At 72.1% G+C, this 54,936-nt stretch carries 46 protein-coding genes and 1 pseudogene; 27 read left to right on the top strand and 20 right to left on the bottom strand.

Annotated elements, in window-relative coordinates:
• Positions 1 to 153: 153 nt before the first annotated feature.
• Together katG and CLV71_RS46005 are read right to left on the bottom strand one after the other, a co-directional pair.
• On the bottom strand, positions 154 to 2,370 hold the full coding sequence (gene katG, locus CLV71_RS46000) for a catalase/peroxidase HPI (RefSeq protein ID WP_166664535.1): 2,217 nt from the start codon (positions 2,368 to 2,370) through the stop codon (positions 154 to 156).
• 19 nt (positions 2,371 to 2,389) lie between these two features.
• Positions 2,390 to 3,769 carry a DNA-binding protein gene (locus CLV71_RS46005; protein ID WP_133909301.1) on the bottom strand — a complete coding sequence of 460 codons (1,380 nt, stop codon included), beginning with the start codon at positions 3,767 to 3,769 and terminating at the stop codon, positions 2,390 to 2,392.
• A gap of 267 nt (positions 3,770 to 4,036) precedes the next feature.
• On the opposite strand from CLV71_RS46005, the gene CLV71_RS46010 reads away from it, so the two are divergent.
• From CLV71_RS46010 to CLV71_RS46035, 5 genes and pseudogenes are all read left to right on the top strand, one after another.
• Positions 4,037 to 5,344, top strand: coding sequence for a 4-hydroxy-3-methylbut-2-enyl diphosphate reductase (locus CLV71_RS46010; RefSeq protein WP_133909302.1), 1,308 nt, complete (start codon positions 4,037 to 4,039; stop codon positions 5,342 to 5,344).
• A 493-nt stretch (positions 5,345 to 5,837) separates the two neighbouring features.
• Positions 5,838 to 7,202, top strand: coding sequence for a PQQ-dependent sugar dehydrogenase (locus CLV71_RS46015; protein WP_166664536.1), 1,365 nt, complete (start codon positions 5,838 to 5,840; stop codon positions 7,200 to 7,202).
• Between the two features lie 183 nt (positions 7,203 to 7,385).
• Complete coding sequence (locus tag CLV71_RS46020) at positions 7,386 to 8,339, top strand: trypsin-like serine peptidase (protein WP_133909303.1); 954 nt, start codon at positions 7,386 to 7,388, stop codon at positions 8,337 to 8,339.
• A gap of 212 nt (positions 8,340 to 8,551) precedes the next feature.
• Positions 8,552 to 8,707, top strand: a pseudogene (locus CLV71_RS46030) (TetR family transcriptional regulator); the annotation flags it as partial.
• Between the two features lie 107 nt (positions 8,708 to 8,814).
• On the top strand, positions 8,815 to 9,630 hold the full coding sequence (locus tag CLV71_RS46035) for a tyrosine-protein phosphatase (protein ID WP_133909304.1): 816 nt from the start codon (positions 8,815 to 8,817) through the stop codon (positions 9,628 to 9,630).
• A gap of 5 nt (positions 9,631 to 9,635) precedes the next feature.
• On the opposite strand, the gene ilvD is transcribed toward CLV71_RS46035, so the two are convergent.
• Positions 9,636 to 11,333: a dihydroxy-acid dehydratase gene (ilvD, locus tag CLV71_RS46040; RefSeq protein ID WP_133909305.1), complete on the bottom strand. Its 1,698-nt coding sequence runs from the start codon at positions 11,331 to 11,333 to the stop codon at positions 9,636 to 9,638.
• Between the two features lie 115 nt (positions 11,334 to 11,448).
• Here ilvD and CLV71_RS46045 point away from each other — a divergent pair, with 115 nt between their 5' ends.
• Positions 11,449 to 11,886, top strand: a complete 438-nt coding sequence (locus CLV71_RS46045) for a hypothetical protein (protein WP_133909306.1) — start codon at positions 11,449 to 11,451, stop codon at positions 11,884 to 11,886.
• Positions 11,883 to 12,206 carry a transcriptional regulator gene (locus CLV71_RS46050; RefSeq protein ID WP_133909307.1) on the top strand — a complete coding sequence of 108 codons (324 nt, stop codon included), beginning with the start codon at positions 11,883 to 11,885 and terminating at the stop codon, positions 12,204 to 12,206. Before CLV71_RS46045 ends, CLV71_RS46050 begins: the two co-directional genes overlap by 4 nt.
• A gap of 15 nt (positions 12,207 to 12,221) precedes the next feature.
• Here CLV71_RS46050 and CLV71_RS46055 read toward each other — a convergent pair whose 3' ends face one another.
• On the bottom strand, positions 12,222 to 13,250 hold the full coding sequence (locus tag CLV71_RS46055; protein ID WP_243867506.1) for an alpha/beta hydrolase: 1,029 nt from the start codon (positions 13,248 to 13,250) through the stop codon (positions 12,222 to 12,224).
• Positions 13,251 to 13,446: 196 nt separating this feature from the next.
• On the opposite strand from CLV71_RS46055, the gene CLV71_RS46060 reads away from it, so the two are divergent.
• The 3 genes from CLV71_RS46060 to CLV71_RS46070 are packed head-to-tail and all read left to right on the top strand — an operon-like array spanning position 13,447 to position 16,821.
• Positions 13,447 to 14,262 (top strand): SAM-dependent methyltransferase, encoded by an 816-nt coding sequence (locus CLV71_RS46060; RefSeq protein WP_133909308.1) that lies wholly within the window; start codon positions 13,447 to 13,449, stop codon positions 14,260 to 14,262.
• A gap of 28 nt (positions 14,263 to 14,290) precedes the next feature.
• A complete protein-coding gene (locus CLV71_RS46065; RefSeq protein ID WP_166664537.1) occupies positions 14,291 to 15,091 on the top strand; it encodes an SAM-dependent methyltransferase in 801 nt (266 codons plus the stop codon).
• Entirely contained in the window at positions 15,088 to 16,821 is a 1,734-nt protein-coding gene (locus CLV71_RS46070; protein ID WP_133909310.1) for an EAL domain-containing protein, read from the top strand. The genes CLV71_RS46065 and CLV71_RS46070 overlap by 4 nt, the downstream gene beginning before the upstream one ends.
• Position 16,822: 1 nt before the next feature.
• Here the strand turns inward: CLV71_RS46070 and CLV71_RS46075 are convergent, their stop codons facing one another.
• Both CLV71_RS46075 and CLV71_RS46080 read right to left on the bottom strand, forming a co-directional pair.
• Positions 16,823 to 17,482: a TMEM175 family protein gene (locus tag CLV71_RS46075; RefSeq protein ID WP_133909311.1), complete on the bottom strand. Its 660-nt coding sequence runs from the start codon at positions 17,480 to 17,482 to the stop codon at positions 16,823 to 16,825.
• A gap of 35 nt (positions 17,483 to 17,517) precedes the next feature.
• Positions 17,518 to 17,901 carry an aldo/keto reductase gene (locus CLV71_RS46080; RefSeq protein WP_243867508.1) on the bottom strand — a complete coding sequence of 128 codons (384 nt, stop codon included), beginning with the start codon at positions 17,899 to 17,901 and terminating at the stop codon, positions 17,518 to 17,520.
• A 180-nt stretch (positions 17,902 to 18,081) separates the two neighbouring features.
• On the opposite strand from CLV71_RS46080, the gene CLV71_RS46085 reads away from it, so the two are divergent.
• Positions 18,082 to 18,900: a lipase family protein gene (locus CLV71_RS46085; RefSeq protein ID WP_133909312.1), complete on the top strand. Its 819-nt coding sequence runs from the start codon at positions 18,082 to 18,084 to the stop codon at positions 18,898 to 18,900.
• Positions 18,901 to 18,924: 24 nt separating this feature from the next.
• Here CLV71_RS46085 and CLV71_RS46090 read toward each other — a convergent pair whose 3' ends face one another.
• A complete protein-coding gene (locus tag CLV71_RS46090) occupies positions 18,925 to 20,826 on the bottom strand; it encodes a Xaa-Pro dipeptidyl-peptidase (protein WP_243867511.1) in 1,902 nt (633 codons plus the stop codon).
• Positions 20,827 to 21,050: 224 nt separating this feature from the next.
• Between CLV71_RS46090 and CLV71_RS46095 the strand changes: the two genes are divergently transcribed.
• Together CLV71_RS46095 and CLV71_RS46100 are read left to right on the top strand one after the other, a co-directional pair.
• Complete coding sequence (locus CLV71_RS46095; protein ID WP_133909313.1) at positions 21,051 to 24,728, top strand: S8 family serine peptidase; 3,678 nt, start codon at positions 21,051 to 21,053, stop codon at positions 24,726 to 24,728.
• A gap of 117 nt (positions 24,729 to 24,845) precedes the next feature.
• Positions 24,846 to 25,754 carry an NADP-dependent oxidoreductase gene (locus CLV71_RS46100; RefSeq protein WP_133909314.1) on the top strand — a complete coding sequence of 303 codons (909 nt, stop codon included), beginning with the start codon at positions 24,846 to 24,848 and terminating at the stop codon, positions 25,752 to 25,754.
• Here CLV71_RS46100 and CLV71_RS46105 read toward each other — a convergent pair.
• Positions 25,741 to 26,550 (bottom strand): class I SAM-dependent methyltransferase, encoded by an 810-nt coding sequence (locus tag CLV71_RS46105; protein ID WP_133909315.1) that lies wholly within the window; start codon positions 26,548 to 26,550, stop codon positions 25,741 to 25,743. The genes CLV71_RS46100 and CLV71_RS46105 overlap by 14 nt on opposite strands.
• Positions 26,551 to 26,603: 53 nt before the next feature.
• A complete protein-coding gene (locus tag CLV71_RS46110; RefSeq protein ID WP_133909316.1) occupies positions 26,604 to 26,819 on the bottom strand; it encodes a hypothetical protein in 216 nt (71 codons plus the stop codon).
• A 93-nt stretch (positions 26,820 to 26,912) separates the two neighbouring features.
• Between CLV71_RS46110 and CLV71_RS46115 the strand changes: the two genes are divergently transcribed.
• The 3 genes from CLV71_RS46115 to CLV71_RS46125 are packed head-to-tail and all read left to right on the top strand — an operon-like array spanning position 26,913 to position 28,956.
• The gene (locus CLV71_RS46115; protein ID WP_133909317.1) at positions 26,913 to 27,263 is read left to right on the top strand and encodes a hypothetical protein; all 351 of its coding nucleotides are present in this window, start codon (positions 26,913 to 26,915) and stop codon (positions 27,261 to 27,263) included.
• 47 nt (positions 27,264 to 27,310) lie between these two features.
• A complete protein-coding gene (locus CLV71_RS46120; RefSeq protein ID WP_133909318.1) occupies positions 27,311 to 28,234 on the top strand; it encodes an NAD(P)H-binding protein in 924 nt (307 codons plus the stop codon).
• Positions 28,231 to 28,956: a CPBP family intramembrane glutamic endopeptidase gene (locus tag CLV71_RS46125; RefSeq protein ID WP_133909319.1), complete on the top strand. Its 726-nt coding sequence runs from the start codon at positions 28,231 to 28,233 to the stop codon at positions 28,954 to 28,956. The genes CLV71_RS46120 and CLV71_RS46125 overlap by 4 nt, the downstream gene beginning before the upstream one ends.
• Here the strand turns inward: CLV71_RS46125 and CLV71_RS46130 are convergent.
• Positions 28,941 to 29,351: a hypothetical protein gene (locus tag CLV71_RS46130; RefSeq protein ID WP_133909320.1), complete on the bottom strand. Its 411-nt coding sequence runs from the start codon at positions 29,349 to 29,351 to the stop codon at positions 28,941 to 28,943. The genes CLV71_RS46125 and CLV71_RS46130 overlap by 16 nt on opposite strands.
• A gap of 113 nt (positions 29,352 to 29,464) precedes the next feature.
• On the opposite strand from CLV71_RS46130, the gene CLV71_RS46135 reads away from it, so the two are divergent.
• Complete coding sequence (locus CLV71_RS46135; RefSeq protein ID WP_133909321.1) at positions 29,465 to 30,781, top strand: helix-turn-helix domain-containing protein; 1,317 nt, start codon at positions 29,465 to 29,467, stop codon at positions 30,779 to 30,781.
• Here the strand turns inward: CLV71_RS46135 and CLV71_RS46140 are convergent.
• Together CLV71_RS46140 and CLV71_RS46145 are read right to left on the bottom strand one after the other, a co-directional pair.
• Positions 30,774 to 31,472 (bottom strand): hypothetical protein, encoded by a 699-nt coding sequence (locus CLV71_RS46140; protein WP_133909322.1) that lies wholly within the window; start codon positions 31,470 to 31,472, stop codon positions 30,774 to 30,776. The two genes, CLV71_RS46135 and CLV71_RS46140, sit on opposite strands and share 8 nt — an antisense overlap.
• A 139-nt stretch (positions 31,473 to 31,611) precedes the next feature.
• Positions 31,612 to 34,407 carry an ATP-binding protein gene (locus CLV71_RS46145; RefSeq protein ID WP_133909323.1) on the bottom strand — a complete coding sequence of 932 codons (2,796 nt, stop codon included), beginning with the start codon at positions 34,405 to 34,407 and terminating at the stop codon, positions 31,612 to 31,614.
• Positions 34,408 to 34,564: 157 nt separating this feature from the next.
• Here CLV71_RS46145 and CLV71_RS46150 point away from each other — a divergent pair, with 157 nt between their 5' ends.
• Positions 34,565 to 35,437: an AfsR/SARP family transcriptional regulator gene (locus tag CLV71_RS46150; RefSeq protein WP_166664539.1), complete on the top strand. Its 873-nt coding sequence runs from the start codon at positions 34,565 to 34,567 to the stop codon at positions 35,435 to 35,437.
• A gap of 123 nt (positions 35,438 to 35,560) precedes the next feature.
• Entirely contained in the window at positions 35,561 to 35,755 is a 195-nt protein-coding gene (locus CLV71_RS46155) for a hypothetical protein (RefSeq protein WP_133909325.1), read from the top strand.
• A 172-nt stretch (positions 35,756 to 35,927) separates the two neighbouring features.
• Here the strand turns inward: CLV71_RS46155 and CLV71_RS46160 are convergent, their stop codons facing one another.
• The 4 genes from CLV71_RS46160 to CLV71_RS46175 are packed head-to-tail and all read right to left on the bottom strand — an operon-like array spanning position 35,928 to position 39,889.
• Positions 35,928 to 36,281, bottom strand: a complete 354-nt coding sequence (locus CLV71_RS46160) for a VOC family protein (protein ID WP_133909326.1) — start codon at positions 36,279 to 36,281, stop codon at positions 35,928 to 35,930.
• Between the two features lie 53 nt (positions 36,282 to 36,334).
• The gene (locus CLV71_RS46165; protein WP_133909327.1) at positions 36,335 to 38,503 is read right to left on the bottom strand and encodes a xanthine dehydrogenase family protein molybdopterin-binding subunit; all 2,169 of its coding nucleotides are present in this window, start codon (positions 38,501 to 38,503) and stop codon (positions 36,335 to 36,337) included.
• The gene (locus tag CLV71_RS46170) at positions 38,500 to 39,450 is read right to left on the bottom strand and encodes an FAD binding domain-containing protein (RefSeq protein WP_133909328.1); all 951 of its coding nucleotides are present in this window, start codon (positions 39,448 to 39,450) and stop codon (positions 38,500 to 38,502) included. The genes CLV71_RS46165 and CLV71_RS46170 overlap by 4 nt, the downstream gene beginning before the upstream one ends.
• The gene (locus tag CLV71_RS46175; RefSeq protein ID WP_133909329.1) at positions 39,437 to 39,889 is read right to left on the bottom strand and encodes a (2Fe-2S)-binding protein; all 453 of its coding nucleotides are present in this window, start codon (positions 39,887 to 39,889) and stop codon (positions 39,437 to 39,439) included. Before CLV71_RS46175 ends, CLV71_RS46170 begins: the two co-directional genes overlap by 14 nt.
• A gap of 162 nt (positions 39,890 to 40,051) precedes the next feature.
• Here CLV71_RS46175 and CLV71_RS46180 point away from each other — a divergent pair, with 162 nt between their 5' ends.
• The 4 genes from CLV71_RS46180 (at position 40,052) to CLV71_RS46195 (ending at position 44,506) form a co-directional block, all read left to right on the top strand.
• Positions 40,052 to 40,618 (top strand): TetR/AcrR family transcriptional regulator, encoded by a 567-nt coding sequence (locus tag CLV71_RS46180; protein ID WP_133909330.1) that lies wholly within the window; start codon positions 40,052 to 40,054, stop codon positions 40,616 to 40,618.
• Between the two features lie 86 nt (positions 40,619 to 40,704).
• Entirely contained in the window at positions 40,705 to 42,333 is a 1,629-nt protein-coding gene (locus tag CLV71_RS46185; RefSeq protein ID WP_133909331.1) for a GMC family oxidoreductase, read from the top strand.
• A 13-nt stretch (positions 42,334 to 42,346) separates the two neighbouring features.
• The gene (locus CLV71_RS46190; protein ID WP_133909332.1) at positions 42,347 to 43,918 is read left to right on the top strand and encodes a succinic semialdehyde dehydrogenase; all 1,572 of its coding nucleotides are present in this window, start codon (positions 42,347 to 42,349) and stop codon (positions 43,916 to 43,918) included.
• A gap of 48 nt (positions 43,919 to 43,966) precedes the next feature.
• Positions 43,967 to 44,506, top strand: a complete 540-nt coding sequence (locus CLV71_RS46195) for an SMI1/KNR4 family protein (protein WP_133909333.1) — start codon at positions 43,967 to 43,969, stop codon at positions 44,504 to 44,506.
• 5 nt (positions 44,507 to 44,511) lie between these two features.
• Here the strand turns inward: CLV71_RS46195 and CLV71_RS46200 are convergent, their stop codons facing one another.
• Genes CLV71_RS46200 through CLV71_RS46210 form a run of 3 tightly spaced genes read right to left on the bottom strand, consistent with a single transcriptional unit; the run spans position 44,512 to position 48,140 of the window.
• Positions 44,512 to 45,303, bottom strand: a complete 792-nt coding sequence (locus CLV71_RS46200) for a sensor histidine kinase (RefSeq protein ID WP_133909334.1) — start codon at positions 45,301 to 45,303, stop codon at positions 44,512 to 44,514.
• Positions 45,300 to 45,995: a response regulator transcription factor gene (locus CLV71_RS46205; protein ID WP_133909335.1), complete on the bottom strand. Its 696-nt coding sequence runs from the start codon at positions 45,993 to 45,995 to the stop codon at positions 45,300 to 45,302. Before CLV71_RS46205 ends, CLV71_RS46200 begins: the two co-directional genes overlap by 4 nt.
• 48 nt (positions 45,996 to 46,043) lie before the next feature.
• On the bottom strand, positions 46,044 to 48,140 hold the full coding sequence (locus CLV71_RS46210) for an MMPL family transporter (RefSeq protein WP_133909336.1): 2,097 nt from the start codon (positions 48,138 to 48,140) through the stop codon (positions 46,044 to 46,046).
• A gap of 116 nt (positions 48,141 to 48,256) precedes the next feature.
• Between CLV71_RS46210 and CLV71_RS46215 the strand changes: the two genes are divergently transcribed.
• Positions 48,257 to 48,922 carry an alpha/beta hydrolase gene (locus CLV71_RS46215; RefSeq protein ID WP_133909337.1) on the top strand — a complete coding sequence of 222 codons (666 nt, stop codon included), beginning with the start codon at positions 48,257 to 48,259 and terminating at the stop codon, positions 48,920 to 48,922.
• Positions 48,923 to 48,925: 3 nt separating this feature from the next.
• On the opposite strand, the gene CLV71_RS46220 is transcribed toward CLV71_RS46215, so the two are convergent.
• Positions 48,926 to 49,909 carry a glycoside hydrolase family protein gene (locus CLV71_RS46220; protein WP_133909338.1) on the bottom strand — a complete coding sequence of 328 codons (984 nt, stop codon included), beginning with the start codon at positions 49,907 to 49,909 and terminating at the stop codon, positions 48,926 to 48,928.
• 146 nt (positions 49,910 to 50,055) lie between these two features.
• Here CLV71_RS46220 and CLV71_RS46225 point away from each other — a divergent pair, with 146 nt between their 5' ends.
• Genes CLV71_RS46225 through CLV71_RS46235 form a run of 3 tightly spaced genes read left to right on the top strand, consistent with a single transcriptional unit; the run spans position 50,056 to position 54,845 of the window.
• On the top strand, positions 50,056 to 51,072 hold the full coding sequence (locus CLV71_RS46225; RefSeq protein ID WP_133909339.1) for a LacI family DNA-binding transcriptional regulator: 1,017 nt from the start codon (positions 50,056 to 50,058) through the stop codon (positions 51,070 to 51,072).
• A 6-nt stretch (positions 51,073 to 51,078) separates the two neighbouring features.
• The gene (locus tag CLV71_RS46230; protein WP_133909340.1) at positions 51,079 to 52,695 is read left to right on the top strand and encodes an FAD-dependent oxidoreductase; all 1,617 of its coding nucleotides are present in this window, start codon (positions 51,079 to 51,081) and stop codon (positions 52,693 to 52,695) included.
• Positions 52,696 to 52,718: 23 nt separating this feature from the next.
• Positions 52,719 to 54,845, top strand: a complete 2,127-nt coding sequence (locus CLV71_RS46235; RefSeq protein ID WP_133909341.1) for a hydantoinase/oxoprolinase family protein — start codon at positions 52,719 to 52,721, stop codon at positions 54,843 to 54,845.
• Positions 54,846 to 54,936 lie beyond the last annotated feature (91 nt).

Consider the following 54,936-nt stretch of genomic DNA (forward strand, 5'->3'; position numbering starts at 1 on the left):
CAACTTGATGATCATGAGGCGGCTGCTTCCATGATCACTCGGGCCTAGTCAAGCCTCTGACCAGCAAAGATCACCAAACTGCGGCTGCCGTACTACGCCGGGGAAATCACACCGACAAGAAAGTGCGGGACCGTGCCGTTCACACGCCGTCGGCTACCGTTCGTACCCGGTTCGGGCGAGGTCGTACCGGTCGAGGTTCATGACCTTTTCCCACGCGGCGACGAAGTCGCGCACGAACCTCGGCCGCGCGTCGTCGCTCGCGTAGACCTCGGCGAGCGCCCGCAGCTCGGAGTTGGCGCCGAAGGCGAGGTCCACGCGGCTGGCCGTCCACCTCACCTCGCCGCTCACGCGGTCGCGGCCCTCGAACGTGTCCGCGTCGGACGTCCCCGTCCACGTCGTGCCCATGTCGACCAGGTTCACGAAGAAGTCGTTGGTCAGCACGCCCGGCGTGGCCGTGAGCACGCCCCGCCGGGACCGCCCGGTGTTCGCGCCCAGCACACGCAGACCCCCCACCAGCACGGTCATCTCCGGTGCGCTCAGGCCCAGCAGGTTCGCGCGGTCGACCAGCAGGTACTCCGACGGCAGCCCGCCGCCCCACCGCCGGTAGTTGCGGAACCCGTCCGCGACCGGCTCGAGCGACGCGAAGGAGGTCACGTCGGTCCACTCCTGCGACGCGTCCGTGCGTCCCGGCGTGAACGGGACCTCGACGTCGTGGCCCGCTGCCCGCTCGACCGCCGCGCACCCGCCGAGCACGACGAGGTCGGCCAGCGAGACCTTTCCGCCGCCGTCGAAGGACGCCCGGACACCTTCCAGGACGCGCAGCACCCGCGCCAGTGTCTCCGGGTCGTTGACCCGCCAGCCGCGCTGCGGCTCGAGGCGGATCCGCGCGCCGTTCGCCCCGCCGCGGCGGTCGCTGCGCCGGAACGTCGAGGCCGACGCCCACGCCGTGGACACCAGCTCGGCGACCGTCAACCCCGAGCCGAGGATCATGGCCTTCAGCGTGGGGAGGTCGTCCGGTCCCACCGGCTCGTGCTCCGCGGCGGGCACGGGGTCCTGCCACAGCAACGGTTCCCGGGGGACCAGCGGTCCGAGGTAGCGTCGGACCGGGCCCATGTCGAGGTGCGTCAGCTTGAACCAGACCCGCGCGAACGCGTCCGCCAGCCGGTCCGGGTTCGCCAGGAAGCGCCGCGAGATCGGCTCGTAGACCGGGTCGAACCGCAGCGCGAGGTCGGTCGTCAGGATCGTCGGCGCGTGGGTCCGCGACGGGTCGTGTGCGTCCGGCACCGTGCCCGCACCGGCGCCGTCGCGCGGGATCCACTGCCACAGATCGGCAGGGCTCAGTGCCAGGTCCCACTCGTAGCCGAACAGCGTCTCGAGGAAGCTGTTGTCCCACCTCGTCGGCGTGGGTGTCCACGTGCCCTCGAGCCCGCTGGAGATGGTGTCGGGACCCTTTCCGCTGCCGTAGTCGCTCATCCAGCCCAGACCCTGCGCCTCCAGCGGGGCGCCCTCCGGTTCCGGGCCGAGGTGTCGTTCCGGACTGGCCGCGCCGTGGGTCTTGCCGAACGTGTGGCCGCCCGCGATCAGCGCGACGGTCTCCTCGTCGTTCATCCCCATGCGCCGGAACGTCTCGCGGATGTCGCGTGCCGAGGTGAGCGGGTCGGGCACCGTGTTGGGGCCCTCCGGGTTGACGTAGATGAGGCCCAGCTGGTCGGCGGCCAGCGGGCTCATCAGGTCACGGACGCCGCTGTGGCGTTCGTCGCCGAGCCAGGCACGCTCGGGACCCCAGTACATGTCCTGCTCGGACTCCCACACGTCGGCCCGGCCGCCGCCGAAACCGAAGGTGCGCAGGCCCATCGACTCCAGTGCGCGGTTGCCCGCGAAGACCATCAGGTCCGCCCAGGAGATCGCGCGGCCGTACTTGCGTTTCACCGGCCACAGCAGCCTGCGTGCCTTGTCGAGGTTCCGGTTGTCCGGCCAGCTGTTCAGCGGCGCGAACCGCTGCATGCCCGCGGCGGCGCCGCCGCGACCGTCGCCGACGCGGTAGGTCCCGGCGCAGTGCCACACCATGCGGACCACGAGCGGTCCGTAGTGGCCGAAGTCCGCGGGCCACCACTCGCGTGACGTCGTGAGCGCCGCGTCGACGTCGGCCGCGACGGCGTCCAGGTCGAGGGCCAGGAACGCCTTCGCGTAGTCGAAGCCCTCGCCCATCGGGTCGGCCAGCCTGTCGTGCCTGCGCAGCACCGAGAGGTCGAGCCTGCCCGGCCACCAGTCGCGGTTGCCGGTGCCCGCAGGTGGCCGACCGTGTGCCTCGGCCGACACGGGGACACCGAGACCACCCGCTCCCGCCGGCTCGCCTGCGTTGTCGGACACGGGAACACCTCCCGGAGACTCAGATGTCGAGCGCGCGGCGCACGGCGGGCACGTTCCGCCGGGAGACCGGCACCATCGTGTTCGTCCGGTCGTCCATGACCAGGGACAGACCGCCCTTGACGCCGCGCTCGACCTCACGGACACGGCTGAGGTTCACCACGTACCGGCGGTGCACCCGCAGGAAGCCCGCGTCGGCCAGCTCGCCCTCGAACTTGTCCAGCCCCGGCGACGCGGCCCGCAGCCGCCCCTGGTCGGTGGCCAGCCACACGTCGTTGCCCTCCGACTCGGCGAAGGAGACCTCCGGCAGCCGCAGCAGCACCATCCGGTTGTCACGCGTCGCGACCACCCGGCTCGGCCGCGGCCGAGCGTGCGCGGTCCCGTCGGCCTTCGGCAGTGGCGCCCCGTCCGCGGCGCCGAACAGGACCAGCGTCCCGATCAGGTGACCGGCCGAGAAGACGGGTCGGAGGCTGATCGAGGTCGGCTCCTCGGCGAGGTGGGTGAACACACGCGTCGTGCCGACCCACTCGGGGCGCCGGGCCGCCTGCCCGCAGGTGTACCGGACCGCCTCGATCAGCTCCGGCAGGCCGGGCTTCCAGCGCACCGTGGGGTCGAGGGCCGGGGTGGCGGCGGGGACACCCATGAGCACGCCCGCCGTCTCGTCGGCGATCACCACCTTGCCCGCGGTGTCCATCGCGGCGAGCGCGGCACCCGAGCGCGCCCTGGCCTCGGTGAACGCCGCGACCAGTTCGGCGCCGCTGTTGCGGGCACGCCTGCGCAGCGTGCACTGGGTCCTGGTGACCGCGTTCGCCAGCCAGCCGCCGACCGACGAGGGGAGCTGGCTGCGCCAGCAGGAGATGTTCAGCGCCGCGAGCGGTTCCTTCGTGACCACGTCGCGCACCGCGACCCCCGCGCAGACCCAGCTGTGGAACGCCTGGCACCAGTGCTCGGCGGCCCTGACCACCACCGGACCGTGCGCCTCCAGCGCGGTGCCCATGCCGTTGGTGCCCGCGGCGGACTCGGACCAGCAGTACCAGGGCGCGAGGTTGGCGTCGGTGGCCCTGGCGAGCGTCGCCTGGTCGCCCCACTCGGCCAGGATCCGGCCGGTGGCGTCGGTGACGGTGACGACCCCGCCGAGGTTGCCCACCTCGTGCGCGACGGACGCGGCCCGGAAACCCAGCTCCGCGAACACGACGTCGTGCTCCGGCGTGTGGTCGACCTCCGCGACGGCCACGGGGGCGTGCGTGAGGTGCGGGTCGACCCGGTACTGCTCCCGGCAGCGGTGCCAGGAGATCGCGACCTCCGGCCGGACGCCGGGGACCTGGTCCTCGCCCCGCACGAACCGTTCCCACGCCGCGAGTACGGTGCCGCCGCCCGACTCGAGCCGATGTCCATCTCTCATGGTGAGGAACCGCCCTTGGTCCGTCCCCAGAACGCCCGCGGCACGCACGCGTTCCACGCCGGTCGCCGCGGCCGGGCCTACCCCCCCACCCTAGGTACCGCCGTCGGGCCGGGGACACCTCTGTCCGGGGCCGGACCTGACTGCGGAGCGTGTTCTAACCGTTCGGGAGTCCCCCGACAGCGTGGATTTGCTGGTCAGGCACTGGACAGCGTTGCGACATTGATGCTGGTACCTGTCGGCGGCGGAGCTTCCCGCCCGGAGGTGAGCGTGGAACACGAACGACTGACGACGACAACGCCGGTGAACCCCGGCGAGGTCGTGGTGGCGCAGGGCCTGTCGCATCCCGTGCTGGGCTCCGTGCGGTGTGCCTCGGCGGCCGTGGTGGGCGGCGCGCTGGCACGGCGCGGGATTCGCGTGCGCTACCACCGAGCCCTGAACTCCTCGGCGAGAGTCGACCAGCGGCTGCCGGTCGTGCGGGTCACGAGCTGGCTGGACGCGACGGGCCGGGCACGGGGCTTCGGCGTCGCGTCGGCCGCGGGGGACACGGCGACGGCGACGGCCGTGGCCGAGGTGATGCGGGAATGGTCCTCGGCACTGCGCACGCGGCGGCTGCTGGTCGCCGGTGCGCCGCCGACCTGCCACGGCGCACGGCGCGCGGTGCGGCTCGTGGGACGGGCACTGGCAGGCGGCGGGGCCGTGTACGTGTGGGGCCGGATGGTGGCCGAGTCGGCCGCGGTCGAGGACCTGCGCCGCCGGGGCGCGATGGTGGTCACGGATCTCGATCTCGTGCCGTGCGGTGCCACCGTGGTGTTCCCGGCCCACGGCGTGGAACCGGCGGTGCGGGCCGAGGCCGTGCTGCGGGGGCTGACGGTCGTCGACGCCACCTGCCCGCTGGCGGCCGACATCCTCGCGGAGGCGCGGCGGTTCGCCGCCAGGGGCGACACGATCGTGGTGATCGGCCGCGCGGACCACGCGGTCGTGAGCACGCTGACCGGCCTCGCGCCGCACGACACCCGCGTGGTGCAGACCGTGGACGACGTTCTCCGCCTGGACATCGACGTCGCGGACCCGGTGTCCTACCTCGTCGCGCCGGGCTTTCCACTCGACGAGGCCGCCGACGTGATCGCCATGCTGCGGGCGACCTGGCCGACCGTGCGTGCCCAGCACGGCCTCTGCCACGCCGCCACCGAGCGGGCCGAGGTCGTGGACGGCCTCGCCGCGGCGTGCGACCTGCTGCTGGTCGCCGGCTCCGACGACTGCCGCGACGCGGTGACCATCGCCGAACGCGCACGCGCGGTGGGACAGGCGGACGTGCACGTCGTGGCGCGCGTCGAGGACCTGCGCCTCGCCTGGCTGCCGAGGGCGTCGACCGTCGGGGTGACACCCGCGTTGTCGGCCGCGCCGGGGACCGTCGACGGGATCGCCGAGGCACTGTCGGCACTGGGACCGCTGTCGGTGGCACACCGCGACCCCGACATCCCGTCACAGGCGACCGCCGACGACTACCACGGGAGGGACGCCCGGTCCGTCCCGAGTGAGGTCCACCCGACGACCGAACCCGTCATGACCTCCTGAACGCCCGCGGCACGGCGGCCGGCTGGCAGCCACCTCTCGACAACCGCCCACTCGACTCTCGATTCCCGCGCTCCACGGGCGGTCGACGACGTAACCCGGCGACGGGGGAGTCGACGACGGTGCCGTGGACGATGGCCGAAGGACGACGTTCGCCCGAGAAGGCTCCCGCGTCCCGGGCCGGGACATGCGACCGGCCGCCGGGAACGCGCTGGAGGACGTGCCTCGTAACGCCGGTTCAACCAGTCCAGGTGAGCCCGAACGCCGCGGTGTCGTCCAGTGCCGCGCCCGCCGCGTACTTGCACCTCGATCCGGTAGCCGCCGTTCGCGCCCTGACCCCGCCTGTCGACGACGAGGACGACGCGCCCCGACGCCGGCCAGACCAGGTGGTCGTGGGGGACACGTCACCGGGTGACCCTCCTCGGGTCCGACGCGTCCGGTCACGAGCGGGTAACCTGCCGGCTCAGACCTCCGCGCGTCGATCTCAGGGAGTCCTGTGCGCCTCCGACGTCCCGTCCTGCTGGTGACGGCCATCGCCCTGCTCGTGTCCGCCTGCGACTCGGCGTCGACGACTCCCGGCGCCACGTCCGGTGACGGGGGCCCGGCGCCGACCGCCGCCGCACCGGACGGTCTGGTCGCGGTGACCGTCCGGGTTCCGGACGGGATGGACGCCGCTCCGCTGGACGTGGACCGGCAGGCACTCGTGCCCCGCGGCTGGACTCTGTCGGTGTTCGCGCGGGTCCCCTCGGCCCGCCTCGCCGCGTGGGCGCCGGACGGCACGCTGCTCGTCTCGGTGCCCGGCAACGGCACGGTGGTCCGGCTCACGCCGGACGGGCACGACGGCGCGACGATGTCGGTCCTGCTGGACAAGCTCAACCAGCCGCACGGCCTCACCTTCTCCGGTTCGACGCTGTACGTCGCGCAGACCGACCGCGTGGACTCCTACACCTACGCGGCAGGCAGGGCGACCGACCGCCGTCCGATCGTGACCGACCTGCCCAGCGGCAGCACTCCCGAACTGGGCGGCAAGTACGCCCACGCCCTGAAGAGCGTGGCCGTTGGCGGCGACGGGGCGGTCTACGTCTCCGTCGGGTCCACAGGCAACATCTCCTCGGAGGACCTGACGGCGAAGCCGCCGAGGGCGTCGATCCTGCGGGTACCGCCGGGCGGCGGGTCGCCGGAGCCGTTCGCCGTCGGCGTGCGCAACGGCACCGGGCTGGCGATCGCACCGGACGGTTCGGTGTGGACGGCGGTGAACAACCGGGACAACGTCCAGTACCCGTTCGACAAGCCCTACGGCGACGATCCGGGTTCCTCGCGCGGCAAGGTGATCAGCGAGTACGTGCGTGACCACCCCGCCGAGCCCCTCGCCAAGCTCACGTCCGGCCGGAACCTGGGCTGGCCGTACTGCAACCCGGACCCCGACACCGAGCCGGGTGTCCAGGGCAGCCCCCAGGACTTCTCGGACGTCCCGTTCACCACCGACGTCGAGACCAACCCGGGCGGCGGCAAGCTCGACTGCGCCACGCTGCCCAAGGTCGAACAGGCTCTCGGCGGGCACTCCGCCCCGCTCGGACTGTCCTTCGTGGACGGTGGGCTCCCCGGCGACTACGCGCACGGCGCACTGGTCGGTGTGCACGGCTCGTGGAACGCCTCGCCGCCCAGGGCGCCGGAGGTGTCGTTCTTCCCGTGGCACGACGGAGAGCTGGGGCCCCAGCAGACGCTCGTCGGGGGATTCCAGTCCGAGGACGGGAACAGGTGGGGCCGCCCGGTCGCCGCGGTCATCGGGCCCGACAACGCCGTCTACGTGACCGACGACAGCGCGGGTGCCGTCTACCGCCTCGCGCCGCCGGAGAAATGACCGGCTGACCGACAGGCCCTTCGGGGCAACCCATCCTGCCCCGAAGGGCGGTTGTTACACCAAAATCATCTCCGTACAGTGAGTGGCCGGCGGGAAATTACTTCCCGCCGGCAATTTTCGTTCTTGGGGGATGAAATGATATTCACCCGAAGATCAGTGCTGGGCGTGATTTCCGGTCTGGCGTTGGTTTCGACGGTCCTGGTCGCCGCTCCCGCGACTGCCGCTCCCGCGGCGACGTCCGGCGCGGAGTCGGCCGCAGGGGCCGCCGCACTCGTCTGGGACGAGGCGGCACAGGCAAAACGGCGGGTCTCCGCCGGCCAGGCCGAGAAGATCGTCAACGACTACTGGACGAAGGAGCGGCTCGCGTCGGCCACGCCTGCCGACGCACCCACCCACACGACGAGCGGGCGGCCGCCCGTCGAGGTGAAGGAAACCGTGACCGCCAGCGCTCCCGCGGCGCCGAAGGACGCCTCGACCCGGGACGCCTGGTTCTCCTACACCACCGGAAAGATCTTCTTCCTCAACCCGAAGGACAACCTGACCTACTCGTGCTCGGGCGGCGCGGTGAACACGGGCTCGAAACGGCTCGTGTCGACCGCCGGGCACTGCGTGCACACGGGCGGCAGTGGTGGCGCGTGGATGCTGAACTGGATCTTCATCCCGGGTTACGACCACGGTTCCGAGCCGCGCGGCCGGTTCCCGGCCTACTGGTACCACAGCTCGACCGGCTGGACCGTCGACGGCAACTGGCAGCGCGACTTCGGGTTGGTCGTGACGTACGACAACGGGTCCGGCCAGCGGCTGGTCGACACCGTCGGCGGCCACGGCTTCCGGGTCAACGGCGGCTTCAGCCGCTTCGTCCACATCGCGGGGTATCCCGGGAACCGTGACGGCGGCGAGGTCCAGTGGTACTGCTGGGGTACGACCGACCAGTGGCCGAGTGCCAGCGCGTACCGGCTGGGCTGTGACTTCGGCGGCGGTTCCAGCGGCGGGCCGTGGCTGGAGGACTACCAGCCCAACGGGCTCGGTTACGTGATCAGCGCGATGCAGGGCCTGCTCAACGGCGCGAACTCCGGTCCGTACTACGACAACCACGTGTTGGACGTGTTCAACGCGGCCAAGGACCAAACGCCGTAAGGGAAGGAGCGTGCCCACCGGCCGGGAGAGGGTCGGTGGGCACGCGGTCCTGTGTGGACTCGAGCCGCCCGAGCGGGTTGGCGCCCTCCGCGAGGTCCTGCCGCGCCGCCGCCCAGGCGGAGTCCTCGACGTCCAGGGCGTGGCGGAGGTAGGCCACCGTGACGTGCTGGAGCAGCGCGACTCGTGCCGGGCTCTCGTCGGTCGTCTCCCCGGCCCGGCTGCTGTCCGCGGCGGCCGACGCGGGCGAGATCCCCTACGAGCTCATGCGCGGTGTCGGCGGCCTCTGTGCCGGTGCGGACGGCAACACCCGCTACGGCGCGCGCCGCCTCGTCGGACTCCTTGTCGCGGGACTGCGCATGCCACGCTGACGAGCCCAGGTTGAACTCCCCGCGAACACTTCGTCGCTCAGTGTTGACGGCTCCCGCGGATGCGGGAATTGTTCACATATGTGCGGTTAGCTGCGAAGGGAGCGGGGATGCGCGTGCGAAGGTGGATCGCGGTGGCCGCGGCCACGGCCGCGGTGCTGAGCGGTGTCGGGACCCAGGCGTGGGCGACTACTCCGGCCCCTGCCGCCGTCGGCGCGGTGGAACTGGCCGGTGCCAGGAACTTCCGGGACGTCGGCGGCTATGCCACCTCGGACGGCCGAACCGTGCGCACCGGCGTTGTCTACCGCTCCGGCAAGCTTTCCGAGCTGACCGACGCCGACCTCCAGCGCCTCACCGACCTGGGCGTCACGCTGGACGTCGACCTGCGCAACGTCGTCGAGCGCCACGACGAGCCGGACCGGGTGCCCGCCGGGGCCCGCTACCAGGTGGCCGACGTGGTCTCCGTGCAGTACGGTCTGCGCTTCCACGGCAACGCCACGGTCACGCTGGTGAGGGCGTTGGCAGCGGGGCTGTTCAACGGCTCGGACAACCTGGGCCAGTCGGTCGCCTACCCGTTCATGGTCGACTTCGTCGGTGCCGACCACGCCTTCGGTGACCTGCTGCGTGCGGTCGCCGCCAACGGCTCGGGCGCCACCGTGTTCCACTGCACGGCGGGCAAGGACCGCACCGGCTGGGGCACGGCCGTCCTGCTGAGTCTCCTCGGGGTGCCGATGGCGACCGTCGAGGCCGACTTCATGCTCAGCAACACGACGCTGGGCAACCCGACGGCGGTGGAGCTGAGCTGGCTGCGTGCGGCGTTCGCCGAGGTCGACCACCTGTACGGCTCGGTGGCGGCCTACGCCCGTCAGGGCCTCGGCCTCGACGACGCGACGCTCGACGCCCTGCGGGCCCGCCTGCTGGTGTGAACCCCTCAGCCGTGCTCGGCACGGCCGGGCAGCCTCGGGTTGGTGGTCGCGCCCGTGCTCGCGCTGCCGACCTGAGCCTCGTACTTCGCGAGGACGCCGGTCAGGTGCGGGTTCGGCGCGGGGCGCCACTGCGCCGCCCGGGTGGTGATCTCCTCGGCGGTCAGTGACACGTCGATGCGCCGGGTCGCGACGTCGATGGTGATCGTGTCGCCGTCGCGCAGAGCGGCGATCGGGCCGCCCCTGGCGGCCTCCGGTGCCACGTGGCCGACCATGAACCCGCGGGTGGCGCCGCTGAACCGGCCGTCGGTGATGAGCGCGACGTCCCCGCCGAGGCCCGCGCCCTGCAGCGCGCCGGTCACGGCGAGCATCTCACGCATACCGGGACCGCCCGCCGGACCCTCGCTCCGGATGACCACCACGTCCCCGGGCCGGATGGTGCCGGCGAGCACGGCCGCCATCGCCGCCTCCTCGCCGTCGAACACCCGCGCGGGCCCCTGGTGCCACTGGCGTTCGTGACCGGACAGCTTCACCACGGAACCCTCCGGCGCGACGTCGCCCCGCAGGATCGCGAGTCCGCCCGTCGGCTTGAGCGGGCGGTCCAGTGGCAGCACGACCTCCTGGCCCGGCGTCTCCTCCGCGTCGCGCCCGGCCTCGCCGAGCGTCCGTCCGGTGACGGTCATCGCGTCCGGGTCGAGCAGGCCGCCCTCCAGGAGCCGTCGCACGAGCAGCGGCACGCCACCCGCGGCGTACAGGTCGGTCGCGACGAACCGGCCGCCCGGCTTGAGGTCGCAGAGCAGCGGTGTCTTCGCGCTGATCTCGTCCATGTCGTCGATCGTGACGTCGACCCCCATCTCGGCGGCGAGCGCGAGCAGGTGCAGCACCGCGTTGGTCGACCCGCCGGACGCGGCCACGGCCGTCATCGCGTTGCGCACCGACGCGCGGGTGATCACGTCGCGGGGCAGGATGCCGTTCGTCAGCACCGACATCGCGAGCCTGCCCACCTCCTCGGCGACCCCGCCCTTGTGCTCGTCCTGCGCGGGCACCATCGCGGAGCCGAGCGGGCTCAGCCCCATCACCTCGAACACCATCGCCATCGTGTTCGCCGTGAACTGCCCGCCGCACGCGCCGAACCCCGGCGACGCCGCCTCCTCGAGCGCCAGCAGCTCCTCGTCGGTGACGCGGCCCGCGGAGTGCGCGCCGATCGCCTCGTACACGTCCTGCACCGTCACGTTCCGCTCCTGCCAGCAACCGGGCCGGATGGATCCGCTGTACAGCAACACACTCGGCACGTCGAGCCGCGCCATCGCCATCGCCATGGCGGGGATCGTCTTGTCGCAGCCCGCGATCCCGACGAGCGCGTCGAAGCAGTGTCCACGTGCGACCAGCTCGACCGAGTCGGCGATCACCTCCCGCGACACCAGCGACATGCGCATCCCCGGGGTGCCCATGGTGATCCCGTCGGAGATCGCGATCGTGTTGGTCTCCATGGGGGTGCCACCCGCGGCACGCACACCGTCCGCGACGGCACCCGCGAGCGTCCGGTGGGAGAGGTTGCACGGCATGGTCCCGGTCCAGCAGTGCGCGACGCCGACGAACGGCCTCGACAACGCCTCCGCGTCGAAGCCCATGCCCTTGAGCTGCGCCCGCGCCCCCGCACGGGCGGGTCCCTCGACGAGTGCGCGTGAACGGTGACGCGGGTCCATGACATCTCCTCACCCGTTGTGGCTCCGCCTCACCGTAACGGGCAGCGGAGCCCACGGCTCGGGCTCGCACGCCGCCTGCTTGTGTTTCCTAGTCGGAAACTCTAGAGTTGCCGACATGGAAACAGATGGTCCGGTGAGTGTGGCCGAGGCGTCGGCGGCGCTGGCCGCGGTGGAACGGAGCCGGGCGCGCGTGGCGTGGACCGGCTATCCGAGGTGGTACTGGCTCGCCACGGCGGCGGGCCTGGCCGCGCTGCCGGTCATGGTGTTGCTACCGGTGTGGCTGGGCCTCGTGAGCTGCGTCGTGGTCACCCTCGTGCTCCTGCGCCTGGTCGTCGCCGCGAGCCGTGCCCGTGGCGTGTGTGAGGGCTGGACCGGCGGCGCGATGCGGTGGTGGGAGGTCTCGGTGCTGTACGGACCCGCCGTGGTCGTCGCGGTCGCGGGCGGGTTGACGGTGCGGCTCGCGTGGTGGTCGCCGGTCGTGGCGGCGGTGGTGGTGTTCGCGTCGTTCGCCGGTACCGGACTCGCGTCGAGTGCCCGGGCCGGGCGCGGGTGACCCCCACGCCCGACACCGAGCGACCCGCGGCCGTGGCCGGTTTCGACCAGGTGATCCACGCTCCCGTGCGGCTGCGGACCTGCGCGGCGCTCGATCCCGTTCGCGAGATCGAGTTCGGCGCACTGCAGTCCGTGCTCGGGATCAGCAAGTCCGCTCTGAGCAAGCACATCTCGGTGCTCGCGGACGCCGGCTACGTCGAGCAGCGCCGTGCCGTGCGCGACACGAGGCAGCGGGTGTGGCTTCGCCTCACCGAGACCGGGCGGACCTCCTACCGAGGCCACGTCGCCGCGCTGCGCCGGATCATCGAGGGCGGCGGCTGACGTGGCGTCCCGAGGTCAGCGGCCGACCAGCTCGTCCGCCCACGCGGCGGTCGCCTCGGAGAAGAGCCGGGCGTTCGGGGCGTAGTTGAAGGAGTGCCCGTAGATCCCGGGCAGCACGTAGGTACGCAGTCGCGCGGAGGCGGAGTAGTACGGGGCCTCCTGGGCGCGCAGGGTCGCCGAGGACGTGCAGTTGGTGCCCACCAACGGGATCGGCGAGCAGAACAGCGGGTCCTTCCCGCTCATGGCCAGCAGCACCGGCACGTCGATGAGGGCCGAGTACGGGGTCAGGATGCCCAACCCGAGCGCGTCGGGCGCCTCGGTGGCGGCGAACCCGTCCTTCGTGGACTCCTCGAACGCCGCGGCGGCGGGGCGGAGCTGCGCCGGTTTGTGGAACGCCTGCCCGCGCGTGCCCGGTCGGGTCGTGAGGTAGCCGACGTCGTAGTTCCGGTTGGCCAGCACGGGGTCCAGCGCCGCGGGGTAGAGCGCGGCCACGACGTCCACCGCGCCCGCGGGGTAGATGTTGTGGGCGAGGCCCGCGACCAGCACGCCGTCCACGTCGTGGAAGGTCGCCGCCTCCAGGACGGACGTGGCCCCGCCGAGCGAGTGCCCACCGATGACCACCTTCTGGTAGGCCCGGCCGACCGAGCCAGCCCGCAGCCTGCCCACGACCTGGTGGAGCGTGTCGGCCTGGGTGAGCGCGGTCAGCGAGAGGCTGACAGGCCGGGAGCTGCGTCCGGTGCCCAGCCGGTCGACGGTGAGCGTCGCGTAGCCGGACTCGTTCATGCCCGCGCGGAACGAGGACAGGCCGAGGCTCGCGGGCAGGTCCCAGTAGGAGCTGTTGTAGGAGGAGCCCGGCACGAGCAGGAACACCGTCGACGTCGGCCCGCTCGGCTCGCACAGCCGCCCGTACATCGACTCCTGTTTCCCGGCGAGGGATACCGGGATGGTGACGTCCGAACAGGACACGGGCTCGGCCGTGGCGGACGGTGCGGACAACAGCAGGCCGGCGAGCGTCAGCACGGCCGCCGACGCCCGGCGCGCCACCGCGCCAGGACGAGAAAGAACTAAGTGTGCCACGAAATGATTTCCAATCATCATTGCTGAGATGGTTTCGGCGACGATCGTCGCGGACGGCACTCTATGTCAGTCACACCCTGCTTCGGCATCACCCGATCGGGGTGCTGACAAGAATGACAGAATGCGCTGAGATGCTCGGGGGAGTACCGAAGGTAGGTGTGTGATGATCGAACGCCCGGCCGAAATTTTCGGCGGCATTGACACGAGTGTCCCCAATGCGGCACGCGTGTACGACTACCTGCTGGGCGGAGCGCACAACTTCCCGGTGGACCGTCAGTTCGCCAGGCGGACCATGCGGATGATGCCCAACGCCGCCGACGTGCCCCGGGTCAACAGGTCCTTCCTGCGACGGGCCGTGCTCTTCATGATTGACAACGGCGTGCGGCAGTTCCTCGACATCGGTTCCGGTATTCCGAGCGTCGGCAACGTGCACGAGATCGCGCAGGAGGTCGATCCGGCCTGCCGGGTCGTTTATGTGGACAAAGAACCAATCGCCGTCGAATACAGTCGGATATTGTTGCGTGGCAATAACCGGGCCGCGGCGATCTACGGCGACCTGCGTGACCCGGACGACCTGCTCACCCGCCCGGAGATCACGCACCTGCTGGATTTCAGCGAGCCCGTCGGCCTGCTCACCCTGTTGGTATGGCACTTCGTGTCCGACACCGACGACCCGGAGGGCCTCCTGGCCCGCTACCACTCGGCGCTCGCCCCCGGCAGCTACCTCGCGCTCTCGCACATGACGCGGGACGGCGTCTCCAGGTGGATGAACCAGACGATGGACGACGCGCTCGGCCGCATCGCCGACGACACCTTCACCCGCGAGCGCGGCCGGGTCACCGAGATGTTCGCAGGCTTCGAACTGGTGCCGCCCGGTGTGGTCGAGTGCGCCGCCTGGCGACCGGAGGGACCCGGTGACTTCTCCGACGCACCCGACTTCAACGCTGTCACCTGCGCCGGTGTCGGCCGCGTCCTGTAACGCGGCGATGGCAGGTACCCACGACCGCGTGCCCATCGACGGGGACGTCACGGTGGCGAGCGCGGCGCGCATGCTCGACTACCTCCTCGGTGACGCCCGCAACTTCGCCGCCGACCGCAGGCTCGCCGAGGTGCTCCGGCACGCCGTGCCGGACATCGACCTCCTCGTGCGGCTGGGCCGTACGTTCATGCGCCACGCGGTGACCCACCTCGTGGGTGCCGGTGTCCACCAGTTCCTCGACCTGTCGGTCGGCACGACCGCGATCGGCAACGTCCACGAGGTGGCGCAGGCCATCGTCCCGACCTGCCGCGTGGTGTACGCGCACGCCGACCCGATCTCGGTCGTGCACACGAGCCAGCTCCTCGCGGACGCGGAGCGGACCGCCGTCCTGCACGCCGACCCGCGTGATGCCAGGAAGATCATGACCGCCTGCCGTGACGACAAGCTGCTGGACATCACCGCGCCGATCGGGTTGATGATGGCCAGCGGACTGGCTCTCCTGCCCGCCTCGGCCAACCTGGCGAACATGGTGTCCCGTTACCGGCGCTGCGTCGTCGGCGGGAGCCACCTCGTGATCTCCCACATCACCGGCGACCGGCGACCGGTCGACGTCACCAACCTGGTACGGGTGATGAACGCCAGCCGCGATCCCGTACAGCCGCGCACACGTGACGAGGTGATCCGCTTGTTCAGCGGCTTCGAGCTGGTGCCGCCCGGTGTGGTCGATCCGGGCCAGTGGCAGCTGGAACGGTCGCTGAGCGCGGCGGAGGAGGTCGCCGCGACCATGGTGTACGTGGGCGTCGGCCGCAAACCGGGGTCGCGGGCATGAGCACGCCCCGGTCGGAGCCCGCCGCCGAGCCCGCACGCGAGCGGGAGCTGGACAAGCTCGCGAGGAAGTGGGCGTACCAGGTGAGCATGACCGCCTACATCCCCTTGCCGCACAAGGAGATCGAGCGGGTGATGCGTGAGCTGGCGCAGGAGGTGTTCGCCGCGGTCACGACCGAGCTGTTCGACGAGGACCGGGCCGCCGCGGTCGGCGAACGGCTGGTCGAGCTGCACTGCGTCGGCAGGACGAGCCTGCGGTGCAGCGTCGACGTCCTGGCGAGCGCACTGACGGCCGACGAGCGGTTGCAGCGCACCGCCGGGAGCGCACTGCGCATCGCCAGGGTGCTCAACGCGGTGGCGTGTGGTTACACCGACAGCGTGCGGTGGCAGACCGTCGACCAGCAGACCAGGATCAACCAGGCCCTCCAGGAGGCGGTGCGGAACGCCGAACAGAGCCGCCAGACCCGCGAGGCGCAGCGCGACGAGGCGTTCGCCGAGCTCTCCCTGTTACGCAGCGAGCTCGGCCACCAGCTGCTCCACGACGTGCGGACCGGGCTGCCGAACCGGCAGTTCTTCACCACGCGGCTCGAGCAGGTGCTCAACATGGGCAGCCCGACGACCGTTTACCACCTGGAGGTCGACGGTCTCGGCACGATCTGCGACGGGCTCGGCAGACACGACGCCACCGGGTTGCTGAAGGTGATCGCGGAGCGGCTCACGAGCCTGGTGGCGGACGGGGAGGGCATGGTCGCCCGGTTCGACTCGGGCCGGTTCGCGATACTGGTGGAGACCGAGGACCGCGCACCCGACCCCGCCCCGGTCGTCGCGAGGATCAAGGCGGTGCTCGCCGAACCCGCGATCGTGGACGGCGTCGCCGTGATCATGTCGGCGAGCGTCGGCGTCGTGCAGAGCCCGCCCTACCCCTCGAACCCGGCGACCGTGCTGCACGCGGCGAACCTGGCTCTGCGCAGGGCACAGCGCCTCGGCGCGGGCCACTGGGCCACGCTCGTGCCACACGAGCGGGAGCACGAGGAGCTGTGGCTGGCCGCGACGCTGCCGACCGCGTGGCGGGCAGGCGACGTCGGCGTCGAGTTCCGGCCGCAGATCCGCCTGTCCGACGGCCGCCCCACCCGCCTCGACGCGCGGTTGCGCTGGGACCACGCGGAACTGGGCACGCTGGCGCACGACCGGTGTGTGTCGCTGGCCGAGCGGACCGGTTTCGACCGGATGCTCGGGCGCTGGCTGCTCGACCAGACCGGCGAGCGCCTCGCCTCGTGGTCGGGCGACCTGCCGGTGACGGTGCCCGTCGCGTCGGGCCAGGCGACGGATCCCGGCCTGCTGGCGACCATCGGCGAGTCCGGCCTGCCAGCCGAACGGCTGCAGGTCTCCTTCCCCGCTGGCGCGGCCGGTGGCCTCGCCACCCTCGCCGAGGCGGGCCTCGGGACGGCGCTGCACGACTTCGGCGGCACCGCGGGCGACGTGACCTGCCTGTCGGACGCGCCGGTGCACGCGGTCCGCCTGGCCTCCCGGCTGACCAGGCGGGCAGGCGAGCCGATCGTCGGCAGGGCGGTGCGGGACCTCGTCGCCCTCGCCCACCAGGCGGGTGCGATCGTCGTCGTGGACGACCTCCGCACCGGTGCCGAGGCGGACTGGTGGCGTGCCGCGGGCGCCGACCTCGCCACCGGTCCGCTCTACCCGCTGCCTGCCGAGCTGGACGACGACCTCGGCTGGTAGGTCACCGATCGGCCCGCCTGTCCACCCACCGCGAGACCGGCCGGGTGAGGATCGTGAGGATCCAGACCAGCTTGCCCCAGGTCGGGCTGACGACGCTCACCGGGATGGAGACCAGGAACACCACGCCGGCCACACCGGCGCCCACGAACAACGGCCGCAGTGCCGTGGTCGGCACGGTCGGGCGCAGCAGGCCCGCGCGGATCGAGTGGCGGCCCATGAGGATCATGAACAGGGCGGTCACGGTGAAGACGCTCGCGTAGAGGACCGGCCCCAGCACGAAGTCGTCGTCGTCGCTGTTCACCCGGGTGGCGAACGGCATCAGGACGATGAAGAACAGCCAGCCGAGGTTGAGGCGCCGCAGCGGCGCGTCCACCGCGTGGATCTTGCGGAAGAACTCGTGGTGTGCCAGCCAGAACACACCGATCACCGCGAAGCTGATCACGAAGTTCAGGTACTCGTTCGGCAGCAGCTCGACGAACGAGTGCCACACCTCGGCGTTGTCCTCGCCGTGCGGCACGGGCAGCTCCAACGCGAGCAGCGTCATCGCGATCGCGATCACCGCGTCGGAGAAGAAGACCAGGCGTTCGCCGACGTAGGTTCTGTCCTCTTCGTCGGTAAAGTGCGGACTGTCCTGAACTGCGGCGGGGTGCTGGTCCGACATGACCCGGAAGTGTGCCAGCCGTGCCGGACGGGTGATCAGGCCGCCGCACGCGCGGCGCGCGGGCGGCGTCGCAGGTCCGGGTTCTCCATGGCCGGGGGCCGATAGGCCTGGTCGAGGGTGCCGACGTCGGTGCCCGGCGGGACGATCTCGTCGATGCGGTCGAGCAGGTCGTCGAGGTGGTCCATGGTCCGGGCGCCGACGAGCGCGCTGGTGACGCCGGGGTGGGCGATGGTGAACGCCATGGCGAGGTGCACCATGGGCAGGCCCGCCTCGGCGGCGAGGGGCACGAGCCGCTCGACCACGTCCAGCCGGTGGGCGTCGGTGAGGTGCCCGACCAGGCCCGCGCGGCGGAGGTCGTTGTGCTCGTTCCCCCGCACGCGGCCGGTGAGCAGTCCCTGGCCGAGGGGACCCCAGACCACGGTTGCCCATACCGAACCGCTGGAGTGCGGGCAGGATCTCGCGTTCGATGCCGCGGTTGAGGAGTGTCCTGGTCGACGGCCTGCGCCGGTAGCCCGATCGGGTGCCCCGAGTGGTCCACTCGGGGCACGCGGGGGAGGGTGGGACCGGAGGACGACCGTGGCGATCGGAGGGGACGAACGATGACTCTGCCAACGCTCGATCATCGGGTCACCGGCTACAGCGCCCGCCAGGCGTACTGCATGGCGAAGGCCGCGGACCTGGCCTACAAGGACCCCAGGACCATCGAGAGCACCGCCCGCGAGTGGGGTTTCGAGGAGGTCCGCCACCACCACACGACGTTCACGCCGCCGTTCGCGCTGACCGACACGCAGGCCTACACCATGGCCAGCCCGACGATGATCGTGACCGCCTTCCGGGGCACCGAGCCGGTCCAAACGCGTGACTGGCTGTCGGACACCACGACGCCGCCGTGGCCGGGTCCCTCGGGTGTCGGCCTGATGCACTACGGCTTCGCCGAGGCGCTGGTCGCGGTGTTCCCCGAGGTGCGTGCCGCCATCACCGAGCTGCGCGACCAGGACCAGACGATCTGGTTCACGGGCCACAGCCTCGGCGGCGCGCTGGCGATGCTGGCGGCCGCGCGACTGCACTTCGAGGAGCCGTCGCTGACCGCCAACGGCGTCTACACCTACGGCCAGCCCCGCACCTGCGACCGGGTCCTGGCCGACGCCTACGACAAGGCGCTGGGCGGCCGCACCTTCCGGGTGGTCAACAACAACGACATCGTCGCCCAGGTGCCACCCGAGCCGGTCTTCCACCACGTCAGGGAGATCCGGTACATCGACTCCTCCGGCAAGGTACAGGAGTCGCAGCCCCTAGCGGACAACCTGCTCGACCGGGGCAAGGGCCTGACCGCGGACGCGTTCGCCCCCGGCAGCGACGGCCTCCGCGACCACCTCATGAAGGCCTACCTGACCGCACTGGAGAAGAACGTGGACTGACACCCCCTCGCCGCGCCGGGTCGGTCAGCCGTCCAGTCGGCCCGGTACGGCGTCCCGCGGTATCCGGGTTACCTGTGCGCCGGCGGAGGACCGGGCCGACGGCACGGTGCCCAGCAGCGGGATCTGGACCGAGGTCTCGGCGAGTCCGACGGTGACCCGGGGGAGCTGTGCCGGGGTGGTGGTCATACTGCTGTCGTTGCCCGCGACCACCAGTGCCAGCCGGTGCCCGGCGGGTACCACCCAGTCCGTTGTGGACAGTCGGAAGGTGATGGTGTACTTCGTGCCGGGCGTGAGGGTGCGCGGCGTGCTGAGCGACGCGTAGTTCGCCAGGTCGGCCCAGCCCCGCGCGATGACCTGCGCGTCGACCGTGGCGGTGGTGGCCGCCGTGTCGCGGTAGCAGGCGTCGTCGCCCGCACGGTCCTCGCCCCAGCACGACTCGGTGGTCAGTGTCCTGATGCCCTCGCCCGTGCTGCTCCTCGCCGTCGCCGGGCCGTAGTCGACCAGGTACGCGGACAGGTGCGCGGTGGAGGTCGACGGGGTGGCGGCGACCGTGATCCGCGAGACACCCGCCACCCGCAGGTCCGAGGTGAGCGTGCCGGTGCTGTACACCACCCGCCGCGCCGACGTGGCGTTCGGCGTGGCGATGTAGCTCGCCGGGGTCCCGGAACCGTTGTCGGTGAACGAAGCGGTCGCCGCCGCACCCGGAGCGGTCGCCAAAGTGCCCACACCCGCGACCGAACCGGCCACCGGGTACAGGGTCCGCGTCTGCGTGCCCGAGGGCGGCCAGCTCGCGGTGTCGCTCCACTGGTCGACGGCGCGCTCGACCGACACCGTCGGCTCGTTGTCGATCCCGTTCGGTACGCCGAGCAGCCACCGGTCGAACCAGCGGTGCAGCGTGGACACCCAGGTGGCGCGCCGGAAGTCGAACGGGTCGATGTGCCCGGTCTGGGACAGCCACAGCTTGCGCGGCACCGACGCGGGCAGCGCGGCGAGCCACTGGCCCCAGTTCACCGGCTTGACGTTCAGGTCGGCACGCCCGTTGACCGAGAACACCGCCGCCCTGACGTTCGCGGCGCTCCGCACGTAGTCGCGCTGCTGCCACATGGCGGTGTAGTCGCCGTTGGCCGGGGCACCCGAGGTCATCTCGGACCGCACGGCCCCGCACCGCGACCGTGCGTTGGCGTTCTCGAAGCCGGACGCGAGGCTCGTGGGTGTGCCGAAGCCGGAGAACGACACGCCGTCGGCGCGGAACCAGTCGTACCAGGAGCTGATCGCCGAGATCGGCACGATCGTGCGCAGCCCGTCCACGCCGGTGGCCGCCACGCCCTGGGTGACGCTGCCGTCCCACGACTTGCCGATCATCGCGGCGGCGCCGGTCGACCAGCCCGCGGTCACCGAGGAGCCGCCGGAGGCCGCCGAGTACGCGGTGGCCCTCCCGTTCAGCCAGTCGATCACGGCCTTCCCGGAGGCGACCTCGGCCCGGCCGCCGGTGTCCATGCAACCGGTGGACCGGGAGGACCCGCTGAAGTCGACCAGCGCGACCGCGTAGCCGCGCGGCACGAAGTAGTTGTCGTAGAACAGCGGGAACTTGACCGGCACGCCCGCCGAGTCGTAGCTCTTGCGCTCGCTCTCGTTGCCCCGCCCCGAGGTCGCGTAGTACGGGCTGGCGTCGATGATCACCGGGACGCGCTCGGTGGTCGCGGGCCGGATGATGTCGGTGGCCACGCGGTCGCCCACGCCGTTGGCGTCCAGGTCGAGCCCGATGTCCACCCACACGGTCTCCCGCACGGCGTCGGCGAACGAATGGATCGGCTGTGTCACCCCGTTCGCGACCACGAACGCGGGTGTGGCCGCTGACGCGGGCACCACCGCCAGCCCCGGCAGCACCCCGACCAGCCCGGCGACCAACCCGACTCGACGCACCATGCCAGTCACGCTAGGTCACGGTCCGCTCGCGCCGGCAGGCCCAACCGGTGATGCCAGTTGCCAACTGCCTGCGGCCGGGCGCCGCTGCGCCGGATGGCCCAATCCGGTCGTTGATCGACCTGGGGAGGCAACGTGGTTCGGCACCCCAGAGTTCTGGAGGGGCAGGAATTCCCCAACCTGGAGGAGAAATGGTGGGCCGACGGAGATTGTGGCGTGGCGGGGCGGTGGTCGTTCTGGCGTCCGCCCTGGCCGCGGGGGTGGTCGCGAGCATGACGCCGGGGGCGGTGGCCCAGCAGGAGGCCACCGCGGGCCGGGGCGAGCCGGTCTCGGTCACCCTGGTCAGCGGGGACCGGGTCGAGCTGTGGGGGACCGACAAGTCGGCGCCGCTGCGGGTCGACCCCGCGCCACGTGGCCACTCGGTGCCGTTCCAGGACTTCTGGCACGACGGCGACCGCTACGTCGTGCCGGGTGACGCGGCCGTGCTGCTGTCGCGGGGAATGCTGGACCGCGAGCTGTTCAACGTCACCGGGCTCATCCGGCAGGGCTACGACGACGCGCACACCGCCTCGGTGCCACTGCTGGTCGAGTACGCCGACGCCGGTGCGCGAGCCCATGCCGCGGTGCCCGCGGGTGCCTCGGTGCGCCGGTCGCTGCCCGCGCTCAACCTGACCGCGCTCGACCAGGACAAGGACAGCACGACGACGTTCTACGGCGCGCTGGCACCGACCAACGCCAGGAGCGCCGCCGGCGTGCGCAAGGTCTGGCTGAATCAACGGGTTCGCGCCACCCTGGACCAGAGCGTGCCGCAGGTCGGCGCGCCCGCGGCCTGGCGGCGCGGGCTGACCGGAGCCGGGGTGCGGGTCGCCGTGCTGGACACCGGTATCGACACCGACCACCCCGACCTCGCGGGCAAGGTCGCCGTCAGCCAGGACTTCACCGGGACCGGCGGGGTCGAGGACGGCTACGGGCACGGCACGCACGTCGCGTCGATCATCACCGGCAGCGGTGCCGCGTCGGGCGGGAAGTACCGCGGCGTCGCACCGGACGTGACCCTCGCGGTCGGCAAGGTGCTCGACGACGCCGGGTACGGCACCGACGACAGCGTGCTCGCCGGGATGCAGTGGGCGGCGGCTGAGTCGGGCGCGAAGGTCGTCAACATGAGCCTCGGCGGCGGCCCCAGCGACGGCCAGGACCCGATGTCGCTCGCCGTCGACGCACTCAGCCGCCAGTACGGGACCCTGTTCGTGATCGCCGCGGGCAACTACGGGGCGGACCGCACGGTCGCCACGCCGGGGACGGCGGACGACGCACTCACCGTCGGCAGCGTCTCCAAGCAGGACGTGCCGAGCGACTTCTCCAGCCGTGGCCCACGCCTCGGGGACGGCGCGGCCAAGCCGGAGATCAGCGCACCGGGTGGCGGCATCGTGGCCGCGGCACCCGCGGGCGTGGCGCCGCTCGGCGAGACCGTCGGCGACGCCTACCAGAAGCTCGACGGCACCTCGATGGCCACCCCGCACGTGGCCGGTGCGGCGGCGATCCTGGCCCAGCAGCACCCGGACTGGACCGGAGCCACGCTGAAGTCGGCTCTGGTCAGCAGCGCGCACGAGATCGCGGACGCCGGGGTGTACCAGGTCGGCGCGGGCAGGCTCGACGTGGACCGGGCGACCGCCACCCCGGTCGTCGCGACGGGCGCGGTGTCGGTGTACCTGCCGTGGCCGAACACCGGGTCGCAGGAGCGCAGGACGGTCACGTGGACCAACACCGGCACCGCACCGGTGACCCTGGCGCTGGAGGCCGACCTCGTCGACAGGCTGGGCAGGCAGGCCCCGTCCGGGCTCCTCACCCTGCCCTCGGACAGTGTGACCGTGCCCGCGGGCGGCAGCGTGCCGCTCGAACTGCTCGTCACCGGCCAGGACGGTCACACCGGGACCTACTCCGGGGTGCTCGTCGCGACGGACGCCGGGGGCGCGGTGCAGACCCGCACCGCGATCTCGGTGTACCAGCAGGAGCAGCGGTTCTCGTTCACGCCGGAGCTGTTGGACCGCAACGGTGTCGAGCCCGTCGACGAGTTCCAGTCCTCGGCGTATGTCATCGACCTGGAGACCGGCGACATCTTCTACGCCTCCTCGGGTCAGACGATCTCGCTGCCCCGCGGCCGGTACGCCGTGCACGCCGCGATCGCCACCGTGTCGCCGGGCCAGGAGTCGTCCTACACGACGATCAGCCATCCCGAGCTGAACCTGGACCGGGACCTCACCCAGGTGTTCGACGCGAGGATCGGCCAGCCGGTCATCGCCGAGCCGGACAACCCGGAGGCCCGCGGCGGGACGCACGCGTTGTACGTCATGTCCCGGGTCGAGGAATGTGACTGCCTTTACGCCTTCTACACGGATGTCGACGCGCGGTTCGAGCCGCTGTTCGCGGCGACCCTGCCCGGCACGGCGTCGGACGCCTACTCGCTCGGCACCGCGCGTCGGGCCACCACGCCGGACCTGGAGATGGTGGCGAACGACGGGCAGCCGTTCGACGTCCACCTCCAGGCGCTGATGGGTCAGCCGCCGAGCGAGGAGGCCACGCTCACGGCCGTCTACGGCGGCTCGGGTACGCCGGAGGACCTGGACAAGATCGACGCCACCGGGAAGCTCGTGGTGGTCGAGTTCGACCCGAACCTCGGCAGGGAGGAATGGCTGCGGCGGGCCCTCGACATCACCAGGGCGGGCGGCAGGCTGGCCATGTTCCGGTTCGTCGACGAGGGCGCGACACCGCTGCCGCCCGGCGACCCGGTCGAGGGTGAGCCGGTGCCGGTCTTCTACGGCCACGACAGCGGCACGGTCGACCGGCTCACCGAGCTGGTGAAGAAGGGCGAGACCACGGTCGAGTACGCCAGCCGGGCGGCCACCGAGCAGCGCTACGAGCTGCTCTACGGCGTGCGGCGGCAGGTCACCGCGCCGGTCGTCTACCGGCCGAGGACCCAGGACCTGGCCACCATGCGCGCGGCCTACCACGACAACGCGCCGAACACGGCCGGGTTCGTCGCCTTCGGCAAGCTGTTCGGCCGCTACGTCGGCACCGGGTGGTTCGCGCGGACGGCAGGCGGGCAGGAACGGGTGGAGTACTTCACCCCGACCGAGTGGGACCTCTCCGCCACTGCCGGCCCGTACCTCCAGTCCGACACCGCGACGCTCGCCGCCGACCGGCCACCCGTCCGGGTCGTCTGGAACAAGGCGGTGGTCGGCCCGTCGCTGCGCGGCACCACGAAGAACTTCGTGCCGGAGGAGCCGCATCCCTGGTCGTGGCGCAACGACGGGAAGATCAACGTCAAGCTGCCGATGTACGGCGACGCGGCAGGCAGGCCGAGGATGGTCGAGACCTTCGCGGGCAACGTCACCGGATCGGTCACCGTGTCCCGGGACGGCGTCGCGCTCGGTACCGGCTCGGTCGGCGACTTCTCCGAGTACCTGGTGCCGGACGGGGACGCGGCCTACCGGGTGGTGGCCGACGCCCGCCAGTCCGACGCGACGTGGACACTGTCCACAGTGGTCACCGCGGAGTGGGACTTCCGGTCCTCCTCGGCCGGGGATGGCAAGGCGCTGCCGATGCTCACCACCCGCTTCGACCCGGCACTGGACGTGCACAACCGGGCGCCGGGTGACCGGAAGTTCTCCTTCCCGGCGTACGTGGAGCGGCAGGACGGGCCTGCGCGGATCGCCTCGTTGTCGGTGGACGTGTCCTACGACGACGGCACGACCTGGAAGGCGGCCGAGGTCCGGCGCGACCACGACCACTGGACGGTGACCGTGCGGCACCCGAGGACCGGCTACGTCACACTGCGGTCCCGTACGTCCGATGCGGACGGGAACCGGATGGCGCAGACGGTCGTCAGGGCGTACCAGCTCGGCTGACGGGCACGAGGCCGCGGCGGCACCACGGGTGTGGTGCCGCCGCGGGGGCCCGGCGTGCGCCCCCGCATCGGCCGCGCGATGATCGGGCCGCACGTGTGCCGCCGATCGGAGCGAATGATGAAGGCAGTCCGTTTCACCCGGTTCGGGGGGCCGGAGGTGCTCGAGATCGTGGACCTCCCGGCGCCGCATCCCGGTCCCGGCCAGGTCCGGATCGCGGTGCACGCGGCGGGTGTGAACCCGAGCGACTGGAAGAAACGCGCCGGCCAGCTGGACGAGGAGCTGCCCCAGACCATGGGTCACGAGGCGGCGGGCGTCGTCGACGAGCTGGGTGCGGGAGTCGGCGACGTGGCCGTCGGCGACCGCGTGTTCGGCCTGTCCGAGGAGGGAGCGGCGCAGGCCGAGCTGGCGGTGCTGTCCCACTACGCGCCGATCCCGCCGTCGCTCGACTTCGCGGGTGCCGCCGCGCTGCCCGCCGCCGTCGAGACGGCCACCCGCGCGCTCGACCAGCTCGGCGTCGGTCCCGACAGCACGCTGCTCGTCAACGGCGCCTCCGGCAGCGTCGGCGGTGCCGCCCTCCAGCTCGCCGCGGTGCGTGGCGCGCGGGTGATCGGCACCGCGAGCCCGGCGAACCACGACTACCTCCGCTCGCTCGGCGCCGAGCCCGTCGCGTACGGGGACGGCCTCGTCGAGCGGGTCCGCGTGCTCGCGCCCGACGGCGTCGACCTCGCGCTCGACGTCGCGGGCAGCGGTGTCCTGCCCGAGCTGGTCGACCTCGCGGGCGGCCCGGAGCACGTCGTCACGATCGCCGACTTCCTCGGCGCGCGGCAGCACGGGGTGCGGTTCAGCAGCGGGGACGCGGGCCGTGCGCTCCACGTGCTCGCGGAGATCGGCGAGCTGGTCGAGTCGGGACGCTTCTCGCTGCCGGTCGTGCGTACCTTCCCGCTCGACGAGGTCGCGGAGGCACACCGCGTCGGCGAGAACGGGCACGCGCGCGGGAAGCTCGTGCTGACGGTCAGCCGAAGCTGAGCGAGGTCAGCATCGGCCGCAGCTCACGCACTCCCGGCAGGTTCATGGCCGCGCGGGCCGACCGCGACATCCAGATGCCCCGGCCCAGGGGCAGCGGCAGGTCCCGCACGCCGGCGACACCGGGGATCTCCCTCGGCAGGCGGGCGGCCTCCGCAGGCGTGAAGCCGAACGGCATCGGGGGAGCGGTGTACCGGTCGGACAGGCGCAGGCGTCCCCGCACCGTGCGTGCGCTGAACCACTTCGGGATCGAGTCGAAGAACAGCCGTCCGCCGGGGAACCGCCCGGCGCAGTCGGCGATCAGCGACATCACCTCGGCACGTTCGAGGTACATGAACAGCCCCTCGGCCGAGACGAACACGCCGTTCGCCGGGTCGACGCGGTCGAGCCACGCCCGGTCGAGCGCCGACATCGCCAGCGTCGTGACCCTCGGCTCGTCCGGCAGGACCGCCTCCCGCAGCCTGGTCACCGCGGGCAGGTCGACCGACAGCCAGTCGATGTCGGGGTTCCGCAGGCGCCAGTAGGTGGTCTGGAGCCCTTCGCCGAGCGCGACCACCGTGGCGTTCGGGTGCGCGGCCAGGTAGTCGCGGATCTCCCGGTCGAGTGCCAGCGTCCGCAGGGGATGCGTCTGGCTCGGCCTGCCGAACCGGTCGTAGTCGTAGTAGATGGCCTCGTAGAGCCGGACCGCCCACGGGTCGTCGATCAGCGCGTCCGGACGCCGCGCTTCCTCCGCGCGGTTGCGCAGCGTCCAGAGCGTGGTGGCAGAGACACCGTCCAGCCGGTCACCGTTGATACTCACCGGCCCATCGTGGCCGGGGAGAACAGTCCTGGCTTGTACGAATGTCCCCCGGTCTACCGGCCGCGGACCCCGGGACGCACCAGACCCGCCACCGCGACGGCGATCAGCATGACGGACGCGACCGCCGCGATCACGGGCAGGATCGCCGCCTCTCCCGCGTCGGCCATCTGCCAGACCGCGTAACCCAGACACAGCACGCCGGCAAGCAGGCTCAGCCAGCACGAGCCCGCGGTCCTCGGCACGAAGTGCCAACGGTTCTCGCCGTTCATGCGAACCTCCACAGTAACGAACCGATCTTCTCGGTGGTCAGTTACCCACCACGCTGTCGGGCAAACCTCGGGCTGTGCCGCCACAATGGGCCGATGTCCTCGTACTCGGTCAACCCAGCCGGCGTCGAGCACGCCCGTCGGCTGATCGACGCACGTCAGTACGTCGTGCGCAGCCAGTGGCGTGACGCACAGCCCGTCGCCGAGGCGGAGAACGCCTATCTCGACGCGCACTCGTGGGACGAGTACGGCCGGTGGCACCTCGCGCTGACCGACGGCGCGGGCGAGGAGTCCAAGGCCCGCTACGCGTTCGTCTTCGGCGACTTCCGCCGCCTGCACCGGATGGGGCTCATCGCCTGCCACTACCGCGCGGCCGAGTGGGGGCACAAGGACGTCGAGCTGGCCGCCCACGATCTGCTCCAGTACCTCGACGACGCCAGGGGCTGACGCCGCCCGACGGGCGGGACGGCCGCCGAGGGACGAAGCTGGGGCCCATGAAGGTACTGGTCACGGGTGCGTCGGGGTTCGTCGGGCGGCGGTTGGGCGCCGCTCTCGTTGACGAGGGGCACGAGGTGCGGGCGATGACCCGCAGGGTCGCCGACTACGGGGGCGTGGGCACGCCGGTGTACGGCGACGTGCAGGACGCGGACTCGCTGCGCACGGCACTCGAGGGCTGCGAGGCGGCCTACTACCTGGTCCACTCGCTGGACGACCGGCGATTCGCCGAGCGGGACGCCGACGCCGCGCGGACGTTCGGGAAGGCGGCCGAGGCCTCGGGAGCGGAGCGGATCGTCTACCTCGGGGGGCTCGGTGACGACAGCGGCGAGCTGTCCGAGCACCTAGGCAGCCGCCGGGAGGTGGAGACGCTCCTCGGTGAGGCAGGCGTGCCGGTCACGACGCTGCGCGCGGGCATCGTCATCGGCCACGGCGGCATCTCGTGGGAGATGACACGCAAGCTCGTCGAGCGCCTGCCGCTGATGGTGGTGCCGCAGTGGGTGCACACCCGCTGCCAGCCGATCGCGGTCGCCGACGTCATCCACTACCTCGTCCGGGTGCTCGACGCACCGGACGCGCGGGGGCGGGTGTTCGAGATCGGCGGCCCCGACGTGTACTCCTACCTGGACATGATGCGCAGGCTCTCGGTCATCGAGGGCCGGTTCCTGCCGATGCTGCCCGCGCTGGTGCCGATGGTCGCACCGGTCACCTGGCTGTCCGCGCAGTGGATCGCGCTCTTCGCCGGTGTCGACGCGCAGACCAGCCGCAACCTGATCGACTCGATGAACACGGAGATGGTGGTGCGCGACCACGGCATCGAGGAGGTCGTGCCGCACGAGCCGATGGGGTTCGACGACGCCGTGCTCGCCGCGCTGGCGGAACGTGCGAAGGAGACGAGGTCCGACGCGGACGCGCTGCGATGAGGCGGGTGGTGAGGGCACTGCTGCGGCAGGTGCCGCTCGCGGACCGGGAGACGGCGGCGGCACTGCGGCGCAGGAGGAGGGTGGTCGCGGTCACCGCGGTCACCGGGGCCGGGCTGCTCGGCGCCTCGCTGTCGACGCCGCCCGGGTCACCGCGCTTCTACCGCCTCACCGCGGCGACCGCGGCGACGTGGATCGCGGGCGGCCTCCTGTCGGGCCCACTGCACCTCGGTCGCTCGTTCGGCCGAGGCGACCGCCTGACGCGACCGGTCCTGGTGCCCGCGCTGCTCGGCGTGGCCGCGTTCGCGCCGTTCTACGGGTGCGCGCTCGTGTGCAGGCGCATCGGGCCGCTCAACCGCATGCTGACGTCGATCCTCGCCTACGCCCACCGGGGGAGCGACGGTCCGGTGCTGGCCACCACCCTGCTGAACGGCGCCGCGGAGGAGGTCTTCTTCCGCGGCGCGCTGTACGCGGCCATCAGCGGCCCGACCGCGCCGATCACGGTGTCCACCGGCACCTACGTGCTCGCGACGACCGCCACCCGCAACCCGATGCTCGTGGCCGCGTCCGCCGTGATGGGCTCGGTGTTCGCGGTGCAGCGGCACGTCACCGGCGGCGTACAGGCCTCGACGATCACCCACCTCGTGTGGTCCGCCCTCATGCTGCGGTTCCTGCCGCCGCTGTTCCCGCCCCCGCCCCGCGTTCCGGGTCACACCTCGAGGTGACGCAGGAACTCCCCGGCGAGGGCCGCCCAGTCCGCGACGGGGAGGTCGCCGCCGATCACCGTGGCGGCGTAGTCGAGGTCCGCGCGGTCCTCGGGTGACCAGTCCCCTTGCCGCGCGTTGACGAGGAACTCGCCACCGCGGTGCTCCCAGTACAGCGCCCACGCCTCCTTCGGGTCGTCCGCGCCCGTCATGACCGACACGCCGTCGGCCCCGTCGGACAGGTCGGTCTCGATCTGCGGGAACCGCACCCGGTGGACCCAGGACAGCCACGTGGTCTCGAACGCGGCACCGAGCCGGCCCTTGTCGGCGGGTAGCGCGTCGCGACCGCACGCGACGAGTCCGAGCGCGATGCCCTCCGAGACGGCGTTGCGTTGCGCTGCTGGTGTCAGGGCCATGGTCACAACCTAGTGCCGGTGGGCACCTGCTCTGCGGATATACGTTCGCGAAACGGGTGGCGGACGAGGTGGCGTTAGCGTCGGGGCAAGGACTCCACGCGAAGGGCGCTGCGGTGGCTGAACCGGGTGGGCTCGGGCCGGATCCCCGGCGGGTGCGCGACCTGCGCGGGCTGGCCGGGGAGCTGGACCTGTGCCGGGTGCGGGCGGCGGCGGGCACCCTGCGCACGCGGGTCAGCCTGGAGGACCTCGTCCGGCTGGTGGGCCTGCCGCGCTCGACGCTGCACCGGTACGTCACCGGCAGGACACTGATGCCCTCCGCGGTCCTCGACCGGATCGTCATCGCGCTCGGCGCCACCCCGGCGGAGCAGCGGGAGTGGAACGAGGCCTGGTACCGGCTGCACGGCGGCGGCGCGCCCTCGGTCGTGCCGTGGTGTCTCCCGCCGCCCGCACGCGGGTTCACCGGCCGGGCACGGGAGTCGGCGGCACTCGACGGCCTGGTGCCGTCGGGGGAGGGCGTCGTGCTCGCGGCCGTGACGGGTGGCCCCGGCGTCGGGAAGACCGCGCTGGTCGTGCACTGGGCGCACCGGGTGCGGGAGCGCTTCCCCGACGGCTGCCTGTTCGTGGACCTGTGCGGCTACGGCCCCGACCGTCCCCTTGACCCCGCGCAGGCGCTCGGCACGCTGCTCGGCAGCCTCGCGCCGGACGAGCCGGTCCCCGCCGAACCCCCGGTGCGGGTGGCCCGCTACCGGTCACTGCTGGCCCGCAGGAAGATGCTGGTGCTGCTGGACAACGCGTCGTGCGCCGAGCAGGTGCGGCCGCTGCTGCCCGGCGCCGGTGCGGGCATGGTCGTGGTCACCGGCCGCGACGACCTCGCCGGTCTCGTCGCGGGCGACGGCGCGCACCCGGTCGGCCTCGACGTGCTCCCGCCGCAGGATGCCGTGGCGTTGCTGGAGAACCTGCTCGGTCCCGGCCGCGCGAGCCCCGGCCTCGCCTGGCGTTGCGGTCTTCTCCCGCTGGCGCTGCGGGTGGCCGCACTCGGTGGCCGCGTCCCCGCCGAGGGCCTCGGCTGGCTGGAGACCGGTGACCCGCGCACCGACGTGCGTACCGTGTTCTCCTGGTCGTACCGGGCCGTCGCCGACGCCGATCCCGAGGCGGCGGCCCTGTTCCGGGCGCTCGGCCGCCACCGGGGCGCGGACGTCGACCTCGCGATCGCGGCCGCACTCGGGCACACGACCCCGGAGCGCGCCGGACGACTGCTCGCCACGCTGGTGCGCGCCAACCTCGTCCAGGTCGTCCCCGGCGGCTACCGGCTGCCGCACCTGCTGGCCGCCTACGCGGCCGAACTGTCCGCCGACGCCGGACTGCGCAGCGCCCGAGGGGGATGCGAGCGGTTGCCCCTCCCGCCCGCATCCCGGGGGTTGGTCAGTTGAGGTGTCTGAGCCGGAACGAGAGGAAGCAGGCGCCGCCGCGGTTGTCCGTGTCGAAGCCCATGGTCACGGGCAACGCGCCGGTCTGCACGGTCCGGTACTGGTTCGTGCCGAGCGGCAGCGCGCCATGGCACTGGCCGCCGTCACCGTTGAACTCCCACAGCACGTCGAGCGCCACGTCGTTACGGCCGGTCGCGGTCAGCGTCAGGTCGCACCAACCGGGACGGTGGTCGGTGTCGATGGTGATCCTCGGGTCCATCCACCACCGGAAGGGCGCCGGGATCGGCAGGACCGGCACGGTCTGGGTCCCGGAGACGCCGGGGCACTGGCCGTCGGCGCCGCCGGGGCTCTCCGCGAACAGGTAGTTGAGGTTGAAGCCGGTCAGCGAGCCGTCCTGGTTGTTGAAGCCGAACCAGAGCCCGCAGCCGCCGACGCGGTTGTCCGAGTCGAGGACGAGCGGCTGGGTCCACCCACCCTCGCCGACCCACTGGACGGACTCTCCCGAGGAGCCGTCGTCGACCCGGCACTGACCGTTGTTGGCGTCGTCCTTGAACCTGACCCCGAACTCGGCCGTCGCGGTGACCCCGAGCGTGTCCGCGGCCGCGGGCGGACCTGCCACGACGACCAACCCGCCCGCGCTCAGCACACCGCACGCGATCGTCGCCAGCTTTCTGCCCAACACTCGCATCGTCATGTAGAAGCTCCTGCGTCGATGAAGTGGTACGCCGGGGCGGCCCGGTCGACGGGCCCTCCCTCGGCGTGGTCAGTGAAACACCGCGGGTGACCGCCGCGATCGCGTGTGGGACAGAGTGGGAACTATCGGGAAGCCGCGGTCAGCCCGACCCCGTGACGCGGCGCGTCAGGTCCACTCTGGACCGCACGTGCAGCTTCGCGAAGGCGCGGGACAGGTGGGTCTCCACGGTCTTGGGGCTCAGGTAGAGGCGCTCGGCGATCTCGCGGTTGGTCAGCCCTGCGGTCGCGAGGTCGACGACCTCGCGTTCCCGCGTGGTGAGGGCCGCGAGCCCGTTCTCGTCCGACCGCCGGGGTCTCGGGGCACGCGCGGCGAACCGGCGCTCGTCCCGTGCCAGCTCGGCGGACAGCCACGTCGCGGCGCTCGCCGCGTAGAGCACCTTGGCGCGCCCGAACTCCTCCCTGGCGGCGCCGAGCCTGCCGGTGCTCGCGTACAGCTCGGCGAGGAGCTGGCGGGCGATCCCCTCCTCGACCGGCGAACCCGCCTCGGCGAACCGGGTGACGGCGGTGCGGGCTGCTTCGGTACCCGCATCGGGGTCCTCGGCGGCCCACCGGACCCTGGCGAGCGCGTGGTGCGCCGTCGCCAGCTGGTGGGCGCCCGCCGACCGCTCCGCGCGGCGCAACGCCTCCCCGGCCTGGCGGCGACCGTCGTCGAGCAGGCCGCACGCCACGCTGGCGACGGCACGCAACGCCAGGCGGGAGGAGGCGGTCGCCCCGTCGGCGCTCTCACCCGCCAGCTCGGCCAGACAGCCCTGCGCGTCACCCGCGGCCAGGTACACCTCGGCGCGGCCCAGCTCGGCGAGTCCCGACCACCAGCCGCCGCCGGGCCGCCCGTCCTCACCCGACCGGCCCGCGACGCCGAGCGCTGCCCTCGGCCCGTGCTGCCACAGCGTCGGGCGCAGCCGCACTGCCATCGCCATGGCCACGGCCTCGCCCGCGTTCATGACGGCGGCGCAGTCCAGTGCCTCGTCCGCCGAGGCGAGCGCCTCGGTCAGCTGTCCGCGCCTGGTGCGCACGTAGGCGTCGACGATCAACAGGTGCGGCATGGTGTGGGCGAGACCGCTGCCGCGCGCCAGCTCCAGCGCGCGGCCGATGTGGCGGGTGGCGCGCTCGGGGTGACGCAGGTGCAGCTCCACCCACGCGAGCGGCCCCAGCGTGCCCAGCTCGGGGAGCAGCGCCGCGTCCGGTGCCGCGTCGACCAGCCAGGCCGCCTGGTCGACGTGGGTGCCCGCCGAGTCGCTCTCGTCGCACTGCAGCAACCCCAGCGCCAGCACGGCGTGCGCGGCGGGCACCAGCCCGGTGTCGTGGTCGCCCTCCGCTGCGGCGAGCGCCTCGCCCGCGTGGCGGCACACTGCGGCCGGGTCCTGGCACAGCAGGTCGACGCCGGCCAGCTCCAGCAGGGTCTTGGCGGTCGGCGCTCCGCGGGCGGGCAGCCGGTCCAGCTCGTTGGTGAGCAGTGCCCTCGCCTCGTCCAGCTTGCCGAGTAACCGGTACACGACCGCGCAGAACGCGACCGCCTCGGTCCGGTGCGGGCCGTCCGCCTGGATCACGTCGTGCAGCAGCTTGCGGCTCTCGCCCAGCTCGCCGGACAGGCCCAGGGTGCGTGCGAGCAGTATCCGCAGCTCGTCGGCCACCCCGTCGGCGGGTTCCGTGCGGTCCGACAGCAGCTGCAGCGCCCTGCGTGCCAACCTGGCCGACATCGTCGGCGAGGCGTGGCGGGTGGCGGTCGCGGCGGCGGCGAGCGTCGCGACGGCGTCCTCGTCGCCGGGACGGGCGGACCGTTCGACGTGGTGTGCCCGCACCAGCAGGGGACCGTGGCGGTCGGCGAGGTAGTGCGCGATCCGGCCGTGCGCGTGGACGCGCCAGCCCGGTTGCGACAGCCAGTACGCCGCGGCACGCACGAGCGGGTGGCGGAAGCGGAAACGCGGTCCCTCCGGTGCGGTCATGCCGGTCCTGGTGAGCACGTCGAAGGCCGCCGCGACGGACTCGTCAGGCAGCTCGGTCACGTACGCGACGAGGTCGCGGTCGGCGGGGTCGCCCGCGACGGCGGCGGCCTGCGCGACGAGCAGCGGTTCCGGGGCGAGCGTCGCCAGCTCGGCACCCAGCACGTCGAGCAGCGCGCGTTCCGGCACGATCCGGTCGTCGACGGCCTGCCTGGCGAGCGCGGTCAGGGTCTCCTCGTCGGTCTCGGCGAGCGCCCGCAGGTAGAGCGGGTTGCCGCGGGTCGCCCGGTGCAGCAGCGTGCGCCGCTCGTGGGGCTGTGTCGGGAACATCGCCGCCACGTCGTCCTCGCCGAGCGGCTCGACCGCCAGCTGGACGGCCGCCGAGTCCAGGCGTACCAACGCGTCGGCGAGACCGGGCGGCGGCTGGGCGACGCGGTGCGCCACCGCGACCAGCACCGGGCCCCTGGGCGGTCTGCGCAACAGGTACTCGGTCAGCGCCAGCGAGGCGGGGTCGGCCCAGTGCAGGTCGTCGAGCACGAGGATCGCGCCGCGCCGCCCGGCCTGCCCCTCCAGCAACCGCCGCACACCGCGGAACAGCCGGTAGCGGTCCAGCTCCGCCTGCCCGCCGCCGCTCGCCGCGGTCAGCAGGTCCAGCTCGGGCGGCGGCGCACCGGTCGCGGCGAGCCGTTCGAACGCGTCGATGAAGATGCCGAACGGGACGTTCTGTTCGAACTCCGTTGCCCGGCCACGGTTCACCGGCAGCCCGTGCCCGCCGGCCCGCTCGGCCAGCTCACCGAGCAGCAGCGTCTTGCCGACCCCCGGCTCGCCCCGGATCGCCACCGCCCGAAACGATCCGGCCATGACGTCGGCCAACGCGCCGTCGATGGTGTCGAGCTCGAACCGTCGCCCGACCAACTCCGCCCCAGGTCGCGCCATCCCCGGCCCTCCGGAAGTTCGGCGCACTCCGCTTGTCTTTTCGGAACGGGGCGGGCGACCGTTACCTTCCCTTGTCAGGGACCGCGTCGGGGCATCACCCGATGCTCGCCGCCCGTCCGGTCCGGTACCCCTGTGGGAGACCGAGACTGGGGGTGCGATGGACTTCCGCGTACTGGGGCCGCTCGAGGTCGTCAGGGACTCGCGGCCGGTGGAGCTCAACGCCGCGAAGCAACGCACGCTCCTCGCCGTGCTGATCTGCCACCGTGACAGGGCAGTGCCGCGGGACCAGCTCGTGGATGCCTTGTGGGGCAGCAGCCCGCCGAGGTCGGCGGCGGACAACCTGCGGGTGTACGTGTACCACCTGCGCCGCGCGCTGGGGGACCGCGCCAGGATCGTGCGCAGGCCGCACGGCTATGCGGCGCTCGTCGCGCCGGGCGAGCTGGACGTGGACCGCTTCGGCGAACTGGCCAGGCAGGGACGGGAAAGCAGCAACCCCCGCACGGCCGCCGCGGCGTTCCGCCGGGCACTGGACGTGTGGCGTGGCGCGCCGTACGCGGACGTCGCCTCGGTGCCCATGCTGCGCGAGGAGACCCGCAGGCTGGAGGAGTGCCGCGAGACGGTGTCGGAGCTGTACGTCGACGCGGAGCTGGCCCTGGGCAGGCACGTCGAGGTCCTCGCCGACCTGACCCGCCTGGTGGCGGCGTATCCGCTGCGGGAACGCCCGCACGCCCAGCTGATGCTCGCGCTGCACCGCGCGGGCCGCCGCGTCGAGGCCCTCGCGGTCTACGACCGGCTGCGGGTGCGGCTGGCCGACGAGGTGGGCCTGGACCCGAACCTCCGGTTGCGGCGGCTCCACCTCGCGGTCCTGCGTGGCGACGCGACGCTGGAGGGGCCGGTCGAGGTACCGAGGGTGCCCCCGGTATGCCCTTTCCCCGGCCCCGCCGCGTTCGAGGCGACCGACGCGCCACTGTTCTCGGGACGGGAACACCTTGTGGCCGAAGGCCCGGCGCGGCTCGCGAGGTGGTCGTGACGGGGCCGACCGGCAGCGGCAAGTCATCGCTCGCCCTGTTGGCAAGGACGCTCCGCGTGCTGTGGGAGCACCGCGCACCCTCGACGAGACGTTCGAGGCCGCGCACGAGACGGTGCCCTCGGCGTGTCCGCGGTGCCGCACCGGTGGCCGCCGCGGGACGAGTCACCAGCCGAGCTCGCCCTCGTCCTCCTGGACGCCCCGGCGACAGGCCGCGCGAACAACACGGCGTTCTACGTGAGCCTGTCGGGTGAACGGCACATGGTGGGGCCTGGGGGCGCCAGGATCAGCGCGGAGTGGACGGACACCCTGCCATCCTGACGGACGCGGTAGCAGGGAGACGTGCTCCCTGCCACCGCGTCGTCACGGCTCCACGACGGCCACGGTGACCCGCGACAGCGGGCAGCCCGCGCACGGCCCCGTGAGCCAGTCGTGCACACCCGCGGCGTCGATCCGTCCACGCTTCCGCGTCAGACTTCCTGTCCAACCCTCTCTAGGCGGGCTGCCACAGTTCGATGCGGTTGCCCTCGGGGTCGGTGACCCAGCCGAAGCGGCCCACGCCGTCCATGTCCTGGGTTTCCTCCGCCACCTCGGCGCCCTTCTCGCGGAGCTGGGTGAGCATGGCGTCCAGGTCGCGGACCCGGAAGTTGAGCATGGTCTGCTGGGTCCGCGACCCGAAGTACTCGGTCTCGGGTTCGAACGGGGCGAAGACGGTCGGTCCCGCCTCCTGTTGCCACATGCCGTTCTCGTCCGCGTCGATACCGAGGCAGTCCCGGTACCAGGCACCGAGCACCGCCGGGTCCGTCGCGCGGATGAAGTACCCACCGATGCCGAGCACGTGCTCCATGCCGCGATCCTGCCAGCCCCGCCATCCCACCGACGGAAACGACACGCGCGCGATCAGTCCGGCAGCAGGTCCTCCACCGTGATGGGGATGTGGCGCACGCGGATGCCGGTGGCGTTGTGGACCGCGTTCGCGACCGCGGCCGCCATCCCGACCGTGCCGATCTCGCCGATGCCCCTCGCGCCGACGGCGCCGAGCAACGTGTCCGGGTGTTCGACGAAGTGCACGTCGACCTCCTGGATGTCGGCGTTCACCGGGAGCAGGTAGCCCGCGAGGTCCGCGTTGGCGAGGCGTCCGTTCTCCTCGATGTCCAGGCCCTCGTGCAGTGCCGCCGACACGCCCCAGATCATGCCGCCCGAGATCTGGTTCCTGGCCGCCGCCGCGTTGATGATCCGGCCCGCGTCGAACACGCCGAGCATGCGCGACACCCGGATCTCCCTGGTCCACCTGTGCACCCGCACCTCGGCGAACTGGGCCCCGAACGAGCTGAACGAGTGTTTCGTCCGCTCCTCGCCCGGCGCCGACGAACCCTCCGCCGTCAGCTCGGTGCGGCCCACCGCCGCCAGCAGCTCCCCGAACGACATGCTCCGGTCGCCTGCCAGCACCCGACCGCCGGCATAGGTCACCTCGAGGCCCTCGAACGGCGCCCCGGGGCCCGACGCCAGGTCGACCAGCTGGTCGGTGATCGTCGCCGCGGCGATCATGATCGCGGCGCCGACGCTCGCGGTCGCCGTGGAGCCGCCGGACAGGCCGCCCGGGGGCAGCGCCGAGTCGCCGAGCCTCGGTGTGACCTGTGCTCGCCGCAGGTCCAGGGACTCCGCGCCCACCTGCGCGAGCACGGTGAGCAGGCCGGTGCCCGGGTCCGCGCCGGCGGTCGCGACCTCGGCCGTGTCGTCGGCACGCAACGTGACCCGCACCGTGGCCGGGAACCGGAACGCCGGGAACATCGCGCTCGCCGTGCCCATCCCGACCAGCCAGTCGCCGTCCTCACGGCCGTGCCGTGCCCGTTTCGCCCAGCCGAACCTCGCCGCGCCGATCCGGTAGCACTCGTCGAGGTGCTTGCTCGACCACAGCAGGTCCGAGCCGTGCGGGGCCGTCGAGTCGTTGCGCAGCCGCAGGTCGATCGGGTCCATGTCCAGCGCGACGGCCAGCTCGTCGATGGCGCTCTCCAGCGCGAACGAGCCGGGCGCCTCGCCGGGCGCACGCATGAACGTGGTCGGCGGGATGTTGAGCGGCACGATCCGCTGCGCCAGCGCCAGGTTCCTGGTGGTGTAGTACTCCTTGGTGTTGTGCGAGGTCTGTTCGATGAACGACCGGCGCGTGTCCGTCGCGCACCACGACTCGTGCCGGACCGCGACCAGTGTGCCGTCCGCCTCCGCGCCGAGCCCGATCTTCTGGACCGTCGCCGCGCGGGTCGCGGTCGCGGTGAACACCTGCTCGCGCGTCAGCGTGATCTTGACCGGACGGTCGAGCACGCGAGCCACGGAGGCCGCGAGGAACGCCGCGGCCGAGGCGCGTGCCTTGCCGCCGAAGGCGCCACCCACGAACGGGTTGATGGCGTGGACGGACGACTCCTTCACGTCCAGCGCGCTCGCCAGCTCCATCGCCTGGAGGTTGGCGGCCTGGTTTCCACTGTAGACGGTCAGTTCGTCGCCGTCCCACACGGCGACGGCCGAGTGCGGCTCCATCGCGGCGTGGTTCTGCGTCGCCGTGGTGTAGGTCGCCTCTACCACGACCGGGCTTGCCGCGAACGCGTCCTCGATGGACTCGACGCCGGTCGCGAGGATGGTCTGGATCGCCGGTCCACCGCGGCCCGGCGGGGCTTCCTCCGCGGTCGCCAGGCCCTCTTCCAGCGAGGTCAGGGCGGGCTTCTCGTCGTAGGCGACCGTGACGGTCAGCGCCGCGTCCCGCGCGTGTTCGAACGTGTCCGCCACGACCACGCCGATCGGCTGCCCGTAGTAGTGGACCTCCTTGTCCTGCAACGGGACCCAGGTCTCGCCGAACATCGGGTTCTTGCTGGGCCGCAGTTCCAGCGGGTCGAACGGCGAGTACACCCCGAGCACGCCCGGCTCGCCCTTCGCGGCGGCGGTGTCGATGCTCAGCAGCTCGCCGTTGGCGACCGTGCTGAGCAGGACGTAGCCGTAGACCATGCCGGGCTGGTTGTAGTCGGCTCCGTACCTGGCCGCGCCGGTGACCTTCAGCGGGCCCTCCACCCGGCCGGTCATGCCGCCCCCTCGATCAACGCGCGGACGACCGTCCGCTTCAGCAGGGAAACCTTGAAACCGTTGGCCGACAACGGTGTGGCGCCCTCCGCGGCCACCGAGGCGGCCTGCTCGAACGCCTCGACGGTCGCCGGGCCACCGCGAAGCGCGTCCTCGACCGCCGTGAGCCGCCACGGCACGGTCGCCACGCCACCCACGGCCACCCGCGCGTCGACGACGCGGGAGTCCCGCACGTCCAGCGCGACCGCGGCCGAGCACAGCGCGAACTCGTAGGACGCGCGGTCCCTGACCTTCACGTAGGTCGACCGGTGCGCCCAGTCCAGCCTCGGCACCACGACCTCGGTGATCAGCTCGCCCGGCCGCAGGTCGTTCTCGACCTCGGGTGTCGCGCCGGGCAGGCGGTAGAAGTCGGCCAGCGCGACCGTGCGGTCGCCGTCCGCGCCGGTCAGCCGGACCCGCGCGTCCAGCGCGACGAGGGCGACCGCGACGTCGCTGGCGTGGGTCGCGACGCACGACTCGCTCGTGCCCAGGATGGCGTGGTTCCGGTTGGCACCGGTGATCGCCGGGCAGCCGCTGCCGGGGACACGCTTGTTGCACGGCATCGCGATGTCGCGGAAGTAGCCGCATCGGGTGCGCTGCAACAGGTTGCCGCCGATGCTCGCCATGTTGCGCAGTTGCTGTGAGGCGCTCGCGAGCAGGGCGCGGGAGATCACGGGGTAGACGCCGGGGTGCGCGGCGATGTCGCTCATCCGCTCCAGGGCGCCGAAACGCAGGCCGTCGCTCGTGTCGATGCCACGCAGCGGCAGGTCGTTGATGTCCAGGACCTCTTGCGGTGTCAGGACATTCAGCTTCATGAGGTCGACGAGGGTCGTCCCGCCCGCGAGGAACGTGCCGGAGGTCCCCACGGCGTCGGCGACCGTCGTGGGTGCGGTCAGCTCAAACGGTCGCATCGGTACGCCTCGCCTGTTCCACCGCTGCGACGATGTTCGGGTAGGCCGAGCAGCGGCAGATGTTGCCGGACATGAACTCCCGCACGTCGTCGACGTCCTGGGCGACGGCGGCGACCGCCGACATGAGCTGGCCCGGTGTGCAGAACCCGCACTGGAACGCGTCCTGGTCGAGGAACGCCTGCTGCACGGGGTGCAGCCGGTCGCCGTCCGACAGCCCCTCGACGGTGGTGACCGGGCCGCGCACGGTGGCGGCGAGCGTGAGGCAGGAGAGCACGGGCCTGCCGTCGACGTGCACGGTGCACGCGCCGCACTGGCCGCGGTCGCAGCCCTTCTTCGGTCCGGTAATCGAGAGGCGTTCGCGCAGCGCGTCGAGGAGCGTCACGCCCGGCTCGACACTCAGTTCCTCGGCGCGGCCGTTGACTTGTAGGGAGATGTCCACCAGATCCTTTTCCCCGGGGCAGTGCTGTGGTCGGTGACGTCAGAACGCCACCCGGAACGGATATCTATCCGCTTCGGAAGCTACCGGAGCATTATCCGCTCCGCAACCGAACTGGAGTCGCTCCAGGTACATTCAGGGCGCGACGACGAGGGGGAGGCCGAGGTGACGACTGGATCGGTGAGCTCCCGCCGCGCGGACACCCGCCGCAACAACGAGCGCATCCTCGCAGCGGCACTGGAGTCGCTGACCAACGCCGACGAGCTGTCGTACAACGCCATCGCGAAGAGGGCCTGTGTCGGGGTCGGCACCGTGTACCGGCACTTCCCCAACCCGGAGGCGCTGGTGCTGGCCGTGTACCGCCGCGAGGTGCGGCATCTGGTCGACGCCGTGCCGGACCTGCTCGCGGAGTACCGGCCGGAACAGGCCTTCCGGCTGTGGACCAGCCACCTCGCCAGCTACATGATGACGAAGCGCGGCCTTGCCGACGCACTGTCCGCCGCGACCGCCGCCGCGGGCGAGGATTTCACCGCCGGCACCTACGAGGCCATGGTCGGCGCGATCACCACGCTGCTGGACGCGTGTGTCGAGGCAGGTGCCGTCCGCCCCCGCCTCGACCCGAGGACCGTCCTGCTCGCCCTCGCGGGCCTGATGCACCTCGACCCCGCCGGCGACTGGCAGCGCCAGGCCGCGGACATCACCGACCTGTTGTGGAACGGGCTGCGCGGCTGATCCCGCCGGTCCTGGCGCCACGGTCTGGTTGAGCAGAACTAGAACAGGTTACAGTTATGGCCAGGACGGTTGATCGAGGAGCGGGCATGGCCAAGAAGGTGCGGGGTAGCGGCGAGGCCGACTACGTGGTGGTCGGGTCGGGCAGCTCGGGAGCCGCGGTCGCGGGCCGGCTGGCCGAGTCCGGGGCGAGCGTGATCGTGCTCGAGGCGGGCAAGTCCGACGACCAGCTGCTGGTCACCAAGCCGGGGATGATCGGCCCACTGCACTCGGTGCCACAGCTGAAGAAGCTCGTCGACTGGGGCTACTACTCCGTCCCGCAGAAACACCTGCTCGACCGCGAGATGCCGGTGCCGCGCGGCAAGGTGGTCGGCGGCTCCAGCTCCGTGAACGGCATGGTCTACGTCCGGGGCAACCGCGCCAACTTCGACTCCTGGGCCGCCGAGGGCAACGTGGGCTGGGACGCCGACAGCGTGAACGCCGCGTACAAGCGGATGGAGGACTTCGAGGACGGCGAGAACGCGTTCCGGGGCGCGGGCGGACCGATCCGGGTCACCCGCAACAGGATCCCGCAGGAGGGGTCGCTCCAGTTCATCCAGGCCACGGCGGACACGGTCGGCTGCAAGATCCTCGACGACTACAACGCGGAGTCGCAGGAGGGTGTGAGCCGGATGCAGCAGAACGCCGCCGACGGCCTGCGCTACAGCGCCTCGCGCGGCTACCTCGGCCGGCTCGCGCAGGGGACGCTGGAACTGCAGTCGAGGGTGCACGTGACCAGGGTGGTCATCGAGCACGGCCGCGCGGTCGGCGTCGAGGTCACCGACTCCGACGGCACCAGGCGGACCGTCCGCGCGGGCAGGGAGGTCATCCTCTCGGCGGGGTTCGTCGGCTCCGCGCAGCTGCTCATGCTCTCCGGGGTCGGCCACGCCGCCCACCTGAGGGAACACGGCGTCGACGTGGTCGCGGACCTGCCCGTCGGCGACAACCTGCACGACCACATGTTCCACGCGCTGACGTTCCGGGCGTCGTCGAGCACGCACCGCGGCACGGCGCCGTTCTTCGCCCGCGGCCTGGTCAGGGAGCTGATGCGGCCCGGCACGACGTTCATGGCGAACTCGGTCTTCGAGGTGCTCGCGTTCCTGCGGACCTCGCAGGCGCGTGACGTGCCCGACCTCCAGCTGCACCTGCTGCCGTGGGCGTACGCGTCGCCCAACCAGGACAAACCGGTGCGGGCCAAGGTCGACAAGCGCACCTCGCTCACCGTGCTCGCGACGCTGATCTACCCGAAGAGCCGGGGCACGCTGCGGCTCGCGTCGGCCGACCCCACGGCGGCACCGCTGATCGACTTCCAGTACCTGGCCGACCCCGCCGACCTCGAGGTGCTCGCCGAGGGCTCGGCGATGGTGCGGGAGATCTTCGCGTCGCCCGCGTTCAGGGGCTCGATCAAGGGGGAGACCCACCCGGGCGCGGGGCTGCGGGGCCAGGAGCTGCGCGACGCGATCCTCAACCGGGCCACGTCGGTCTACCACGGCGTCGGCACGTGCCGGATGGGCGTGGACGAGCTGGCGGTCGTCGGCCCCGACCTCAGGGTCCGCGGCGTCGAGGGACTGCGTGTCTGCGACGCCTCGATCATGCCGTCGATCACCGGCGGCAACACGAACGCGCCCGCCATCATGATCGGCGAGATGGGCGCACAACTGGTCCTCTCGGACAAGTAGAGGCGGCAGGAACATGACGCTCACGCCTGTTCAGCTCACCCGGCCCGCCTCGGTGACCGACGCGTTGCTGCGTCAGCTCGTCGAGAGGGTCCCCGGCACCGGCGCGACCTGGCAGCTCACCGAGGTCTACACCGGCGAGGTACTGGTCGCGCTGCCGCAGTCCGCGCCTGCCGACATCGAGGCGGCCTACGCCACGGCCCGTGCGGCGCAGCGGCAGTGGGCGGCCACCCCGGTCAGGGAACGCCTGGCCGTGTTCAGGCGGGCGCACACGCTGTTCGTCGACAACGCGCGGACCACCGCCGACCTCATCCAGGTCGAGAGCGGCAAGAACCGGCGGATGGCGATCGAGGAAACCTGCGACCCGCCGATGGTGATGAGCCACTACCTCAAGCGGGCCGCGAAGCTGCTCGCGCCGGTGAAACGCGGCGGGCCGGTGCCGATGCTGACCACGTCGACCGAGATCCGGCAGCCGAAGGGTGTCGTCGGCATCATCGCACCGTGGAACTTCCCGTTCGCCACCGGCATTTCCGACGCGATCCCGGCGCTGATGGCGGGCAACGCCGTGGTGTTGAAGCCCGACAACAAGACCGCGCTCTCCCCGCTGCACGGCGTGCGGATGCTGGAGGAGGCGGGCCTGCCGAAGGGCCTGTTCCAGGTGGTGTGCGGCGAGGGCCCGGACGTCGGCCCGACGCTCATCGACAACGCCGACTACGTGATGTTCACCGGCTCGACGGCCACCGGCAGGGTGATCGGGGAGCGGGCGGGCAGGAACCTCATCGGGTGCTGTCTGGAGCTGGGCGGCAAGAACCCGATGATCGTGCTCGAGGACGCCGACCTGGCGGAGACCGTGCAGGGCGCGGTGTTCGGCGCGTTCGGCAACACCGGGCAGATCTGCATGCACATCGAGCGCATCTACGTGCCGGAGTCGAGGTATGACGAGTTCAGGGACGCGTTCGTGGCGGCGGCCAAGGCGTTGGACGTCCGCGCCGCCTACGACTTCGGCCCGGAGATGGGCTCGCTCGTGTCCGTCGACCACCTGGGCCGGGTGAGGTCGCATGTGGACGACGCGGTGGCCAAGGGCGCGACCGTCCTCTGTGGAGGAAGGCCCCGCCCCGACCTCGGCCCGGCGTTCTTCGAGCCGACGGTCCTCGAGGGCGTCACGAAGGACATGCTCTGCGGTGTCACGGAGACGTTCGGTCCCGTGGTGGCACTGCACCGGTACCGCACCGTCGACGAGGCGGTCGCGTTGGCCAACGACACCGACTACGGCCTCAACGCGTCGGTGTGGGGCGGAAACCTGGACGCGGCGCGTGCCGTGGCCGCACGCATCGAGTCCGGCAACGTCAACATCAACGACATCCTCGCCACCGCGTACGCCGCGAAGGGCACCCCGTCCGGCGGTGTCAAGAACTCGGGTGTCGGTGCCCGCCACGGCGACCAGGGCCTGCTGAAGTACACCGACGTGCAGAACATGGCCGTGCTGAAGAAACAGGTGATGGGCGCCAAACCGGGCGAGGACTACGGCAAGCACGTGGAACGCATGCTGTCCGGGCTGAAGATGATGCGCAGGACACGCATCCGGTAGACCTGGACGTGATACCGTGCGGTCGGTCGTGGAACTGGGGGGTTCTCGTTGTCCGACACGCGTGACGCCGTCGACCGGGCGGCGGTCGCCGTCGGCTGGCACGGCTCCGTCACGCCTCGGCTCGCCTGGGGGACGGTCGAACGACGGCTCGGCACGCCGCTTCCCGGTGACTACAAGGAGTTCATGAGCCGGTTCCCGTCCGGGATGTTCCGTGACGTGATCCGGTTGTTCAACCCGGTACAGGGCAAGGAGTTCCTGGCGGAGTTCAGGGAGGACTTCGACCGGCTCCTGATCGGCGTGGAGATCCTGTGGGAGGAGTACGGCACGTATCCGCCGTTCCCCCGGCCGGGTGGGTTGATCCCGTTCGCGTCGGACTCCTCGGGCGGGTCACTGATGTGGCTGCCGTGGACGCCCGACGTCGACCGGTGGCACGTCGTCCACCTGAGCAGGAACGTCGTCAGGGGCTACAACAGAACCAGACGGTCGATGACCTCGGTGATGCGTGAACTCGCGACCAGCCGAAGCAGTCGCAACATCCTCGAGTGGGACCTGGCCGACACCGGGCGCACCTTCGAGCCGTTCACCTGAGGCGGTCACCGACCTCGGCGCGTGGCGTGGTCTGCCGGGAACGTGACCCGGACGGTGGTACCCCGCCCGGGCGCCGAGGTGACCCCGACCGTGCCGCCGTGTGCGGTCGTGATCGCCTCGACGATGGCCAGGCCAAGGCCCGACGAGCCGCCGCCGCGGCCGGGATCGGCGCGGTAGAAGCGGTCGAACACGTGCGGCAGGTGCTCGGGCGCGATCCCGTCGCCCTCGTCGTGGACCGCGACCTCCACCTGTTCGTCCCGCGTACCGACGGAAACCGTGACCGGCGTGCCCGGTCGGGTGTGCTGCACCGCGTTGCCGACGAGGTTGCGCAGCACCTGCTGGATGCGTGGCCCGTCGCCGTCGACGACCGCCTCCGCTGCCCCGCGCATGGTGATGACCCGGTCTGCGCTGACCACCCGTGCGTCGTCCACCACCTCGCCCGCCAGCGCCACCACGTCCACCGGCTCCCGGTCCAGCGGCTGGGCCGCGTCGAGCTGGGCCAGCAGTGACAGCTCGTCGACGAGCAGCCGCATCCTGCCCACCTCCGCCTGCATCCGTGCCATGGCGTGGTCGAGCTGTTCCGGGTCGCGGAGACCACCCTGCGCGTACAGGTCGATCCACCCGTGCATGGTCGCCAGCGGCGTCCGCAGCTCGTGACTGGCGTCCGCGACGAAGCTGCGCAGCCGGTCCTGGGCGCGTCGCTGCGCGTCGAACGCGTTCCTCACCGCGGTGGCCACGGCGGCCTCCGGGCCGGCGAGCAGCGCGATGACGGCCAGCCGCCACCGGGACCGCTTCACGGCCGCACCGGCCGCAGGCTGTACCCGAAGCCCCGCACGGTGTGGACCATCGACGGCCCGCCGAAGTCGATCTTGCGGCGCAGGTTGGAGACGAAGCGTTCGACCACGCCCGCGTCGCCGCCGAAGTCGTACTGCCACACGTGGTTCAGGATCTGCGCCTTGGAGACCACCCGTCCGGTGTTGGCCAGCAGATAACGCAGCAGCCGGAACTCGGTGGGGGACAGCTCTACTGGGCGCCCGCCCCTGGTCACCACGTGCCGGGCCTCGTCCAGCTCGAGGTCGCCGCAGCGCAGCACGTCCTCCGGCTCGGATGGCGGCACGCGGCGGGCACGCCGCAGCAGCGCCTCCAGCCGCGCCGCGACCTCCACCACGTCGAACGGCTTGGTGAGGTAGTCGTCGCCGCCCATGCGCAGCCCACGCACGCGGTCGTCCAGCTCGTCGCGGGCCGTCAGGAACATCACCGGCACGTCGACACCCCGCGTGCGCAGCAGGTGCACCAGGTCGAAGCCGTCCGTGCCGGGCAGCATCACGTCCAGCACGATCGCGTCGGGGGTGCGTGCGCCGATCGCGGTCAGCGCGGCGGGCACGTCGCCCGCCGCCTCGACCTCGAAACCCGCGAACCGCAACGCGGACAGCAGCAGCTCTCGCAGTCCCGGATCGTCGTCCACCACAAGGATGCTGTTCTGTGTCATGGCCTCGCTCCGCTCGGCGCTTCGCGGCCCGTTCCCGGCGCTCGGTCCCTATTCCACCATCACGACGGAAGGCCGCTCCACGTCCAGGTTCGGCAGCACACGGTCGAGCCACCGCGGCAGCCACCAGGCCCGGTGCCGGGCCAGCGTCAGCACCGCGGGCACGAGTGTCATCCGGATCAGGAACGCGTCCAGCAGGACCCCCACCGCGAGTGCGAACGCGATCGGCTTGAGCGTGGCGTCGCCGTCCGGGGCGAAACCGGCGAAGACCGCGACCATGATCAGGGCCGCCGCCGCGACCACGCGTCCCGAGGCCTGGAACCCGTTGGTGACGGCGCCTCGCGGGTCGCCGCCCCGGACGTACTCCTCGTGCATGCGGCTGACCAGGAAGACCTCGTAGTCCATGGCCAGGCCGAACAGGACCGCCATGAGGATGACCGGCATGAAGCTGATCACCGGCCCGGTGTGCGGAACGCCGACCAGCTCGGCGAGCCAGCCCCACTGGAACACCGCGACCACCGCGCCCAGCGACGCGCCGACCGACAGCAGGAAGCCCAGCGTCGCCTTCAGCGGCACCACCAGCGACCGGAACGCGATCATCAGCAGCAGGAAGGCCAGCCCCACGACGATGAGGGCGAACGGCACGAGCGAGGCACCGAGCAACTCGGAGATGTCGATGCCGATGGCGGTCGCGCCGGTCACCCCCACGGACGTCCCGCCCGCGGCCTCGAGGTCGGCCACCACCCGGTGGGTGCGTTCGTCCTGCGGGCCGGTCTCGGGGATCACCCGCACCAGCGCGTACCGGCCGTCCGAGGACAGCTGCGGTCTGCCGACCGCGGCCACTCCGTCCACCGCGCCGAGCCGGTCGGCCAGAGCCTCGGCCGTGTCGCCCCCGGTCCGGAGGTCGGCGAGGACCACCAGCGGGCCGTTGAACCCCGGTCCGAACGCGGCGGCCGTCAGGTCGTACGCCTGCCGCTGGGTGCTCTTCGCCGGTGCGGAACCGTTGTCGGTGAGCGCGAGCCGCAACCCCGCCGCGGGCAGGGCCATGACGCCGAGCACCACGACGACGGCGAGCGTCGTGACCAGTGGGCGGCGGGTGACGAGCCGGACCCAGCGTGCCCCCAGCGTGGACCTGCCGTCGTGTCGGGCGGCACGTGAGGCGGGCCGGGGCCGCAGCCGCTCCCCGGCGAAGCCCAGCAGCGCCGGGATCAACGTGGTCGCGACCAGTACGGCGACGAGCACGGCACCTGCCGCGGCCAGTCCCATCGCGGTCAGGAACGGGATCCGGACGACGGTCAGCCCGGCCAGGGCGACGAGCACGGTGAGGCCGGCGAAGACGACGGCGGCACCGGCCGTGCCGATCGCGCGGGCGGCGGACTCGGCCACCGTCATGCCGGACGCGAGCTGTGAGCGGTGTCGGCCGACGATGAACAGGGCGTAGTCGATGCCGACCGCGAGACCGAGCATGAGGGCGAGGGCGGGTGCGGTCGTCGGCAGGGTCACCGCGCCCGTGACCACGGTGAGGCCCGCGACGGTCGCGCCCACCCCGAGCAGCGCGGTGAGCAGCGGAAGCCCGGCCGCCACGAGCGACCCGAACGTGATGACGAGGACGACGAGCGCGATCAGCAACCCCAGCGCCTCGGTGCCGTGGCCGCTCTCGGCCTCGCCGTGGACCGAGCCGCCGACCTCCACCCGCAGCCCCGCCGCGCGAGCCGGTCGGAACACCTCCTCCAACGCGTCGAGCGAGGCGCTCTCCACGCGGACGGCCTTCTCGCGGTAGGCGACGGTCGCCAGCGCGGTGCCACCGTCGGGAGAGATCAAGGGGCTCGCCACCCCGGCGACCTGGGGCGCGTTCGCCGCCGCACGCAGGGTCCGGTCGATCACGGCCCGGTACCCGGCGACACCCCGTCCGGCGGGCGCGACGAACACCACCTGCGCGGAGGCACCCGCGGCGCCGGGGAACTGCTCGGCGACGGTGTCCAGGGTCTGCTGGGCGCGCGAGCCGGGGATCGAGAAGTCGTCCTCGTAGGAGCCGCCCGAGGTGGCGGCGAGTGCCCCGGCGGCGGCCAGGACGACCAGCCAGGCCGTCAGGACGGTCCGGCGGCGCCGGTGGGTCCAGGCGCCGAGCCGGTAGAGCAGTGCGGCCATGACGTGTGCTCCCGTGGTCGTGGATCCAGGAGCCTCATCGCACCGCCCGCACCTGAGGACCCACCGCCCGCGAAGCTGACGGTTACCTGACGGCCGGAAGGCCTAGGCTCGGCGGGGTGACAGGTCGACTCGTCACCGAGACGCTCGACTACGACGGTGGCCGGCGGGTCACGGCGTACGTTCCGGCGGCGCCACCCCGGGCCGTCGTGTACGCCGGCGACGGTCAGTCGATCGCGTCGTGGGGAGGCGTTCTCGAGGCGCCCGGCCTGCCGCCCACGATGATCGTCGCCGCGCACCGCCTCGACGACGAGACACGGCGGATCCACGAGTACTCACCGGGCGAGAGCACGGCCGACTTCACCTTCGACCCGGCACGGTTCGCCGCCCACGAGAGGTTCTTCGTCGAGGACGTGCGCAGGTGGGCGCGGTCGCGGTTCGGCCTCGCGCTGCCCACCGAGCGGACCGCGGTGTTCGGTGTCTCGGCCGGTGGCGAGCTGGCGCTCGCCATGGGGCTTCGCCATCCCGACGTGTACGGCACCGTCTTCTGCGCGTCGCCGGGCGGCGGGTACCGGCCGCCCGCCGTGATGCCGGCGTCGCTCCCGCGTGCCTACCTCGTCGGCGGCACGCGGGAGCCGTGGTTCCTCGCGAACGCGACCCGGTGGGCCGACGCGCTGCGTGGCGCCGGTGCGGACGTCGTCATGACGGAACGGGCCGGGCCGCACGGCGGCGCGTTCTGGCGCGAGGAGCTACCGCTGATGGTGGCGTGGGCGTTCGCGCCCTGAGACTCAGACGGCCTTCGCGACGGCTATGGCACCCGCCAGGCGTTCGCCCGCCTCGTAGAACATGTACTCCACGCCGCCGTCGTTGCCGAAGGACGGGGCGGCGCAGCGGCCGTTGTCCGGGGCGCCGGACAGGGGTGTGTGGAAGACACCCAGGTGGTTGCGCTTGGTGAAGTCGTTGCCCACCTCGGTGATGAGCATCTGACCGCCGTGACCCCTGTCCCGGTGGTAGATCACATAGGTGCTGCCGCCGCGGGTCTCGACCGTCGGGGCGCCGATGTCCTGGGCACCGACGTCCTGCGGCCGGATCAGCGGCGTCTGCGAGAAGGTCCAGTTCCGTGCGTCGGCCGACCAGCCCCAGCCGATCGAGCGCCGGTTCGTCGTGTTGTTGATCATGAACACCATCACGTACCGGGCGCCGAGCGCGGGCAGGTCGTGGCGGACCACCCTCGCGTAGGAGGTCTCCGTGGTGCCCGACGGCAGCATCGACGTGGACAGCACGACCTTGTCGTAGGTGAAGTCGATGCCGTCCTTCGACCGCGCAAGCCGGGTCGTGGTGTTCTCCCCGTGGAAGTACAGCCACATCTCGCCGACGTCCTCGTTCCACAGCACGTGCGACGACGAGACGTGCGAGACGTTGTAGTACGGCGCCCAGTTGTTCCTGACGATGGGGTTGTTCGGGTACTCGGTGAACGGCCCGTCGAGGTGCTCGCCGTAGCTCAGGCAGATGCCGCCCGGCGCGTCGTGCGGCGCGTAGTACAGGTAGTACTTCGCGAGCGGGTTCGGCACCCGGCCGCGGGCGCCCCGGATGCACGGGAAGATCAGCTCGCCGGTCGGGTTGTACCGCAGCTTGCTCTTGTCGAACGCGACACCGAGGTAGCGGTAGTCGGGGAAGCCACCGGGGGCGGCGGACGCGGTGCGGGGGAGCGCCAGACCGATGCCGATGCCCGCCGCGGCGCCGAGGAGGGTTCGTCGAGTGAGGTCAGCCATGGCTCGACAGTCCCTGTGACGTGTGCCACCGTCAAGGTGCTAATACGTATTAGTCCAAACACGGTCGTTTTTGGCCCGAACAGTTGACGAAACGGCGCGACACGGCGTTGGCTCCTGCTAATCCGCATTAGCGCGAGGAGCACGAGATGCCGCCAGGACGCCCGCCACGGCAGGCCGACATCGCCAGGATCGCCGGCGTGTCGCAGGCCACCGTGTCCGTCGTGCTCGGCGGCAACCGCGCGGGCGTGCGCATGGCCGACGAGACCCGCCGCCGGGTGCTGGAGGTGGCCGAGGACCTCGGGTACGTGCCGCACCCGGTGGCGACCCGGCTCGCCTCCGCACGCACCAACATGATCGGCCTCTACACGTTCCGCACCACGTTCCCGACCGACGTCGCCGACTCCTACTACCCGATCCTGGTCGGGGTCGAGGAGGCCGCGGCGTCGCTCGGCCAGGACCTCGTGCTCTTCACCGGCACGACCGGCGGGGGAACCCACAGCGCCGCCGCGATCCGCAGGGTCCGCATCGCCGACGGCTGCCTGTTCTTCGGCAGGCACGTGCCGGGCGAGCCGATCGCGCGGCTGGTCGACTCCGGCTTCCCGCTGGTCTACATCGGACGCAGGCACGAACTGGCCGGCCGGATCCCCTACGTGGGCGCGGACTACGTGACCGCGTCCGCCGACCTCGTCACGAGCCTGCACGACCTCGGCCACCGCACCATCCGCTACGTGCGGGAGAACGACGACGCGCCGCCGTCGGCCGACCGCGAGCACGGCGTGCGCAGGGCCGCCCCGGATGCCGTGCTCACCCGCCTCGAACACGGCACCCTGCCGGTCGACACCGTGCGGGGCTGGGTGCGTGACGGCGTCACCGCGATCGTGGTCGAGGAGACCGACACCGGCGCCGCCTACACCGCGGTGCGCCGCGCGCTCGACGCCGCCGGACTGTCCACACCGGACGACGTGTCGCTCGCCGTGCTGGGCCGCCCGCCCACACCGGACGGCGGCGTCACCGGCTTCGAGGTGCCGTTCCGCGCCATGGGCGGCCAGGCCGTCCACCTGCTCGTCGACCTGATCACCGAACAGGAGACCGTGCCGCAGCGCCTGCTGCGGTGCCCACCCGTGGCCGGCCGCACCGCCGGCGCAGCACCGAAGAGGAGCTAGTCCCAGATGCCCGAGCTGGAGACGGAGATCGCGATCGTCGGTGGCGGCCTCGGCGGCGTCGCCGCGGCGCTGGCCGCGGCCCGCGCGGGCCACCGCGTGGTGCTGACCGAGGCGACCGACTGGCTCGGCGGACAGCTCACCGCGCAGGCCGTGCCGCCGGACGAGAACCCGTGGATCGAGCGCTTCGGCGCCACCACCACCTACCGCCAGCTGCGGGAGGGCATCCGCGACTACTACCGCCGCCACTACCCGCTGCGTGCCGAGGCGCTGCGCCACCCAGCGCTCAACCCGGGCGCCGGACGGGTGTCCAAGCTCTGCCACGAGCCGAGGGTCGCGCTGGCGGTCATCGAGGCGATGCTCGCACCGCACCGCTCGGCGGGTCGCCTGACCGTCCTCCTGGGACACCGGCCGGTCGCCGCGCACACCACGGGCGACCGGGTCGACGCGGTCACCGTCGCCGACGAGGCGGGTACGCGGACCGCGATCAGCGCGGACTACGTCATCGACGCCACCGAGGACGGCGACCTGCTCCCGTTGACCGGCACGGAGTTCACCGTCGGCGCCGAGTCGCGGGCGGAGTTCGACGAGCCCCACGCGCCGGAGCACGCGAACCCGGCGAACCTGCAGGGCATCACCTACTGTTTCGCCGTGTCCCACCACAGTGGACAGAACCACGTCATCGACCGCCCGGCCATGTACGACTTCTGGCGCGACTACACCCCCGAGTTCTGGCCGGGTCCGCTGCTGGGCTTCACCGCACCCGACCCGCGCACCCTCGAACCGGTCACCCGCACGTTCGAGCCCAACCCCGACGGCGACCCGCTGGCCATCTCCGCCGACCAGAGCGACGACGCGGGCGACAAGGAACTGTGGTCGTTCCGGCGGGTGCTCGCCCGCGGCCTGCACGACACGGGCGCGTTCGACTCGGACATCACGCTGGTCAACTGGCCGCTCAACGACTACTGGCTGCGCCCGGCGCTCGCGGTCGACGGCCACCCGGACGAGGTGGCACGCGCGCACCACGAGGCCAGGCAGCTGTCGCTGTCGGTCCTGTACTGGCTGCAGACCGAGGCGCCGCGCACCGACGGCGGCACCGGCTTCCCCGGCCTGAGGATCCGGCCCGACGTCACCGGCACCGCCGACGGGCTCGCGAAGTCCGCGTACGTGCGGGAGTCGCGGCGGATCCGGGCCGTCACCACGGTCACCGAGCACGACGTGTCGCTCGACCTGCTCGGCCCCACCGGCCGCCGCGCCCACGAGGACTCGGTCGGCGTCGGCAGCTACCGGATCGACCTGCACCCGTCGACCGGCGGCGACAACTACGTCGACGTCGCCAGCGTGCCGTTCGAGATCCCGCTCGGCGCGCTGCTGCCGCGCCGGGTCGTGAACCTGTTGCCCGCGGCCAAGAACATCGGCACGACACACCTCACCAACGGGTGCTACCGGCTGCACCCCGTGGAATGGAACGTGGGCGAGGTCGCCGGACACCTCGCCGGGTTCGCGCTGCGCCGCGGCGTGACCCCGCACCAGGTCCGCGAGGACGACAAGCTCTTCGACGAGTTCTCCCGCCTGCTCGAGGCCACCGGTGTCGAGAGGCACTGGCCCGAGGTCAGGGGCTACTGAGCCATCAGAACCGAGGTACAGCAATGACGCTACCGAAGATCCGGGTCGGCATCGACGTCGGCGGGACGTTCACCGACGCCGTCGCCGTCGACGCCGCGACCTACGCGCTGCTCGGCCAGGTGAAGGTGCCGACCAGCCACGACCACGACGACGGCGTGGCCTTCGGCATCCTCACCGCCCTGGAACAGCTGCTGGCACAGGTCGGCGAGGCCGAGGTGTCCTTCCTCGCGCACGGCACCACGCAGGCCACCAACGCGTTGCTGGAGGGCGACGTCGCGGTCGTCGGCATCGCGGGCATCGGCACGGGGTTCGACGCGTTCGCAACGAGACGCCTGGCCGCACTGGGAAGGACGGAGCTGGCCCCAGGGCGGCGGCTGCCGGTGCGGTTCGCGTCCGTGCGGGACGCGGGCGATCCCGTGCGGGTCAAGGAGGCCATCGCGAGGCTGACCGGCGACGGCGCCGAGGTGGTGGTCGCGGTCGAACCGTTCAGCGTGGACGATCCGGCCGGCGAGCGGGCGGTGATCGCGGCAGTCCGCGAACAGGGCCTGCTCGGCACGGCGACACACGAGATCACCGGCCTCTACGGGCTGACGCGCCGCGCCCGGACCGCCGTGTTGAACGCTGGCATCATGCCGCGCATGGTCGCCACGGCCGACCTCGTGGACCGCAGCGTGACCCGCGCCGGGATCTCCGCGCCGCTCATGGTGATGCGTGGTGACGGCGGCGTGATGTCGTTGCCGGAGATGCGTCGCAGGCCGCTGCTGACCGCGTTGTCCGGGCCCGCCGCCGGGGTCGCGGGCGCGTTGATGGGGGAGCAGCTGTCCGAGGGCGTGTTCCTCGAGACCGGCGGCACGTCCACCGACATCAGCGTCGTCCGCCGCGGCCGGGTGCAGGTGCGCCACGCCCACCTCGGCGGGCACGAGACCTACCTGCCCGCGCTCGACGTCCGGACCGTCGGTCTCGGCGGCGGCTCGATGATCCGACTGCAGGGCACCACGATCGTCGGCGTCGGGCCGCGCAGCGCGCACATCGCGGGCCTGCCCTACGCGTGCTTCGCCGACGCCGCGGCGCTGGCCGGCGCCACGGTCGAGTCGGTCGCGCCACGACCGGACGACCCGGCGGACTACGTCGTGCTGTCCACGAAGGACGGACGCTTCGCGGTCACGCTCACGTGTGCCGCCAACGCACTCGGCGTGGTCCCGGCCGACGCCTACGCACACGCCGACCCCGAGGCGGCACGCCTGGCACTCGCGCCGCTCGCGGCGGTGCTGAACCTGTCCGTCGCCGACGCCGCCCGGGCGGTGCTCACGCAGGCGGTCAAGCCGGTCCGCGAGGTGGTCGACACCCTGCTCCGCGACTACCGCCTCGACGGGCCCGCCCTGGTCGGCGGTGGCGGCGGGGCCGCGGCGGTCACGCCGTTCCTCGGCGACAGCATGGACCTGCCGTGGCGGATCGCCGCCCACAGCGAGGTGATCAGCCCACTCGGCGCCGCACTCGCACTGGTGCGGGAGTCCGTCGAACGGATCATCCCCGGTGCGTCCAACGAGGACATCCTGGCGGTGCGGACGGCGGCGGAGACCGCAGTCGTCGAGCAGGGCGCGGACCCGGCCGGCGTCGAGGTCGACGTGACCGTGGACCCGCGCCGCAACCTGGTTCGCGCGGTCGCCACCGGCGCGACCGAGCTGCGCACCCGCGACCGGGCGGCCACCGTGGACTGGGCCGCCGTGCGGGCCGAGGTGGCCAGGTCGACGGGTGTCGACGAGGTCGAGGACATCGTCAGCACGCCGCGGTACCGCGTGTTCGGCGCCATGGCCAGGCGTCCGGGGCTGTTGGGTCGGTTCACGCCCGCGGTCCGGCAGGTCCGCGTCGTCGACCAGGAGGGCGTGGTCCGCCTGCACGCCACGGGTGCCCACGTCGAGTCGACGACCGCGGGCGAGGCACCGACCGTCCTGGCCGCGCTGGTGGCCGAGCACACGAGGGTCGGCGACGGCGGCTCCCGCGCACCGGCCGTGTGGCTGCTGGTCGGCCCGAAGATCGCGGACCTGTCCGGCGTACTCGCCACCGACCAGCTGCTCGCGCTGATCGGCGCCGAGCTGCGCGCCAGGTCGTCGGACGAACCGGTGGTCGCGATCCTGGAGGACCGGCGATGAGACACCTTCTGTCAACCTCAGGCCGCTGTGGGCGGTTGAAGGGCCTTGGAGCGGTTGCGAATGTGAATGTTCTCGTCGTAGCGGACGCCTT

The organism is Actinophytocola oryzae (genome assembly GCF_004364325.1).
GTDB lineage: Bacteria > Actinomycetota > Actinomycetes > Mycobacteriales > Pseudonocardiaceae > Actinophytocola > Actinophytocola oryzae.

Coding starts and splice junctions, on each gene's coding strand:
- CLV71_RS46160 (WP_133909326.1), bottom strand. CDS start 36,281: ATGGAGCACGTGCTCGGCATCGGTGGGTACTTCATCCGCGCGACGGAC.
- CLV71_RS46145 (WP_133909323.1), bottom strand. CDS start 34,407: ATGGCGCGACCTGGGGCGGAGTTGGTCGGGCGACGGTTCGAGCTCGAC.
- CLV71_RS46190 (WP_133909332.1), top strand. CDS start 42,347: ATGACGCTCACGCCTGTTCAGCTCACCCGGCCCGCCTCGGTGACCGAC.
- CLV71_RS46220 (WP_133909338.1), bottom strand. CDS start 49,909: ATGGCTGACCTCACTCGACGAACCCTCCTCGGCGCCGCGGCGGGCATC.
- CLV71_RS46035 (WP_133909304.1), top strand. CDS start 8,815: ATGCGCGTGCGAAGGTGGATCGCGGTGGCCGCGGCCACGGCCGCGGTG.
- CLV71_RS46060 (WP_133909308.1), top strand. CDS start 13,447: ATGATCGAACGCCCGGCCGAAATTTTCGGCGGCATTGACACGAGTGTC.
- ilvD (WP_133909305.1), bottom strand. CDS start 11,333: ATGGACCCGCGTCACCGTTCACGCGCACTCGTCGAGGGACCCGCCCGT.
- CLV71_RS46185 (WP_133909331.1), top strand. CDS start 40,705: ATGGCCAAGAAGGTGCGGGGTAGCGGCGAGGCCGACTACGTGGTGGTC.
- CLV71_RS46085 (WP_133909312.1), top strand. CDS start 18,082: ATGACTCTGCCAACGCTCGATCATCGGGTCACCGGCTACAGCGCCCGC.
- CLV71_RS46120 (WP_133909318.1), top strand. CDS start 27,311: ATGAAGGTACTGGTCACGGGTGCGTCGGGGTTCGTCGGGCGGCGGTTG.
- CLV71_RS46125 (WP_133909319.1), top strand. CDS start 28,231: ATGAGGCGGGTGGTGAGGGCACTGCTGCGGCAGGTGCCGCTCGCGGAC.
- CLV71_RS46165 (WP_133909327.1), bottom strand. CDS start 38,503: ATGACCGGCCGGGTGGAGGGCCCGCTGAAGGTCACCGGCGCGGCCAGG.
- CLV71_RS46045 (WP_133909306.1), top strand. CDS start 11,449: ATGGAAACAGATGGTCCGGTGAGTGTGGCCGAGGCGTCGGCGGCGCTG.
- CLV71_RS46230 (WP_133909340.1), top strand. CDS start 51,079: ATGCCCGAGCTGGAGACGGAGATCGCGATCGTCGGTGGCGGCCTCGGC.
- CLV71_RS46070 (WP_133909310.1), top strand. CDS start 15,088: ATGAGCACGCCCCGGTCGGAGCCCGCCGCCGAGCCCGCACGCGAGCGG.
- CLV71_RS46150 (WP_166664539.1), top strand. CDS start 34,565: ATGGACTTCCGCGTACTGGGGCCGCTCGAGGTCGTCAGGGACTCGCGG.
- CLV71_RS46090 (WP_243867511.1), bottom strand. CDS start 20,826: ATGGTGCGTCGAGTCGGGTTGGTCGCCGGGCTGGTCGGGGTGCTGCCG.
- CLV71_RS46100 (WP_133909314.1), top strand. CDS start 24,846: ATGAAGGCAGTCCGTTTCACCCGGTTCGGGGGGCCGGAGGTGCTCGAG.
- CLV71_RS46205 (WP_133909335.1), bottom strand. CDS start 45,995: ATGACACAGAACAGCATCCTTGTGGTGGACGACGATCCGGGACTGCGA.
- CLV71_RS46005 (WP_133909301.1), bottom strand. CDS start 3,769: ATGAGAGATGGACATCGGCTCGAGTCGGGCGGCGGCACCGTACTCGCG.
- CLV71_RS46115 (WP_133909317.1), top strand. CDS start 26,913: ATGTCCTCGTACTCGGTCAACCCAGCCGGCGTCGAGCACGCCCGTCGG.
- CLV71_RS46225 (WP_133909339.1), top strand. CDS start 50,056: ATGCCGCCAGGACGCCCGCCACGGCAGGCCGACATCGCCAGGATCGCC.
- CLV71_RS46075 (WP_133909311.1), bottom strand. CDS start 17,482: ATGTCGGACCAGCACCCCGCCGCAGTTCAGGACAGTCCGCACTTTACC.
- CLV71_RS46140 (WP_133909322.1), bottom strand. CDS start 31,472: ATGACGATGCGAGTGTTGGGCAGAAAGCTGGCGACGATCGCGTGCGGT.
- CLV71_RS46210 (WP_133909336.1), bottom strand. CDS start 48,140: ATGGCCGCACTGCTCTACCGGCTCGGCGCCTGGACCCACCGGCGCCGC.
- CLV71_RS46130 (WP_133909320.1), bottom strand. CDS start 29,351: ATGGCCCTGACACCAGCAGCGCAACGCAACGCCGTCTCGGAGGGCATC.
- CLV71_RS46110 (WP_133909316.1), bottom strand. CDS start 26,819: ATGAACGGCGAGAACCGTTGGCACTTCGTGCCGAGGACCGCGGGCTCG.
- CLV71_RS46235 (WP_133909341.1), top strand. CDS start 52,719: ATGACGCTACCGAAGATCCGGGTCGGCATCGACGTCGGCGGGACGTTC.
- CLV71_RS46170 (WP_133909328.1), bottom strand. CDS start 39,450: ATGCGACCGTTTGAGCTGACCGCACCCACGACGGTCGCCGACGCCGTG.